Annotated in this window: 50 protein-coding genes (1 of these 50 only partly in view); 25 read left to right on the forward strand and 25 right to left on the reverse strand. The window is 46.3% G+C overall.

The features are described from left to right. Window positions 1–139: 139 nt before the first annotated feature. The 5 genes from DOM22_RS16260 to DOM22_RS16280 all read right to left on the reverse strand — a co-directional run bounded on the left by DOM22_RS16260 (window position 140) and on the right by DOM22_RS16280 (window position 4,813). On the reverse strand, window positions 140–1,747 hold the full coding sequence (locus DOM22_RS16260; protein WP_142701378.1) for a hypothetical protein: 1,608 nt from the start codon (window positions 1,745–1,747) through the stop codon (window positions 140–142). A gap of 196 nt (window positions 1,748–1,943) precedes the next feature. Further along, window positions 1,944–2,372 (reverse strand): BLUF domain-containing protein, encoded by a 429-nt coding sequence (locus tag DOM22_RS16265; protein ID WP_142701380.1) that lies wholly within the window; start codon window positions 2,370–2,372, stop codon window positions 1,944–1,946. After that, window positions 2,372–2,794, reverse strand: a complete 423-nt coding sequence (locus tag DOM22_RS16270) for a MaoC family dehydratase (RefSeq protein ID WP_142701381.1) — start codon at window positions 2,792–2,794, stop codon at window positions 2,372–2,374. The genes DOM22_RS16265 and DOM22_RS16270 overlap by 1 nt, the downstream gene beginning before the upstream one ends. Before the next feature lie 9 nt (window positions 2,795–2,803). Next, a complete protein-coding gene (locus tag DOM22_RS16275) occupies window positions 2,804–4,120 on the reverse strand; it encodes a PhoH family protein (RefSeq protein ID WP_246845703.1) in 1,317 nt (438 codons plus the stop codon). Between the two features lie 183 nt (window positions 4,121–4,303). Beyond that, window positions 4,304–4,813, reverse strand: a complete 510-nt coding sequence (locus tag DOM22_RS16280) for a PilZ domain-containing protein (protein WP_142701383.1) — start codon at window positions 4,811–4,813, stop codon at window positions 4,304–4,306. Window positions 4,814–4,906: 93 nt separating this feature from the next. Here DOM22_RS16280 and DOM22_RS16285 point away from each other — a divergent pair, with 93 nt between their 5' ends. Next, window positions 4,907–5,815 carry an energy transducer TonB gene (locus tag DOM22_RS16285; RefSeq protein WP_246845704.1) on the forward strand — a complete coding sequence of 303 codons (909 nt, stop codon included), beginning with the start codon at window positions 4,907–4,909 and terminating at the stop codon, window positions 5,813–5,815. Here DOM22_RS16285 and msrB read toward each other — a convergent pair. Next, complete coding sequence (gene msrB, locus DOM22_RS16290) at window positions 5,812–6,234, reverse strand: peptide-methionine (R)-S-oxide reductase MsrB (RefSeq protein ID WP_142701384.1); 423 nt, start codon at window positions 6,232–6,234, stop codon at window positions 5,812–5,814. The two genes, DOM22_RS16285 and msrB, sit on opposite strands and share 4 nt — an antisense overlap. Window positions 6,235–6,324: 90 nt before the next feature. On the opposite strand from msrB, the gene DOM22_RS16295 reads away from it, so the two are divergent. The 7 genes from DOM22_RS16295 to DOM22_RS16325 all read left to right on the forward strand — a co-directional run bounded on the left by DOM22_RS16295 (window position 6,325) and on the right by DOM22_RS16325 (window position 11,529). Next, on the forward strand, window positions 6,325–6,903 hold the full coding sequence (locus tag DOM22_RS16295) for an outer membrane beta-barrel protein (protein WP_142701385.1): 579 nt from the start codon (window positions 6,325–6,327) through the stop codon (window positions 6,901–6,903). Beyond that, window positions 6,891–8,018: an aminopeptidase gene (locus DOM22_RS16300; RefSeq protein ID WP_246845705.1), complete on the forward strand. Its 1,128-nt coding sequence runs from the start codon at window positions 6,891–6,893 to the stop codon at window positions 8,016–8,018. The genes DOM22_RS16295 and DOM22_RS16300 overlap by 13 nt, the downstream gene beginning before the upstream one ends. 653 nt (window positions 8,019–8,671) lie before the next feature. Beyond that, complete coding sequence (locus DOM22_RS16305) at window positions 8,672–9,283, forward strand: RNA polymerase sigma factor (protein WP_142701386.1); 612 nt, start codon at window positions 8,672–8,674, stop codon at window positions 9,281–9,283. Window positions 9,284–9,308: 25 nt separating this feature from the next. Next, a complete protein-coding gene (locus DOM22_RS16310) occupies window positions 9,309–9,773 on the forward strand; it encodes a hypothetical protein (protein ID WP_246845706.1) in 465 nt (154 codons plus the stop codon). 143 nt (window positions 9,774–9,916) lie between these two features. Then, window positions 9,917–10,288 carry a hypothetical protein gene (locus DOM22_RS16315; protein ID WP_246845707.1) on the forward strand — a complete coding sequence of 124 codons (372 nt, stop codon included), beginning with the start codon at window positions 9,917–9,919 and terminating at the stop codon, window positions 10,286–10,288. A gap of 7 nt (window positions 10,289–10,295) precedes the next feature. After that, window positions 10,296–10,781, forward strand: a complete 486-nt coding sequence (locus DOM22_RS16320) for a hypothetical protein (RefSeq protein WP_142701388.1) — start codon at window positions 10,296–10,298, stop codon at window positions 10,779–10,781. 109 nt (window positions 10,782–10,890) lie between these two features. Beyond that, the gene (locus tag DOM22_RS16325) at window positions 10,891–11,529 is read left to right on the forward strand and encodes a hypothetical protein (protein ID WP_142701389.1); all 639 of its coding nucleotides are present in this window, start codon (window positions 10,891–10,893) and stop codon (window positions 11,527–11,529) included. Between the two features lie 18 nt (window positions 11,530–11,547). Here DOM22_RS16325 and DOM22_RS16330 read toward each other — a convergent pair whose 3' ends face one another. The 6 genes from DOM22_RS16330 to DOM22_RS16355 all read right to left on the reverse strand — a co-directional run bounded on the left by DOM22_RS16330 (window position 11,548) and on the right by DOM22_RS16355 (window position 22,753). Continuing rightward, window positions 11,548–13,860, reverse strand: coding sequence for an RCC1 domain-containing protein (locus DOM22_RS16330; protein ID WP_142701390.1), 2,313 nt, complete (start codon window positions 13,858–13,860; stop codon window positions 11,548–11,550). After that, entirely contained in the window at window positions 13,853–14,986 is a 1,134-nt protein-coding gene (locus DOM22_RS16335) for a hypothetical protein (protein WP_142701391.1), read from the reverse strand. The genes DOM22_RS16330 and DOM22_RS16335 overlap by 8 nt, the downstream gene beginning before the upstream one ends. Window positions 14,987–15,008: 22 nt before the next feature. Continuing rightward, on the reverse strand, window positions 15,009–20,060 hold the full coding sequence (locus tag DOM22_RS16340; protein ID WP_142701392.1) for a hypothetical protein: 5,052 nt from the start codon (window positions 20,058–20,060) through the stop codon (window positions 15,009–15,011). A gap of 377 nt (window positions 20,061–20,437) precedes the next feature. Then, entirely contained in the window at window positions 20,438–20,872 is a 435-nt protein-coding gene (locus DOM22_RS16345) for a hypothetical protein (protein WP_142701394.1), read from the reverse strand. A 223-nt stretch (window positions 20,873–21,095) separates the two neighbouring features. Continuing rightward, on the reverse strand, window positions 21,096–21,887 hold the full coding sequence (locus DOM22_RS16350) for a DUF4423 domain-containing protein (RefSeq protein WP_168196681.1): 792 nt from the start codon (window positions 21,885–21,887) through the stop codon (window positions 21,096–21,098). Window positions 21,888–21,922: 35 nt separating this feature from the next. Then, a complete protein-coding gene (locus DOM22_RS16355; RefSeq protein ID WP_142701396.1) occupies window positions 21,923–22,753 on the reverse strand; it encodes a TIGR02147 family protein in 831 nt (276 codons plus the stop codon). Between the two features lie 141 nt (window positions 22,754–22,894). On the opposite strand from DOM22_RS16355, the gene DOM22_RS16360 reads away from it, so the two are divergent. Next, window positions 22,895–24,385 (forward strand): serine/threonine-protein kinase, encoded by a 1,491-nt coding sequence (locus DOM22_RS16360; RefSeq protein ID WP_142701397.1) that lies wholly within the window; start codon window positions 22,895–22,897, stop codon window positions 24,383–24,385. A gap of 335 nt (window positions 24,386–24,720) precedes the next feature. Here the strand turns inward: DOM22_RS16360 and DOM22_RS16365 are convergent, their stop codons facing one another. Together DOM22_RS16365 and DOM22_RS16370 are read right to left on the reverse strand one after the other, a co-directional pair. After that, the gene (locus tag DOM22_RS16365) at window positions 24,721–25,650 is read right to left on the reverse strand and encodes a diguanylate cyclase (RefSeq protein WP_142701398.1); all 930 of its coding nucleotides are present in this window, start codon (window positions 25,648–25,650) and stop codon (window positions 24,721–24,723) included. 105 nt (window positions 25,651–25,755) lie between these two features. Further along, window positions 25,756–27,087 (reverse strand): carbohydrate porin, encoded by a 1,332-nt coding sequence (locus DOM22_RS16370; protein WP_246845708.1) that lies wholly within the window; start codon window positions 27,085–27,087, stop codon window positions 25,756–25,758. A 93-nt stretch (window positions 27,088–27,180) separates the two neighbouring features. Here DOM22_RS16370 and DOM22_RS16375 point away from each other — a divergent pair, with 93 nt between their 5' ends. The 7 genes from DOM22_RS16375 (at window position 27,181) to DOM22_RS16405 (ending at window position 37,166) form a co-directional block, all read left to right on the forward strand. Next, window positions 27,181–29,862 carry an alpha-1,6-glucosidase domain-containing protein gene (locus DOM22_RS16375; protein ID WP_246845709.1) on the forward strand — a complete coding sequence of 894 codons (2,682 nt, stop codon included), beginning with the start codon at window positions 27,181–27,183 and terminating at the stop codon, window positions 29,860–29,862. Next, window positions 29,862–32,060: an extracellular solute-binding protein gene (locus tag DOM22_RS16380; protein WP_142701399.1), complete on the forward strand. Its 2,199-nt coding sequence runs from the start codon at window positions 29,862–29,864 to the stop codon at window positions 32,058–32,060. Before DOM22_RS16375 ends, DOM22_RS16380 begins: the two co-directional genes overlap by 1 nt. After that, window positions 32,060–32,878, forward strand: coding sequence for a sugar ABC transporter permease (locus DOM22_RS16385; RefSeq protein WP_142701400.1), 819 nt, complete (start codon window positions 32,060–32,062; stop codon window positions 32,876–32,878). The genes DOM22_RS16380 and DOM22_RS16385 overlap by 1 nt, the downstream gene beginning before the upstream one ends. 3 nt (window positions 32,879–32,881) lie before the next feature. Next, complete coding sequence (locus DOM22_RS16390) at window positions 32,882–33,925, forward strand: ABC transporter ATP-binding protein (RefSeq protein WP_142701401.1); 1,044 nt, start codon at window positions 32,882–32,884, stop codon at window positions 33,923–33,925. An 8-nt stretch (window positions 33,926–33,933) separates the two neighbouring features. Then, window positions 33,934–35,379, forward strand: a complete 1,446-nt coding sequence (locus DOM22_RS16395; RefSeq protein WP_142701402.1) for an alpha-amylase family protein — start codon at window positions 33,934–33,936, stop codon at window positions 35,377–35,379. A gap of 44 nt (window positions 35,380–35,423) precedes the next feature. After that, window positions 35,424–36,404 carry an ROK family protein gene (locus tag DOM22_RS16400; RefSeq protein ID WP_142701403.1) on the forward strand — a complete coding sequence of 327 codons (981 nt, stop codon included), beginning with the start codon at window positions 35,424–35,426 and terminating at the stop codon, window positions 36,402–36,404. Between the two features lie 150 nt (window positions 36,405–36,554). Next, entirely contained in the window at window positions 36,555–37,166 is a 612-nt protein-coding gene (locus DOM22_RS16405; protein WP_142701404.1) for a hemerythrin domain-containing protein, read from the forward strand. 97 nt (window positions 37,167–37,263) lie between these two features. Here DOM22_RS16405 and DOM22_RS16410 read toward each other — a convergent pair whose 3' ends face one another. The 3 genes from DOM22_RS16410 to DOM22_RS16420 are packed head-to-tail and all read right to left on the reverse strand — an operon-like array spanning window position 37,264 to window position 41,064. Next, window positions 37,264–38,478: a glucose-6-phosphate isomerase gene (locus tag DOM22_RS16410; RefSeq protein WP_142701405.1), complete on the reverse strand. Its 1,215-nt coding sequence runs from the start codon at window positions 38,476–38,478 to the stop codon at window positions 37,264–37,266. A gap of 36 nt (window positions 38,479–38,514) precedes the next feature. After that, the gene (locus DOM22_RS16415; RefSeq protein WP_142701406.1) at window positions 38,515–39,660 is read right to left on the reverse strand and encodes a metallophosphoesterase; all 1,146 of its coding nucleotides are present in this window, start codon (window positions 39,658–39,660) and stop codon (window positions 38,515–38,517) included. Between the two features lie 6 nt (window positions 39,661–39,666). Next, entirely contained in the window at window positions 39,667–41,064 is a 1,398-nt protein-coding gene (locus tag DOM22_RS16420; protein WP_142701407.1) for a hypothetical protein, read from the reverse strand. A 345-nt stretch (window positions 41,065–41,409) separates the two neighbouring features. On the opposite strand from DOM22_RS16420, the gene DOM22_RS16425 reads away from it, so the two are divergent. After that, on the forward strand, window positions 41,410–41,862 hold the full coding sequence (locus tag DOM22_RS16425) for a MarR family winged helix-turn-helix transcriptional regulator (RefSeq protein ID WP_142701408.1): 453 nt from the start codon (window positions 41,410–41,412) through the stop codon (window positions 41,860–41,862). After that, entirely contained in the window at window positions 41,855–42,268 is a 414-nt protein-coding gene (locus tag DOM22_RS16430) for an organic hydroperoxide resistance protein (RefSeq protein ID WP_142701409.1), read from the forward strand. The genes DOM22_RS16425 and DOM22_RS16430 overlap by 8 nt, the downstream gene beginning before the upstream one ends. Before the next feature lie 156 nt (window positions 42,269–42,424). Here the strand turns inward: DOM22_RS16430 and DOM22_RS16435 are convergent, their stop codons facing one another. From DOM22_RS16435 to rfaE1, 6 genes are all read right to left on the reverse strand, one after another. Then, window positions 42,425–43,333, reverse strand: coding sequence for a PfkB family carbohydrate kinase (locus DOM22_RS16435; RefSeq protein WP_142701410.1), 909 nt, complete (start codon window positions 43,331–43,333; stop codon window positions 42,425–42,427). 87 nt (window positions 43,334–43,420) lie between these two features. Next, window positions 43,421–44,674, reverse strand: a complete 1,254-nt coding sequence (gene rlmN, locus DOM22_RS16440; protein WP_142701411.1) for a 23S rRNA (adenine(2503)-C(2))-methyltransferase RlmN — start codon at window positions 44,672–44,674, stop codon at window positions 43,421–43,423. Between the two features lie 208 nt (window positions 44,675–44,882). Continuing rightward, window positions 44,883–45,377, reverse strand: a complete 495-nt coding sequence (locus DOM22_RS16445) for a hypothetical protein (RefSeq protein WP_142701412.1) — start codon at window positions 45,375–45,377, stop codon at window positions 44,883–44,885. A 33-nt stretch (window positions 45,378–45,410) separates the two neighbouring features. Then, the gene (locus DOM22_RS16450) at window positions 45,411–46,298 is read right to left on the reverse strand and encodes an aminoglycoside phosphotransferase family protein (protein WP_168196683.1); all 888 of its coding nucleotides are present in this window, start codon (window positions 46,296–46,298) and stop codon (window positions 45,411–45,413) included. Window positions 46,299–46,321: 23 nt separating this feature from the next. Continuing rightward, window positions 46,322–46,702 (reverse strand): DOPA 4,5-dioxygenase family protein, encoded by a 381-nt coding sequence (locus DOM22_RS16455; RefSeq protein WP_142701414.1) that lies wholly within the window; start codon window positions 46,700–46,702, stop codon window positions 46,322–46,324. 140 nt (window positions 46,703–46,842) lie between these two features. Next, on the reverse strand, window positions 46,843–47,871 hold the full coding sequence (rfaE1, locus tag DOM22_RS16460) for a D-glycero-beta-D-manno-heptose-7-phosphate kinase (RefSeq protein WP_142701415.1): 1,029 nt from the start codon (window positions 47,869–47,871) through the stop codon (window positions 46,843–46,845). A 104-nt stretch (window positions 47,872–47,975) separates the two neighbouring features. On the opposite strand from rfaE1, the gene DOM22_RS16465 reads away from it, so the two are divergent. Both DOM22_RS16465 and DOM22_RS16470 read left to right on the forward strand, forming a co-directional pair. After that, entirely contained in the window at window positions 47,976–48,887 is a 912-nt protein-coding gene (locus DOM22_RS16465) for an alpha-ketoglutarate-dependent dioxygenase AlkB (RefSeq protein WP_142701416.1), read from the forward strand. Window positions 48,888–49,006: 119 nt separating this feature from the next. Beyond that, window positions 49,007–49,915, forward strand: coding sequence for a trypsin-like serine protease (locus DOM22_RS16470; protein WP_168196684.1), 909 nt, complete (start codon window positions 49,007–49,009; stop codon window positions 49,913–49,915). On the opposite strand, the gene DOM22_RS16475 is transcribed toward DOM22_RS16470, so the two are convergent. Continuing rightward, window positions 49,908–51,647 carry a GMC family oxidoreductase N-terminal domain-containing protein gene (locus DOM22_RS16475; protein ID WP_142701418.1) on the reverse strand — a complete coding sequence of 580 codons (1,740 nt, stop codon included), beginning with the start codon at window positions 51,645–51,647 and terminating at the stop codon, window positions 49,908–49,910. The genes DOM22_RS16470 and DOM22_RS16475 overlap by 8 nt on opposite strands. A 183-nt stretch (window positions 51,648–51,830) precedes the next feature. Continuing rightward, window positions 51,831–53,372: a hypothetical protein gene (locus DOM22_RS16480; RefSeq protein WP_246845710.1), complete on the reverse strand. Its 1,542-nt coding sequence runs from the start codon at window positions 53,370–53,372 to the stop codon at window positions 51,831–51,833. 286 nt (window positions 53,373–53,658) lie between these two features. On the opposite strand from DOM22_RS16480, the gene DOM22_RS16485 reads away from it, so the two are divergent. The 5 genes from DOM22_RS16485 to DOM22_RS16505 all read left to right on the forward strand — a co-directional run. Continuing rightward, the gene (locus DOM22_RS16485; RefSeq protein WP_142701419.1) at window positions 53,659–54,933 is read left to right on the forward strand and encodes a Glu/Leu/Phe/Val dehydrogenase; all 1,275 of its coding nucleotides are present in this window, start codon (window positions 53,659–53,661) and stop codon (window positions 54,931–54,933) included. Window positions 54,934–55,008: 75 nt separating this feature from the next. Beyond that, window positions 55,009–55,995, forward strand: coding sequence for a quinone-dependent dihydroorotate dehydrogenase (locus DOM22_RS16490; protein ID WP_142701420.1), 987 nt, complete (start codon window positions 55,009–55,011; stop codon window positions 55,993–55,995). Continuing rightward, complete coding sequence (mutT, locus tag DOM22_RS16495) at window positions 55,982–56,440, forward strand: 8-oxo-dGTP diphosphatase MutT (RefSeq protein WP_142701421.1); 459 nt, start codon at window positions 55,982–55,984, stop codon at window positions 56,438–56,440. The genes DOM22_RS16490 and mutT overlap by 14 nt, the downstream gene beginning before the upstream one ends. Next, window positions 56,428–57,543, forward strand: a complete 1,116-nt coding sequence (locus tag DOM22_RS16500) for a glycosyltransferase (RefSeq protein ID WP_142701422.1) — start codon at window positions 56,428–56,430, stop codon at window positions 57,541–57,543. Before mutT ends, DOM22_RS16500 begins: the two co-directional genes overlap by 13 nt. A 113-nt stretch (window positions 57,544–57,656) precedes the next feature. Further along, window positions 57,657–57,671 carry the 5' portion of a glycosyltransferase family 4 protein gene (locus DOM22_RS16505; protein WP_246845711.1) on the forward strand. Its footprint extends 1,152 nt past the window's final position, so 15 of the gene's 1,167 nt are visible here — the first part of the coding sequence; the start codon lies at window positions 57,657–57,659; its stop codon lies off the right edge, out of view.

A 57,671-nucleotide genomic window follows, 5' to 3' on the forward strand; every position in this document is an offset into this window, starting at 1 on the left:
GATGGCGTGTCGCGGAGTTACCATCCCTGCTCGCAGGACACCGGGACTCGAGGGCGAACGAAGCCGCCCAGAACGAAAAAGAAAAGCCCAGCTTAAACTGGGCTTTTCGATTTTTTGAGATTCTAAAACTCTCTAATAATTATTTTACGCAAGAATAGTAAACTTGGTATTGGCCTTGTGGAAGATCTGCGCTGAATACCATGTTCACGCCAGACACTGTGTAAGCACCAGCATATGGTTGACCATCTTTAAGTACAGAGATGGATCTTACAGAGTCTACTACTGGAGCACATGACAGAGTGAAAGTTTTCAATGTTTTGCGAACACCGTCAGCGATACCAGATACTTGAGCTGCGTAATCAGAGGCACACACGTCACCGATCACACCACCAGTTAATTTGGAGATCTGTTCGTAACGGTAACCGTAAGCATAACCATTCGTAGACTTACAAGCTGTATCACCAGGGCGAGTGATGATGGAATGGAAGCTGAATGCTTTTTGACCACCATAAGTTTGACCGATGAAGTTCAACAATGATTGTGGGTCATTTTTTGTACCGTTTTTAGATTCATCTTCGTCAGAGATCGTAAGAACTGCCAACTGTGCATCTGGGCGTACGAAGTTCACGTTACCACCGCTTTGAGACAATGATCTTTCGATCGCACGGTAAGTTGCATAAATTGCTTGTTCGTCACCGCTACCAACTTCAGATCTTTGCAAAGTCGCACCCAACAATGTTTGCGCTTCAGCGTCAGCCATTGCAGAAGTCAGGATGTACTGACCTTTTTTACCAGTTAATTGTACCAAGCGACCGTCACCCAAAGTGATATCACGTGGATCTGTTGTTGTAACCGCGATCTGCCAGTCCAAACCTTTCATAACACTTAGAAGGTTTTTCACACGGCTCGCCATATTTTTTTGTTCGTATTCCATGGAGCCAGAGTTGTCGATCACAATTAGCAAATCCACTTTTTTGTTCGGTGTAACTTGGACGTTCTGAACAAGTGATTTGTATTTTGAAGACACATCAAAAGTAATGGATTTTGCAGATGAATGAGCCAATTTATCTGTTGCTGTAACTGCAAGGGTGTATGTACCAGAAACCATGCTGGGAACCTTGATCGTGTTCGTACCTGCTGCACAAGTTTTAGAAACTCCTGCAAACGAGCAAGTTACTTTATCAACACCAGAACCCGCATCAGATACTGTGAATACGATTTCTACGTCAGAACCTTCTTCAACAGTTGAAGTTGGGTATTTCGCGAAAACGATTTCAGGGCCCGCTTCGTCAATCAGGATGCTGGCATTCAAACACTCAGAAGTACGACCGTCGTAGTCTTTATACATTACGCTCAAAGTAACATTCTGATTAGTCGATGTACTTTGATAGATTTTAGAATCAACGAACGGCTCGTAAGAACCATTCGAACAATCAGCACCAGTGGAAAGCTTTAAGTAAGCTGCACTGAAAACAGAGATGAAGTTCAACTCAAGCTTTGCCGAATCTGTTAGTTTTGCGCCGTTATTGATTTGGAATACGGCTGCCTCACCTGATGGTGGAGCTGGCGTTGCCGAAGGGCTTGGTTCAACTGTAGGAGTTGGAGAAGGTTCAGTCACTACACTGAAATCACTGTTTGTATTGCTGCCGGAGCCAGCACTACCGAATTCGACGCTACCTTGGTTTTCTAAACATGCCGTCAGGTTGAAAGTCATTGCTAGTAGTAAGGCCCATCCTAGATTCTTCATAAAATCCGCTCCTCATGTGCGAGTACACATACATTGTTGCGATATCTTCAGATGATTTTCAAAGCAATCTCACTATGGGAATGTTTCGTAAACTCCTTAGACAAAGGCAGAAAATTCGCCGTCTAAAAGTTCGCCACTCGCGAGAAAACTCAGTCAGAGCGCGGGTTTGCCGGCATACAGAGGTAAGAATGTCTTATTACTGGAAAGGCGGAGCTGAAGCTCTGAACTTGCGAACCAAAGGCATGATCAGCGTCTTGGGATTGATACCGCTATCAAGGCACACATCGAAAAACTCCAGCAAATCTTTGGTGGTATTTGATTCGATATCACCATCAAGAAAGGCCATTGACCAATCTCCGAAAAGACGTTTATCGCTTTGCTCTTCGATCAAGACTTTCAATGTATGATTACGGTTGTCGCGACGAATGACGTTCACCAGGGATTGAACCTTGTCTTTGTCACCCTCAAGAACCTGCAGAAAGTAACCTTCGCGCAAAATAAGAACGCCCGAGATATCATCTCGAGCGTTGTTTTTGCGTGAAGAATTAAGAATGTTACGGATATCAGTATAACTGAGACTCTCGGACGCGTAACTGACGTAAACGAGATGAAATACTGAGCTCATTACTTAGGAATCGCGAAATCTTTCGCCATCATGATAACAGCTTCACCTTTAACCACCATGTCGCCGTTTTCTTTAGTCACATTCGTCTCAACTGTCGCGATGCCTTTTTCTTTGCGCATAGCTGTGATTCTGATTGTGATTTTGATGGTGTCGTCGATGAAAACCGGATTAACGAATTTCATAGATTGACCAAGATAAATACCGCCCTCACCGATACACTCAACAAGAGCTCTGGAAATCAGAGCCCCGCAGATCATACCGTGAGCGATACGACGGCCAAAACGAGTTTTAGCCGCGTAAGCATCGTCCAAATGAATAGGATTATGATCTCCAGACAATTCAGCAAATTGACGAACCATTTTATCCGTCACAGTCACTGTCGCTGAGTTCGTGAAACCTACATCAATATTTGGAACCTGCATCTCTTACTCCTACAAAATATTCGCTGCCAATTCTGCAAGTGGCGAACGTTCACCCTTAGTCAGTGTTACGTGTGCCGCAATTGCATGGCCTTTAAATCTTTCAACCGCGTACGTTAGACCGCTGTTCGCTGAATCCACGTAAGGGTTATCAATCTGATAAACGTCCCCTGTCAGGACTACTTTTGTCCCCTGACCGGCACGCGTAACAATTGTCTTGATCTCGTGCGGAGTCAAGTTTTGAGCTTCATCGACGATCAGGTATTGTTTCGGAATGCTGCGACCGCGAATATAAGTCAGCGGTTCAATGTTTAGCATCCCCTGATTGATTAATTCCTGAGCACGACCCGCTGCTTTTTTGTCCGCACCCATCAGAAACTCTACGTTATCGAAAATTGGCTGCATCCAAGGATTTAGTTTCTGCTCGATGTCACCAGGAAGGTAACCGATATCGCGACCCATTGGGAAGATCGGACGAGAAACCAGAAGTCTTTGGAATTGGCCTTGATCCAGAGTTTTATGAAGACCTGCGGCGATCGCCATCAAAGTTTTACCCGTCCCGGCTTTACCCACCAAAGAAACAAACATGATTTCATCGTTCAGCAAACAGTCCAATGCAAATGCCTGCTCTACGTTACGAGCATGGATGCCCCAGATGGAATCTGCTGCCTGCATCAACGGAACAACAGCTTTTTCAGCCAGGCTGTAACGACCGATTGCGGAGTGATTTGGATTCGATGAATCCTTCATGATCACGTATTGGTTCGCCAAAAGTTTTACGTCTGTTTCAAAACGTTTTTCTTTATAGAAAGCATCAATCTGCGCTGGAGTGATAGCAATCTCCTGATAACCTTCGTACAAGTCATCACGGTTGATATCGTTCGCATCGTAGTCCGTTGCGATCACACCATACACGTCAGCTTTAATACGAAGATTGATGTCCTTTGTGATCAATTCAACTTTATAGCGAGGATGTTGTTTTTGAAGTGCCAGCGCCGTATTCAAGATACGGTTGTCAGCTTTTTGCGCATCCATCTCTGCCGGCATACCTGCAAGCATGTAGTCCGTGTTGATGTAAACCATGGTTTCAGAGTTATCGATCTGAACACCACTGGCCAAAGAGCCTTTTCCACGAAGGACGTCGATAAAGCGGCTGAATTGACGGGCATTTCGACCGTTCTCACCTTGGTCTCTTTTAAATCTGTCTACTTCTTCGATAACGGAGATAGGAATATGAACGTCTGCTTCTCCAAAGCGCATGATGGCCTGGGCGTCGAACAGGATCACATTGGTATCGACAACAACTTTTCTGCGTTTAGCTTTGCTCAAACAACCCTCCGTAGTTAGAGCCCGCGCGGGACTCTTAAAAAGACAAATGGGACTTGCGGCATCCTAGCCGGTGGTGAATCCCACATAAGCGCTCAGCAAGAGCGCTTACAATCCCACAGCTAAATTGCAACAAATCCCACGACTAAAGTCTACGGAAAAGGTTTCCTAACTGAAATTAAAGAACTAAGAAATATTTGAAACTTGAACGTCGCCTGAGTCTGTTTTCAAAGACGCGCTGACGTTTTCGATGAACTTCACAAAATGATGAAGTGCAACATCGTTCAAAGTGCCTTTTACAAAGTTAGCACCATGACGAACGGAACCTTCATCTTCGATCACACGCACATTCGAAACATTGATTGTGAATGGGAAGTAAGTTGAGTGATTAAGATAAACACGCATCGCCACTTCTTCATCCAATTGAAATGAACCTTCTTGAAGATCCATATCGAAGGCCAAACCATTTTCAGAAATATCGTACAAAGCCACTTTCATCAGGCCTTGTTCAGGAAGAACTACGAACGCCCCGACGAACTCTGTCAAAATGGTGCGCTTCACATCACGACGCTCACGACTTAGCATTTCTTGGCGAGCTTCGGTCATATCTAGGACCTCACCCTTGCTGCCCTTGTGGCCAATTTCCAAAGAATTCTGAGTTCTTAGGCGTTCTGTAATGTCTAAAACTTTCCCCATTTATCCCCCTGTATCGATAAAGACTTATCGGCAGAAAACGTTTCAACTTTAGCCACCTTGCACTTTGGTCCAGTTCCGGCTTAAAATGAGACAATGAAGAGGATCCACGCCTTTATATTCGTAACCATGGCGATCAGCTTACTGCTGCATCTGGGACTGATCACGGGAGTGATTGTCTGGGCTCCTCTATTCTCGCCTCCAAAACCAGAGGCGATCGAGATTACTTTGGATACGCCTCCACCAGCGGCTCCTTCGAAACAATCAAAAAACAATCAGCAGATTGTGCGTAAATCTTTGGTGCCCGATCAAATGAAGGCTCCAGATGATGAGACTTTGGCGAGATTTCTTTCCGAACAACGCCAACGCGTAAAAAAAGAAATGCAGGCCTCTGATAACGGCATGACAGAGAACCGCACGAATACATCAACGCTTCCAAAAAAATCAGTCACGCCACCCAAGCAGGCACAAAAAGCTCAAGAGAAAACTCAGGTCGATAAAAACGACACCGACAAAGATGGCTATCGCACGGTGGATATCACCAAAGAACTGGCCGAGATGAATGCCCTAAATCAGGGACAATCCACTGTGGGCGAATCACTGCCGACGGATGTGAAAATTGGTTCTTTCACGGCTTTGAATACCGATCGCTATTTGTTTTATTCTTTTTATGCACGTATCGAAGAGCTGGTTCGCTATCGCTGGGAAACCCGCGTGATGACGACGATCAATGGCATGGATCCCGCTTTGGCAATGAATTTAAGCCGTCGCAACTGGAACACACAGGTGGAGTTCTTGTTAGACAAACGAGGCTTTTTGCAAAAAGCAATGGTCATGAAAGAATCGGGAGTGAAAGGATTCGATGCTGCTGCAGTGAATGCCTTTAAGGAAGCCCGCGTCTTCCCAAATCCTCCTCAAGAAATGATCGAAGAGGATGGTTACATTCACTTGCGCTATACATTCACAGTCAACTATGCGCCACCAACATTGGTGAACAGCCGCTAGCCGTGGTGTTTTCTTGGAACAAATCTTAAAGCTGCAGAATTAATGCAGTATCGAATTCCCAATGGTGGCGGACCGTCATCAAAGACATGTCCCAGATGCCCGTTGGAATCTTTCGCACGCACCTCGGTGCGAATCATACCATGAGAAAAATCGGGTTTTTCCACTATCACATCCGGTGAAATAGGCTTGGTAAAACTGGGCCAGCCACATTCGGAATCAAATTTATCTTCGCTGGAAAAAAGAGGCACGCCAGAAACCGCATCCACGTATACTCCCGGCTCCGTGTGATTCCAAAATTCATTTCCAAATGGTGATTCGGTGCCATTCTCGACCATGATCCGATATTGTTCAGGGGTCAGGAGTTTTTTCAATTCAGCTTCATCTTCGGGCAATCCGCACTTTAATACTTTTTCATTCATAGGACCATAGTAGGACTTCTGCTTCCTTTAGTCCAGAGAACGGCGGATTTCATGTCACTCACCACTAAGCCTTGGTAATATCAAAGGAATATGAATAGATTTTTATTCGCCTCGCTATGTGCTTTGATGTCTGTGACTGCTTTCTCTTTCTCTGCGCACGCTATCGCTATTGAGTTGGGCGCACAGTACGGTCACAAGACCCAAACTTATGACACGAACAACTACAACGAAATGGAATCCATGACGGGCTCCATGTCGTTTTACTTATGGGAACGTATTGCTCTTGAACTGAGTTACACCGATGCACAATCTGTCGTTGTGTCGAAAGCATATGCCTCTGATCCAAAACGTACGACAATTCAAAGATCACAAATTTTGGGTTCTGATTTGATCCTGATTTTGGCAGACAAAAAAGCTTTGTTCCAACCCTACATCAAGGGGGGCTTGGCACAGATCAATCGTAAGCAAACTATCAAAATTGAAAATCAAGACACTTACGAAAACGAACCCGACAGTGCGGTCGCTCCATCATACGGCGTCGGATTAAAAATTTCGTTCACAGAAACTTTCGGTATCAAACTTAGCTACGACGCTTGGGAAACTCCCATCGGCGGCGGCTCTAAAACCAACGACTCTGCAATCCGCGCCGGCGTCACATGGATGCTATAAAATATCTGCTTGTGTTGTTACCACTGCTCGCAGGTTGCCAGATTAATTACCTGGCCAGCTCGGGCTACAATCAGATGAAGCTCCTTAACGCCCGCGTCCCGATTGACGAAGCGTTGAAGGATCCAAAAATCACCGATCAAGAAAAACGCAAACTGGAACTCGCCCAAAAAGCCCGTGCCTTCGCAGAAAATGATCTGCATCTAAAGCCTACGAAAAATTACACCAGTTACGTAAAGCTTGATCGCCCCTACGTCACCTACGTGGTCAGTGCCGCCTATAAATGGGAATTAAAACATTATCAGTGGTCCTATCCCTTCTTAGGTAAAATGCCGTACAAAGGTTACTTCAACGAAGCAGACGCAAAAACCCAAGAACAAGAACTGCAAACCGAAGATCTCGACACTTACATGCGCGGCGTTTCCGCCTACAGCACACTTGGCTGGTTTAACGATCCCCTGCTAAGTTCCATGTTAAGATATAAAGATTATGATCTGGTAAACACCATCATCCACGAAACCGTGCACGCTACTTTGTACATCAAAGGCAACGCCGACTTTAACGAAAGCTTAGCCATGTTCCTGGGCAATAAAGGCGCCGAACAATACTATCTGAAAACCGAAGGCGACAACTCCCCGACGCTCGCGCAAATCAAAAAAGACAACGAAGACGACAAGATCTTTTCCAAGTTCATCAGCGAAGAACTAAAAGACCTGGCAAGTTGGTATAAAGATCTGCCACCAGCAGAACACATCGAAGAAAAAAGAATGGCCCGCATCCAAGCCATCCAGGAAAAATTCAAAAAAGAAATTCTGCCAACCATGCACACCAAGAACTACGAAAAGTTCACCTCAGCCAAACTAAATAACGCCCGTCTATTAGTGTACAAAACCTACATGCAAGACCTAGCCGACTTCGAAACCCTGTACCAACAAAGCGGCAAGAACATGCAAATCTTCATAGAAAAATGCAAAGCCCTCGAAGGCGAAAAAGACCCCGCAAAAAAACTAAAAGACCTGATTGGCACAAAATCTGAATCCGAGCTTAACGCCAATATTCCATCAGCAGAAATCCAACAGGACCAAAAGAAAAAAGAAACCCAAATCCCCACGCACTAGCGTGCGCGAAAATCGATTAATCGAGAATCGAAAATAGAGTTGAACATCAACTCCACCTTCGCGCACCCATTGGGATCTCATGCGAAGCGGCTCCACCGGCGAAGGACAATTCGACACCGAATATTTAGTCTAGCTTTCTAATACCGCACCACGCGCCCCGATGCGGAATCTTATGGCGACATATATATGATGAATTTCGTCTGCAGGAATTTGGATGAGCAGTATAATCGTTTATATCGAGAACGAGGCCTTCCGTGTTGGCTTTGGAGCGCCTCCGTCGAGTTCCGCAGTCCTCTGTAGTCAACGCGAAGCCCCCCAGAAAACCATCGAGCCACAAAACCCACAGAACCAATGCGCATATAATCGAGCGAGGACTGTCCGAGTAAGGAGGCGCTCCAAAGCCAACACGGAAAGCCGGCGCTGTCCCATAACAAACGCTTATACATCCCATAACAAATTCCGAAAAACATAAATTAAATCATATATTTAGAGCCACTTTGACTCTGATTTGTTGGCACTTGGATTGCTATAAAGAAAGGCGTAGGCACGTTGGTTTGGGGGAACGAATTTACGATGTGCCGGGGGGAGTTGCAAAGCTCTTCTGGGAAAAAAATTCAGGAAGTTAACCGAATTTATACAGAAGCGAGTCTTATATGCAGAAAGATCTAATAGGGTTATCGGATCTTGAACTGGTTGAAAAAGTGAAGTCTGGCGACAGAAGATCTTTTTCCGAACTCGTGAAACGACATCAGAGAAGTGTACTGCGACTGAGTTTGAGATTCATGAAGGACACGGATGCCGCTGAGGATGTTACTCAGGAAGCTTTCATCAAAGCTTACGAGAAACTAAATTCCTTTGAAGGTCGTGCTTCTTTCAAGAGCTGGTTATTTCAGATCGCGGTAAATACTGCACGCAACAAATTGCGCGAATTCAAAAGAGACACAGTTGATTTTGAAGACGCTAATTTGGCAGTAGATGCGGAGGCTGAAAACACTCTCGTTCACACGGCGGTTGCTGACATCCTTCAGAAAGAAGTAGAAAAGCTGCCGATGAAACAGAAAACAGCTTTGGTTCTGCGCGTGTATGAGGATCTTAGCTTTAACGAAATTGCTGATATTATGGAATGTCCATATGACACAGCTAAGGCGAACTACCGCCATGCCTTACTAAAACTACGTCAGACTTTTGAGGAACAAAATGACCTTAAAAGCTGGAGTGAAGAAGTTGGTGGCTTCTTCCAAACATACGCAGAAGCGGAAGGATAAAAAGCGAATGGATCAAAGAGAGACCATGAATCGTTTAGATAAAGTCCGCAAAGGTCTTAAGGCGAATGACGACATTGAGATGACTATGAGTGATGATTTTTTTGACCGGCTCCATGATAAAATTATGATGGAAGTCGAACAAAAGGTGATCGAGCCAACTCCAATGCTGATGCGACCGCGAAATATGTTGCGCGCACATTGGCGTGGTTGGCTTTATCCTACGGGGGGACTTATGTCTGTCGTTCTAGCGGCGACACTCTTGGTTCCTCATATGGCAAAAGTAAATCAGGGTATGCAGCGTGCCGGCTTACTAAGCGATGGCCGCGAAAGAATTGTCACGGAAGCGATTTTATCACCTGAAGACTTGTCCCAGACTTTAATCTCCAGTCAGACGGAATCTGACTTTTTTGTGGACGTAGCCAGCGAATCATCTCAAACTTTAACGATAGCTAAACTCAATAAAATTGTGGGTGGTCGAGCAACACGCTGATCCCCCCAAGGGTGAAGATCGTGCGCTGGATTTATTCTGCTTTCATTCTAACAACATTCTTGATGCAGCCTCTGGCTGTTTTCGCTCAAAGCGCACCGTCAGGGGCCAAGCGAAACCAGCTTGAGGAGCTCATGATTTGGAAAATGAGTGACGAACTGAAACTTTCAGCGAACGAAGAAAAAAAGTTCTCTGAGATCATCAAAGATCTCAACAAACGAAAATCAGAACTAAATAAATCTCTTCAATCATCTTTAGCATCACTGGGGAACATCAAAGATGCCAAGAAACTTGAAGCAGAGTTCTCTTCTTACAAAAAAAGCTTACAGGCATTTAATAAAATCAGTGAAGAAGAGCTGGATAAACTAAAACCACTCCTGGGGACTGAACGCACAGTTCAGTATCTACAAATTAAGCAAGACCTCGCGACCAGAATCAAAGCGACCTTGACCAACCCAGATGCTCCATTGAAAGATGAGAAGAAGCCACTGCCGGCTCCCAAATTAATCATCGAGTAGAATCCCTATGTCCCTGCAATTGTCATTTTCTATCGCCGACAAAACGACGACGATTTCGCTCAAAGGCGCTCTGAACGAATATTCCTCCGCGTTAAATGGTGTGGAAGTGAATCCGCAGTTCGATTTGACTTTAGATTTAAAAGATCTCACTTCGATCAATTCATTAGGAATCAGAAATTTTCACTCGTGGATTTACAGCATTGAATGTCAGCGTTTGCGCCTTCTGCACTGTCCCCGTGTTTTCGTTCATCAGCTGAATCTTGTGAATGGCTTCTTACCCCCGAAAGCAGAAATCGAAAGTTTTTTTGTTCCCTATTTCTCTGAAGCTTCTGGAGAAGAGACTTCGGTGCTATTTACCAAGTTTTTGGAATACAAGGCGGTGAATGGAAAAACAAAAATCAGTTTTCCGAAGGTAACAGATTCGCAAGGAAACCCCATGGAATTAGACGTTCTTAAGGAAGTTTACTTTCGTTTCCTGGATTTCTACAGCTAGCTAAACAACTCCTGGAGCACTAGAGCCATGCGGAATTCACGGCTCAGCGCAATATTTAATGCAAAATTCGGATTTGTGTGGCGACATGTTCCCTATTCAAGGCGGTAACATGTCCATGACATTTAAAATCCTTATTTCGACTCTTCTTTTGAGCTTTTCATTTTCTGCATTCGCAGGTGATGAGCTGCAAAATGGTGGCGATATTATCGCTTGCCCAGGTCTTGAAATTCCAACTTACAGATCTTTGGATCTTTACGAAGGCAAGATGGTTTACAACTTGGAACCGGCCTTGATCGATCAAAGTGACTATCGTGTGATCGTAAGTAAGCTGATTGATCGTATTGAAAAATTTGATATGAACCGCTCCAAGCTTTACCGCGTGTTCTTAAAAAACTTTGCATCCGAAGTGCAAATGATTCCTGGTAGTGAATTCGGCAACATCAAGGACGAAGGATTTATCACTCTTCCTCAAGGTTGCGAGCTTCAACAAGCCGCCGCACAATTTCGCAGACATACTCCAGATGGCATCAAGTATATTTTCAACAGCGCCATCTGGTCTAACATGAACCCGATGACTCGTGCCGCTTTAGTTTTGCATGAGATTGTTTACCGTGAGGCGCTGATGCCGAAAACAGGTCCGGCAACTTCTGCAAAGGTTCGCTATTTCACGGCGTATATCCATTCAACTAAAATGTTAAATGGAACTCGCGCAGACTATGCTAAAGCGAAAGCTTTTGCGGGTTTCTAAAACTTCTGAATGAAATCGCTAAGAGAGTTTCTTAGCGATCACAAAAGACCCTGTGCTGCCGCGAGAGTCGCCCGGCAAAAGAGTCCAGCTGCCAGGAATTTGTACGGGACTTGAGCGTAACGTCGTATCCCCAAGACCCAACTCGCCCTGAGCGTTCGTTCCCCATACCCACAAAGTCGAATCAGTTTTTACTGCGGCAGAGAATCCATTACCTGCATATATCTGTGACCACGAGCCTGGAACTTGAACAGGAGAAAACGTGTTTACGCCGATCCCTAAATTTCCGTTGCGGTTTCCGCCCCATGCCCAATAAGTACCATCAGATTTTTTAGCCAGGAACATATCGTAACCACCGACAACCTGTGACCACGAACCTGCAATTTGCACAGGACTTGAAATTCCGGTTGGAGGTTGCAAGTGGCTAACAGCGCCGAAGGTATTATCCCCCCACGCCCACAATGTGCCATCGATTTTAATACCTGCGCACGCGTTTTGGGCCGCGGTGACTTGAGTCCAGGAGTCCGATCCAATTTTGGTAAAAACCTTTTTATCCACTGAGGTACCATCACCCAATGCACCCGCATCATTTGCTCCAGCCGTCCACAATGACCCGTCAGTTTTGATCGCTATCGAGTGGCTCCAACCAGCGGCCGCTTGTTTCCAAGGACCAGCAACAGTAACTTGTACAGGTGCACTGTTATTCGTGGTGGTGTTAATTCCCAACTGCCCATTGGCATTGAATCCCATGCCATACATGGCACCTGCCGAATCAATCAAAATATTATGCCATCCACCTGCCGTAACTTGTGCCCACGATGTGGTGCCGATCTTAGTCGGAGTTATTAGGGTAGTATTGTTTGTCCCAGCTCCACCAGAGGTGCTATATCCCCAGGCCCACAAGGAACCGTCGGATTGAATGCCGATACTGTGCCACAGACCCGCAGAAACTTGAGACCATGAACTCGTACCCACTGCAGATACCTGTACCGGACTGTTGTAGCTTGTATAGCCGCCGGTACCTAGGCAGCCGTTGCTACCATCTCCGAACGCCCAAAGTTTTGCGGAGGTATCAATTGCCAAAGAAAAGTTACGGCCCAATGCAAACTGAGACCACGTTGTTCCGATCGCTACGTTCGCAGGGCTGTAGAACCATTGATTTGTAATACCGTTTCCAAATTCACCATAAGTGTTTGATCCCGTTGCTTTGACATTCGTAGCAGTCAGCAGCAACCAATGAAGGCCGTTCATTACCGTCGGCATCATGGTGAAAGTTCCAGTGATCTGATTTGGAGAAGCTAAAACTTTTGTTAAAGTGCCATACTGACCGAAGGCTGCATTACCCCAAACATACAAACGCGCGTCTGTTCGTAGAGCCAACGCATGCGTCGGACCGGCACTGACTTGAGTAAAGGAACCCGTGATATTTCTGATCTGCGTAGGACTTTCTCCGAACTCACCCCCATAATAACCATAGTTATAATAGGTGCCGTCCCATCCCAGATTGTAATCTCCCACACCCCATCCATAAAGAGCCCCGACAGAGGAGATTGCTAGAGAGTACTGGTAGCTCGCGGCCACCTGACTGAAACTGGTCCCAGCCAATATTTGCACAGGAGATTTGATAGAAGTTCCACTGGCATTGTTGTTTCCGACTTGTCCATAGTCATTCGCGCCCCAACCAAACATCGCCCCAGTCGATGTAATCCCGGCAGAGTGGAACACTCCCGCGGCGATCTTTGTCCAAACCGTCGATGCAGAAACTTGTACTGGAGAACTTTTATCGGTTGTAGAACCAATCCCTAATTGGCCACTACTGTTTTCTCCAAACGCCCACAAATATCCACTCGTATCCAAGCCCAGTGTATGCGAATCACCAGCAGCGATTTGTGACCAGGATGCGGGACCCGTCGTAATTTGCGTCAAGGAAGACTTTGATGTGGCTGTGCTAATATTTAAGCCCAACTGACCACTGGAATTTCTTCCCGTGGAAAAAAGTTTACCATCGGACATCAACGCGACGGCATGTTGACTACCGAAACCAATTTTCACTGGCGAAGTGCTAATGCTGATATTGGTAGGACTGGACATATTCGTAAGATTGCCCAATCCCAAATTTCCGCTGGTATTTTGCCCCCAGGCATAATACGGCGATGAGGATTTCTTTTTCCAGAAACTGTGAGTGAAAATCTGCGCATCGGCTTCCTCAGGAGCCACCACGGTTAATGCCCCAATAACAGAACTCCACAGACCTGCTTGCACGGTGGCTCCGCTTGCTAATAGCTGAGCAATGAACTCCCTGCGAGATGTTTTTCGATTTTCAGAATCACCCATGCGCAAATCCTTTCAAAGATTCACGAACTTTCTGACCAACATCATCCCAACTTCCAAACTTTTTCTGGCGAAACAATTGAACTGAATTATACCAAGGAGAGGTGTCGCCTTCCAAGGCCCAAACAAAGTAAGGCAGCGCAGGGACCAGCACCCAGGTCTTGATACCACTTGCTGCACTTGCATGCGCAACGCTGGTGCAAGAGCTGATCACCAAATCCATTTCGTTTAGAGCAGCCAAAGTGTCATCCCATGTGGCGAGATGGGGCCCTAAATCCATGATGTCATCGTTTAAAGAAACTAAATTGTCATCACGTTGAAAGCTGTAAAGCTGAACTCCGGAAACATCATGCAGTCCTGTAAGAATTTCTGGAGGAAAACTGCGAAATTGTTGATGTTCGAATCCTGGATTGCCCGCCCAACGAATTCCTACCTTCAATTTTCCTTTACCCACATTATTAATTAGGCTTTTCCATTTTGCTGATTGCTGGGGCCTTGGTGATAAATACTTGTCACCGTTAAGATCCTTGTGCTCATACCCTAAGGCCAAAGCAGCCGACATTCCAGGCAGCCAGGAATCATGATAAACTCCCGTCGCTACTTCCCGTTGCATGACTGCAGAAACATAGGGAGAGGTTGCAAACATGGTTGCCAGTTTTGGATGACAAACCACAGTCACCTTGCAGTCATATTTTTCGACTAAGTCCTTACAGAATCGAAAATGAATGATTTCATCTCCGAAACCACCTTCCAGTACTAAATGCACACGATGGCCTCGCCCTGTTTCTGGAGTCCATAAAGGTTGGGACGAAGGCAAACGTGGATGGCCATAGGTATTTAACGTGCGACCGAACTCCAAAAGAGCCATACCTTTTTGCATTTGATTTCTTTTAAGCCAATGCCAACCATGATTAAACAAAACACGGGCGTCGTCTGGAGCCAATTTTATTAATTCATTAGATACAGCAAAAGATTCTTCCTCACGGCCGACGGCGTTTAGGAAAACTTGCAAGTCTAAACGTGCAGCTACGGGATTTTGTTCAGTGGCGGACTTGAGATGATTTATGACTGTGTCCGTGTCACCAAACTTCTCCAATAGTTCTTGAATAAAGCTGACTTTCTTTTCCATGACTAAAACTCTATCCTTGATTTTAGTAACCTGTCACCCACGCGGCATAAATGTCTGTTCCCATAACGACGAAGGTATACATGGTATGGGTACTTGCGGTTGTAGCTCCATGGTCTGGAGGTAAGTGTACTGTAAATCCAGCATGAGTGAAAGCACAAGTTCCCGACGTCGCACCTTTTACGGCAAGCATGTATGTACCGCCATCTTTCATTCCTGACAGAGTGAAAGCTCCGCAACTGGCAGATGTGTATTGCAAATTACCAGCGGCAAAACTGATGCTGGTGCCGGCATTGCTTGTGGTTTTGCTGGTGATAGTTTTTTGAATCTCAATATTTTGCGAAGAATCCACCACCATGGCCGAGCCATTGTTCGCCATCAACGTTAAGGTGTTGTCAGTAGATCCGACTGTGACGGCTCCTGCATTTCCACCATTGATCAAAAATCCAGTGGATGCATAGTTCGTACAGCCAATATTTCCAGAAGCATCAAACGTAATCATTTGAGCGATACCGCAATTATAGGCCGTAAAGTCACCGGAGCCATTGGAAGCGATCATTCGATTCGCAGTAATCGACGTTAAGCCCGTACCACCTTTTGATACTGGCACGGCTGACGGGAAATTCGCTGGATCTGCAGCGATTACCCCCGAACTTACAGAGATACCAGAACCGACTTGGACTACACCCAGAGCACCAGTTGTCGCTGCTGAAACATTCACAACAGGAGCTGCTGCAGTACCAGTAATTGAAATCGGAGCATTGCCTGTTACTCCCGTAACTGTACCTGTAGGAGCATTAATCCACTGTAAACCACCCGCAGTCGAAGAAAGGATCTGACCTGCAGTTCCGCGAGCAATCCGCACATTGTTGGTGCCATCTGAAGTCACCAAATCGCCTGCCGTTGTTAGAGGAGAAAGAGCATCAAACGCCGCCGTCTTAGTAGTTTGACCGGTACCACCTTTAGCAATCGCCAAAGTTCCTGAAATCGAAGAGGCCACGACACCCGTTAATTGCGAGCCATCAACAGCCGGCAATTTTGCAGAACCATCCAATTGAACAATTTTATTTGCAGTCGTTCCGGCATCAACAACCAAAGTATTCGCACTCAGTGTCAAGCCGGTGCCATAAGAAAGACCCAGGTTCGCACCCGTCACATTCAGCGGAGCCGCGGTACCTAAAGCCGCGTAAGTGCCTGCGCCCGTTCTTTGTACGATACCAGTGCCAGTGATGGTAGTTAAGTCTGTCGCCGTTGGAGCAGCCCACTTGATTCCATTCGCTGCTGCTGCGTCGACCATCAAAACATGACCATCAGTTCCACCCACTGCCAACGAAACACTGTTAGTTCCATTGTGGGTTACGATTGAACCTTTCGCTGCCAGCGGAGAAAGTGCATCAAAGCCTGCGGTTTTAGAAGTCGCACCCGTACCACCTTTAGCGATAGGTACTGCTGACGGAAAATTCGCCGGATCCGCACTGATTGTACCCGAGCTGACTGCGATACCTGACCCCACGGTCACTACTCCGGCAGTAGATGTCGTTGCTGCATTCACAGATACCACCGGTGTCGTCGTACCCGTCACCACGATTGGCAGAGTTCCTGACATACTCGTTACGCCGGTCGATGGAGCATTGATCCATTTCACGCCGTCCGTCGTATCAGCCGACAAAAGCTGACCTGAAGTTCCTGGTGCCAAGCGTACGTTATTTGTGCCATCGAAATAGATGATGTCACCTTTGGTTGTCAGCGGAGACAAAGCATCAAAACCCGCAGTTTTAGATGATTGGCCTGTACCACCTTTAGAGATCGGAACCACGGCAGAGAAATTCGCAGGATTCACCGCCAAGTTCGCAGCATCGACACTGACCAAGCCTGCTGTCACTGACAATCCAGTACCAACTTGCATGATACCTTTGGCAGATGTGGATGCGTCACCAGGCGCTGAACCCGTCGCATCGTCAGCCATTGTCCATTTAGTACCATCGTATTTAAGAATTTTTCCTGATGCGATACCAGTTGTATCAACTGTCGCGCCTTTGATTTTATCAACTGACGTCGCACCTTGCGTACCACTTACGTCACCCACCAACGAACCAGAGAAGTTCGTTACTGTCGTCGGAGAATTAATCCAGGCTAAACCGCCTGCAGTCGAAGAAAGAATTTGTCCCGCAGTACCACGAGCAATGCGCACGTTATTGGTACCATCGGAAGTCACCAAATCACCCGCTGTCGTCAACGGTGATAGAGCATCGAAACCCGCAGTTTTAGAAGACTGTCCCGTACCACCTTTAGAGATGGGAACCACGGCAGAGAAGTTGGCTGGGTTCACAGCCAAGTTCGCTGCATCGACACTGACCAAGCCAGCAGTCACAGATAGGCCTGAACCAACCTGCATAATACCTTTTGCAGATGTAGATGCATCACCAGGGGTAGAACCCGTCGCATCGTCAGCCATGGTCCATTTAGTACCATCGTATTTAAGAATTTTTCCTGATGCGATACCAGTTGTATCAACGGTTGCGCCTTTGATTTTATCAACTGACGTTGCACCTTGCGTACCACTTACATCACCGACTAAAGAACCACTGAAATTCGTAGCTGTCGCAGCACTTGCTGCAACCACATTCGTCAACTGAGATCCGTCAACGGCAGGCAATTTTGCGGAGCCATCCATTTGCACGATTTGATTTGCAGCTGTACCGACATTTACTTTCGCAACACCAGATGCAATCGTAATACCTGAAACTGCAGCACTCGTGTCGAATTGTACGATACCTTTTGCAGAGTATGAAGAATCCACTGGCGAGCCGCCCGTCGCGTCGTCTGCCATCACCCAATTACCCGATTGATACTTCAAAATTTTACCGTCAGCAATACCTGTCGTTACAACTGGAGAGCCCTTGATTTTATCAACGGAAGTCGCACCCTGCGTGCCGCTGACGTCACCCACCAAGGAACCGGTAAAATTCGTAGCCGAACCTGCAGTGGTTGCAGAAGAAGCAACCACACCCGTCAATTGCGAACCATCCACTGCTGGAAGTTTATTGCCAGTGTCCATCGCCACGATTTTACCCGTTGTGACACCAGTATCGACAACCAAAGAACCAGCACTTGTTGTTAAGCCCGTACCATATGCCAGACCAATACTTGAACCCGTCACATTAATCGGAGCCGTCGTACCTAAAGTTGCGTAAGTACCCGCACCCGTCCTTTGCACGATACCTGTACCAGTGACAGTTGTAAGATCCGTTGCAGTTGGAGCTGCCCATTTAATGCCATTTGCAGCTGCTGAATCCACCATCAACACATGACCATCAGTAGAGCCCACTGCCAACGCCACGTTGTTAGTGCCGTCATGAGTGATGATACTGCCTTTCGCCGCCAACGGTGAAAGAGCATCAAAGCCCGCTTGTTTCGTCGACTGACCGGTACCACCTTTATTAATCGGCAAAATACCGGATAAAGAAGCTGCCACGATATTTGTTAGGGCAGAACCATCCACCGCTGGCAATTTCGCAGTGCCGTCCAACTGCACGATTTGATTAGCTGCGGTACCCGCATTCACTTTCGCAACACCAGCCGCAACCGTCATACCCGAAACAGCCGCGCTTGTATCAAACTGCACAATGCCTTTTGCTGAATATGATGAATCAGATGGAGTACCACCTGTCGCATCGTCAGCCATTGTCCACTTAGTACCATCGTACTTAAGAATTTTTCCAGACGCGATGCCTGTTGTATCAACGGTAGCACCTTTGATTTTATCAACTGACGTCGCACCCTGCGTACCGCTAACGTCACCAACCAACGAGCCAGAGAAGTTTGTCGCCGAACCCGCTGTTGTAGCAGACGAAGCGACAACTCCTGTCAATTGCGAACCATCCACTGCTGGAAGTTTCGCCGAACCATCTAATTTAACGATTTGATTCGCAGCTGTACCTGTATTTACTGTCGCGACACCCGCCACGACTGTCATTCCCGAAGTCGCCGCATTCGTATTAAATTGCACAATACCTTTTGCGGAATATGAAGAGTCCACAACTGTAGATCCCGTGTCATCGTCAGCAAACACCAAAGTACCGGAAGAGTATTTCAAAACTTTTCCGTTCGCGGCACCGGTAGTAACAACAGACATGCCTTTAACTTTATCTACGGAAGTTGCAGATTGAGTTCCGGAAACATCACCAGTTAAAGAACCCGTGAAGTTTGTAGCCGAGCCCGCCGTGGTAGCAGATGTTGCTGTTGTCGCCGAAGAAGCAACGATACCCGTCAATTGCGAACCATCAATCGCTGGAAGTTTTCCGGTGCCATCCAACTTGACGATTTGATTCGCACCCGTACCGGTATTTACTTGCGCCACACCGTTGGTCACGACGATACCTGATGTTGCTGCATTCGTCAGGAACTGAACCAAGCCTTTAATAGTATATGAAGCATCCAACGAAGAGCCACCACCTGCTGGCGTATCACAAGCAAAGGCCGCACCATTGTAAGTCAGGAACTGACCTGTCGAGCATGTGGATAGATCTGTTTTTCGAACGTAATCCGTGGCGACTAAGCCCCCCAGCTTCTCCGCTGAGACGGCGTTAGTTGCATAAGGTACAGAACGAATTTCAGAAGCTGGAACGATGTGATTCCAACCTGCAGTGCCGTTTGGATTGAATTGCACATCCAGGAATCTTTTATCAGAAGCAGACAACAAAAATGTTCCGCCCTCGGCACAAGAAACTGTGCCGGAGTTATTCATAAACTCATAAACCTTGGACGATGAATTTGGAAAGTTAGCAGTTCCATTTCCGATAGCGACGTCAAATAATCCATCCGATGAAATAGGAATCAAATCCGCTTGCTCACGCCACAGCGTACAGTTCGGATTATTGCCGTGAGATTTATCAACCATGATCGAGAAACTAAACGATGCCATCGTGAAGCCAGGACCGCCGCCCGTAGCATTTGTAATACGGCCTTGATACGAAAAAGTCGTGGGAGCAGATTGAGCGACTCCAAACGTAAACAGAGACGTGAACAGAATCACGATTCGTATTTTACAGAATCTTGAGTTTGTGTAATCTCCCATAAACGTCCTCCACGAACATACCAGAATCGACGATGACTCCGAACTCTTCGGTGAGATTGGTAATTTACTAGAGATTACTCGCAGATAAGTGTTCACAAGTGGAGATGGGAACACCTTAGGAACCACTCAATATGACCTAGGTCTTGTAGCAGAATGAAACACAGGGACGGTTTCATTGTTAAATTTTAACTAATGCAAAGCGAACAAAGTACCTTATTCAACCAAAAAAAGTAGACGAATTCTGAATAAAAACATGAGGATTCACGTTTTGATAACTGTTCCCCATGGAGTCATCTCTAAATAATTTTTAGTGGATATTTACTCAATAATCTTAATTATTTAAACCCGAGGTGGATTTATTTTTGAGACGATTTATTTCAAGAATTGCGGGCGCGGTATAGATCGGAACAAAGATTTGCTGTCTGCTGTTTCCACTGGCCGGTTCTGCTATCAGGATGGCAAAAAAGATTCATGCACGACTCTAAAAGATATTCTCCATTGGGATCTATTTTTAATGCCGCAGGCTCGCAGGCCTTCATTGCATCCGCCAAAAGAGTTTTGGAATTTCCCATCGGATCAACAGAAGGCAACTTAGGTTTTTGTGCAGCTGTATCTTGTGGTGCCGGAGTGGAAGCTTCTTCAGCAGCATCTGCAGATGATTGAGTGGAAGCGATCTCTGTAGAACCACTGGAAACAAAGCCTGAACTTCCTCCAATTAAATTGTCAGTCCCAAGCTTTGCACAATTTTGATATCCCAGAAGTAAAACAGGTGTCCCAATCAATAACGCCAACTTGCTGATAGAAAGCTTCATTCCCCCTCCAAGCAATTTGGGTAAATGCAATTTTAAGGCTCAGGCGTTTTTTACCGCCGTTCAGGTATAGATTGATTTGCAGCTGTTGATATTTTTAAATTCGCCCAGATCCTAGACATGCCGATCCCCTTGTTTCCTTGCGGTATGCAGAGTTAACGGGGCTTCTGCGCCCCGTTAGCGCCTTTTAAAACGCAAATGAACGCATGCAGGCGAACACGTTTGATTAAGTTGTGGACGAATCAATTTGAGATGCAATGACCGAAGGCGACTCAAAGTCGCGATCGTTCACATCAGTCAGCGGATAAAGATACATTGATAAATTATAAACTTCCGTTTTAGGGCCGTCTTCTAAAAGCAAACACATCTTGCGACGAAATTGCGTCAACATTTGTTTTGCTTCCTCGATCTTAGCGACATTGATCGGCATGGTGATGGTTCCGAAATGACGTTTCTCCATCGGCACCGTACGCAAAGCTTCTTCAGACTTTCGTAAATTGGCTATGTGACCTTCCACGATGGCAGAACTTGGAATTTCCGAAGTCGTCGTTAACTGTGAAGGAATACGCAGCCAGCGGCCGTTCTTCATTTTGATCACGCCTTGCGCTTCCAACAGATTCAGACACTCTTCCGTTTTTTCCACCGACAGCGCCAGACGTTTTGCAATCCACTCTGTGGAACTTTCAAAATCGTCAGTCTTCATCAAATTCAAAATCGCGTAAGGCTCCCAGCTGGTGATCAAACGCAATTCCTGATTTTCCAAAACTTTTTGGAAGTTCATACGTTTTGCACGAACCGTGACGAAACTTGAAAGAGTGACTTGCTCTTCCTGAGTTAAACTAAGACCGTAGGAAATTCTGTTGGAGTAGTGATCACTGAGTGGACGGCGTTCATGAAAGATTTCATTCAAACGGCCGGGAGAGATTCCCGCTTTTTGCGCCAGCGCACGCATCGAGAAACGCGGATTTTTTTTCTGCATCTCTTCCAGTTTAGCGCTCAAAAAACGGTTCAAAGTCATGGGTGTCTCCTGGGGAGACACCATAACTTAGTGTTTTAAACTTTATCAAGCTCAACGCGTGGCGACTCCGCCAGATTCGCTCCAGCAGCGGTCTTAGAGAGATGCTCTGGCACTGACAGAGGGAACATTTGGATGTTGAGAGAGTAGACTTCACTTTGTGTACCCTGCTGCAACAAGCGAAGGATACGCCCACGGAAGCGCTCTATCATGCGCTCTGCCACGGGGATCTGCTGCGGATTTACGGTCAACGTGACACCTGTGTAACTCGAGTTCATCTCGAGCTCCATCGCCTGGCTAGCCTTTTCCAGATGCTTTTTATAATAGTTACGGCTTTCCTGATTTGCACATTCGTAAGAAGTGATCAAACGGCGGTGGACAATTTCAATGCCGCGCTCTTCATTACGAATCAATTCCATGCGCTCAAGATTTTCCAAGCCTTTTTCAACTTGCTCAGGCGTCAAAGCCAAACGTTCTGCAATCCAGTTTACGTCGTCATTGCCATTGGCAATTCTTAGCAAGTTCAAAATCGCATACTCTTCCCAGCCACCCATCAGGTTACCGCTCTTCACACCCAACACGCGGTCGGAATTAAAGCGACGTGATGTTACAGAGATATAAGATCTCAATTGCTGACGTTCATCTTGATTAAGCCCCAAGCCAGTGGAGATCTTTTCAAAATAAAATTCGCTAAGGGGGCGTTTGCCACGAATCAGTTCGCTCAAACGACCTGGCGTGATGCCGATTTTGTAAGCAACCATACGCAGTGAAATACGACGATTGGATTTACGAAGCTCTTCGAATTTGTTCATCATGAATTCTGTAATAGTCTGGTTTTGCATGAACACAGTATTTAACCAAGAAGTCATTTTAAGCTATAAATCTCGCGGGGTTACGGTCAGTAACTGTTCCCTCAATGAGGACACGGGAACGGCTATTCCAATTATGGAACACTTTCTAAAACCACCGAAGTTATGAGAATGACATAAAAAACCGAAAAGTTCTCAGACATGAAGACACCCAAAAGAATCGGACAATTTCAGATAATCAAGCGCATCGCCGAAGGTGGGATGGCGGAAGTTTATTTGGGAAAATCCGATTCAAGATTCGGTGTCAGCAAGCTTGTCGCGATCAAAACAACTCTGCCGGATGAGCAAAATTCTGAAATTTTCAAAGACATGTTTTTTAAAGAAATTCGCGTCAGTGCAAATTTGAATCATCAAAACATCGTGAAGATATATGATTTCGGAGAGCACAACCATCGCGCCTTCATGGTGATGGAATACATTCACGGCGTGACCTTGCGAGACCTGATGTCATATCACCGCGACAAAGAGGATCCTCTCCCGACGCCATTCATTCTGTATATTGTACATCAGGTGGCATTGGCCTTGGCCTATGCTTATCAGTCAGTGGATCCCCAAACAGGTCAGTCACTTAAACTGATTCACCGGGATATCAGCCCTCACAATATTCTGATCTCCTTCGAGGGTGAAGTAAAAATCATCGATTTCGGGATTGCCAAAGCCACCATGGATGTCGAGCAGACTCAACATGGGCAGGTCAAAGGCAAAGTCGCCTATATGAGTCCCGAGCAAATCAATCGCGAAACTTTGGACCATCGCACAGACATTTTTTCATTGGGAATTGTGTTCTGGGAGCTACTCGCCAATACCCGTTTCTTTGCCGGAAACACAGTCGGTGAAGTCAAAGAATCCATTCGCCTTTATGATGTTGCAAATCTTCCAACCGCGGTGATCAAAGACCGCTCCGAAGAACTCTTAAATGTTTTGCCACGCATGCTTCACCACATTGCTCAGTTCCGCGCCGAAGATGCGAATGAACTTGCAAGACATATTGGAACATTGCTTTCGACCAAGCATCCGGATTTTTCGGCACTCTCGTTGGCGGACTATCTAAAAGAAGTTTTCGCCATGACCTATAAAGATACCATGGAACAGATCCGTCAGTTCGTTGTCGAAGACGATAAAACCATGACGATCAGTACAACGGCGACCGCTGAAGAAGTGATGTCGATGCTAACCAATAAATCAATCACCGCACCGATCCTGAAAAACATCAAAGTCCCAGCACCACCCGTTTACGTTCCACCCGAAATGATCCCGCCACGCCCTAAGTGGACGAATCCCTCACCAAACATTTTAAATATTCCCAACAGGCCCCTCGGCCAAAACGGAAAATTCAGCAACCTACTAAAAGGCGCCGTAGCCATAGCGTTGCTATTAACAGTGGGCTTACTACTTGGAAAAGAAAACTTAGAAACAAAAAAGCCAGCTCCACAGGTTTACTCGTCAGTCCCAACACTGACCCCTATCCAACCCAGAAGAGCAGCCCCACAACCCGTGCTTCCAGCACCTCCGAGCCCCTTCAAAAAGCCACCAACATACACTCACAAAAAAGTGCTGAAAAAAAACCGCCTCCCCGCTTCCCCAAAACCCGCGAAGCGCGTAAGCCCCTACCAAAAAAACGTAAAAAACTAATCTCGTTTTCTCTCTCTTATAAAAAGAACGACCACTAAAAAATTCAATCTCTTCAAAGCTAAAAGCCGAAAAGAAATCCAAATTCTGAACAGTCCTTTTTTAATTGAATCCCGTTAGCACGACGGGAGCGCCTGCCTTAGGCACAGCGGCCTACGCCTGTCGTGCAGCGACCTCCGTCGGCGCTGGATGCGCGAACCGCCGAAGGCGGCGACGGTGAGCCAGGATGGCGTGTCGCGAAACGACGGGCGAAGGACGATGGGTCTAAGGCAGGCGATCCCGGCGCGCGCAACCATGAGCCCAAATAAAAAACCCGGCTGTTAACCGGGTTTGTGTTTTTAAGGAGCGACAGTGACTTTGTTTCGTCCGCCCTGTTTTGATTGGTAGAGCGCTTTGTCCGCCCGTTCGTAAAGCTGTGTCCATTCCGTCTCTGCCGCATATTTCGTAGCGACTCCGACAGAAATTGTGACCGGAATTTTTTTACCTTCGAAAACGAATTCGCTGGTTTCAATAGTATGACGAATACGTTCACCAACTTCCGCCGCCACTTTTGGATTTGATCCAGAAAGAAGCAAAACGAATTCCTCACCACCATAACGGGCAAAAAAGTCATTCGCACGGATCAATTTCATGATCACGATACGGCAAAGTTCTTTTAGGACATAGTCGCCACCCGGGTGACCATAACCGTCGTTGATTTTTTTAAAGTGGTCGATGTCGAACGTCACCAAACTTAAAGGCTCATTCAGTACTTCTGAACGCTTCATCGCCTCGGGACCTTTTTCGATCAAAGCACCTTTAGAGTGGGCACCCGTCAAAGCATCTTTTTGTGCGCGCTCATACAACGCAGAAGTACTCATGGCTTCAAGACTGCCTTTTTCCAGGAACTTGAAAATAACGTTTCCGGTTTTGATTTGGTCATTGTTCTTAAGCAAGCAAGAAGCCAATGGCGGAATCGTCTGACCATTCACCACAGTCTTATTTGTCGAACCCAAGTCGATCACGGAAACTTCACTGCCATTCACTGCAAATTTCGCATGCGAACGACTTAAACTTTTATCATCGATATAGACTTGGCTTTCCACAGAGCGGCCGATCGTAATGTCATTCGCAGTGATGGGATATTGCTTACCCACGTATCCTGGAGGCCCAATCAAAACCAAAACTGCAGGAGGAACATCATCTGCCTCGCGCAATTTACCTTTAAAAGTATCACTCGCAACTATACTGGTTTTTTCTAAATTATCAGAATCGTCATTGTTAGCCATAACGACAATTATAAGGAAGGGAGTGAAAGGTGACAATCAACCATCACTCCCCTAGTCTCTTGGACAGTTCCGTGAGAACCCCGACCTATTGCCGGGGTTTTTACATTAGAACCAAACTTCGTACTGGTAACCTACGTTGAAACCACTAGATTTGTCCGCAAATGTCGGAGCGTTGCCACCAATATAATCAGCACCTTGGTTCGCTGAGTTCCAGAATGAATATGAAGCATAGGCACGCATAACTGGACGTCCCCAGATGCTTTTCTTAAACGAAAGCTGTGGAGCAATGGCCACACGACCCAAATCACGTGGACCGATATAGGCATTAGTCACTTTGTCTTTTTCGTTTTGATCTTCGTAACGAGTGTAACCAACTTCAGTTGCCAATTGGAATCTGTCAGTGAAGTAGTATACCGGACGAACACCGATACCTTGCCACTGAACCACATTGTCTTGATCCAAACCGTTGCTTCCATAGCTTGCGGCAAAGCCAGCCATAAATGCCCAGCGATCCGCAACATCCATGGACCAGTCTTCAACCAAGCGCACATTCCAAGCTTTGTTTTGCGCGCGTTCAGATGCTTGAGAAGCATCAACAGCACTCTTGCCGTATACGTTGAACTGGTTCATAGCGCCTTGACCGAATTCAAGGACAGCTTTGTTGTAACCACCCAGGCCTTTGCCCTCAAGTTTTGTCGCTAACACATAACCATTTGTTGCCTCGAAAGTAGTTGTGCCTTGAGTGCTTTCTTTCGCCCACGCATAAACACCCCAGAAGCTAATGTTTTGTTCTGCGAAAACAGGAATCGTAGAGTATCTGAAATCCCAGATATTCAAAACCGGACGACCGATAGATGTAGTCGCGAAGTCTTCATTGGCTTGAATCAAGTTCGCGATCGCCAACTTACCTGGGCCCACTGGAATGGCTTCAACACCAGCACCAACACCGGCCATCTCGCCATAGTAGTACCAGTCAAAGATGAACAAATCGACGTCACGATAGAATCTTTTACCGACCCAATATTCAATCGGATTGCCTTCAAAGCCACCGGCTTTGACGTAAGCTTCGATTTCGGATTTAGGAACTGTGACAGTTGTTGCTGTTGAAGGATTTGCTGGAATCGTTGTTTTCGTAGATTCCCATTGACGTAAACCGTCAGAACTATACGCGTAGCGTAGTTGCGTTCTGAAAAAAGAGGGATCGGCCTCATCCGCTTTTTTGTGATGGAATACGAATCCTAATTCAGTATAGAAGTCGCATTCATTTCCTAAACGTAGGAAATTACCCGGCAAATTCTTATTGCGGAAGCATTCCATTTTGCCGCCTTCTTGGCTGATCCCTGTTCCACCCCGAAGATACGAAGTGAAGTCAGCTTCGAGAGCATGCGCGTTATTAACTGCGAACAATATCGTAAGAACCCAAAAGATTATTTTCATACCCTATTCCTTGAAAAACACGAGGCTTACCCATAAAGTCCCGCCCTGACCAGAACTGATGCATGGAATTAGCAAAAAAAGTAAGGGGATGCTTTGCTAGATCGACGCTTGAAACAACTGCTGACATTCATTTTCACAGCGCTTTCATTTCTATTAGCAGACCCTGCGTCCGCTGCTTCACCTGCGCGCGCGCAATGGTTAAGTTCACAAAAAATGTTGGTCAAACTTCCTCAAGGTCTTCGTGTTGCCGACAACATGATCTTTCAGCTGGCCAACAGTGATATCAATTTCAGAGATGTTCCGCGCACTTATCCTCTTCCCGTGCTGCAACGTCAGGACAACTATGCGGTGGTCAGCACGGCTGGTTTGAACCGCCAGATGATCGAGGATTTGATTCATCGTCCGCTGAAAGTTTTCGTAACCAATGATCAAAACCAGCTTCTTGATTCGACCGCGATTCAGTATGCCGGTCTGTTGGATGAGCTTTATGCTTATCGTGGCAACGATCTGGGTGTAACGAATCAGGGTTCGCAATTTCAATTAAAGCTGTGGGCTCCAACGGCTTTTTCTGTGCGAGTAGCTTTGTTTGCTTCGCCGACAGCGATGCAATCAGATGCTGTACTAGTTCCAACTTATCAAAATGGCGTTTGGACAACATCAGTCCCCCGTCAGTACCAAAATTTTTACTACCTGTATGAAGTGACGGTTTATCAGCCGCTCACGGACCGTATGGAAACCTCTTTGGTTACCGATCCCTACAGCATCAGTCTTGCGATGAATGGTGCAAAATCTCAACTGGTAGATTTGGATAGCGGCGAGTCTAAACCATATGGATGGGATAACCTGACAAAACCCTATCTGAACTCTTTCAAAGACATAACAATCTATGAACTTCACATCCGCGACTTTAGCGCCAACGACGAAAGCATTCCTTTCGTGTATCGCGGAACTTACGATGCTTTCGCGCAAGGTGCTGGGCGTGGAGTGCAGTATCTGAAATCCTTGGCTGATGCGGGTTTAACCCACGTTCATCTTTTGCCATTCAATGATTTCGGATCTGTGAATGAGGATCGCACAACTTGGGAAACCATCAATGCTAACTCCTCGAACCTTCAGGATGCTCAAGGGGCGCTGTCGCAAATTCGCGCCCGTGATGCTTTCAACTGGGGTTACGATCCGGTTCACTTCTTTGTTTCTGATGGTTCCTACGCAATGGATCCGCAAGGTCTTTCCCGTGTTCGCGAAACGCGCACCATGGTTCAATCTTTAAACACGTTGGGCTTGCGCGTGGTTCAAGACGTTGTGTTTAACCACACTTATGAAAATGGTCTAAGCGCATTTTCAGTTTTTGATAAAATCGTTCCTCTTTACTATTACCGCCTGAACGATGAGGGTTACACTTACAACTCTTCTTGTTGTGCGGATACGGCCAGCGAACACTTCATGATGGAAAAACTCATCGTGGATTCTGTGGTTCACTGGGCAAAGAACTATAAAATTGACGGTTTCCGTTTTGATTTGATGTCTTTCCACTCGCGCTCGACCTTAATGAAAGTAAAAGAAGCTTTGCGCTCTTTGACTTTGCAACGTGATGGCGTGGATGGCTCTCGCATCTATATATATGGAGAAGCTTGGCCGTTTGGTTCTTTCTATAACCAAAATCCGCAGGAATCCATGAGCCAGTTGAATGCTTATGGTACTGGTATCGGTTTCTTTAACGATCGTCTGCGTGATGCGGTTCGCGGTGGCACGACAAGTTCTTCTGAAAAATCAGATCAGGGCTTCGCGACAGGATTGTATTTTGATTTCAATCAGGAACCGGCAAACCAAAACACACCGACAGATATCAATCAGCAAATGGATAAAATTCGCCATTTGGGAGATGTGATCAAAGTGGGACTTGCAGGGAATCTTCGTGATTTCTCTTTCCGTGAACATTATGGAAATGTGATCCTGGGGGGAAACCTTCTGTACCGCAACAGCCCTGTGGCAACTTCGGCAGAACCGATTGAAACCATCAATTATGTTTCTGCTCACGATGGTTATACTTTGTGGGATGCCGTTCAAGCAAAAGCGCCTTTCTATACTCGTGGACGTATTCCAGAAACGGCGACGGCCATAGAACGTCAGCGTATGCACCAGTTGGCAATGGCGATTCCTATGCTTAGCCAAGGTATTCCATTTATGGAAGCTGGTGTGGAACTTCTGCGTTCTAAAAACGGTGACCAGGATTCTTATGATTCGGGAGATTATTTCAACCGCATCAACTGGATAGGCAACGACAATTATTGGGGTCAGGGTCTGCCACCCGCTTGGAAGAACTATAATGACTGGGCCTTCTGGCAACCCCGCCTGCAAAATCAAGATTTGAAAGTGACACCGCAGTTGATTGCGCAAACTGCGAATTACTACAAAGGACTTCTGCGTCTGCGTAAAGGCAGTTCGCTATTTAAAATGAATTCTTTGGAAGAGATCATGAACGGATTGGTCTTCCTGGATAATGAGAACACGATTGACCCAGGTCTCATCGCCATGGTTCTGCACAATCCCAAAGAAGCGCTTTTGATTATGTTCAACAGCTCGAGAAACCCTCGAGTCTTTTCTCACAAAGTATTGAGCTACAACTGGGGTTACGACCCTGCGTTTGGACCGAATGTGGATCCATTGCTTGCGCAAGTGATCCTTAATCGTGCTCAGTCTCAGATTCAAATTCCAGGTATGACAACAGTGGTGTTGCGACTGGCAAAGGGATCTTATTTTACGGGTGTTAAGTAATGCGCTATTATTTGTTTCTATTGATCACACTCTGTTCGATGGCTGCTCATGCGGAGAAACTTCGTATTCACGTATGGCACCAAATGATCTATGGCCACCGTCAGGTTCTGGCTGAAGTTCTTAAAGAATTTGAAAAACAAAATCCCGATATCACGGTTCAGGCAACTTATCGTGAAACTGAAGAACTACGCAGCGGTTATCAATCCGCAGCTATGGGTGGTTCGGGTCCAGAGCTGGTTTACGGTCCTTCGGATCAAATCGGTCCTTTTGCCACAATGGGCATCATCCGTCCTTTGGATGAAGTTCTGGGCGTAGACTATTTCAAACAATTCGATCCTCTGGCGGCTCCGACTTTCAATGGTAAGCACTTTGCTATCGGCGATGCTGTCGGCAACCACTTGATGTTGATCTATAATAAAAAGCTTTTGCCTGTTCCTCCGAAAAACTCGGATGAATTGATCGAGATGGGTAAAAAAGCGACCATCGATAAAAATGGCGACGGCCGTGTTGATCAATGGGGCTTGGTATTCAACTATACAGAGCCGTTCTTCTTTGCGCCGTTCATTCCGGCTTTTGGCGACGACTTCATTAAAGACGACGTAAAACCCAACCTGAACACGCCAGCTCTAGCGAACACATTCCAATTCATTTTGGATATGCGTGATAAGTACAAAATCATCCCGAAAGAGTGCGACTACGAAACGGCCAATGCTCTTTTCAAAGACAACAAAGCTGCGATGTTGATCAACGGTGACTGGTCTTGGGGTGATTATAAGGAAGCGAAAGTCGATTTCGGTATTGCCCGTATTCCAATGATTTCAGGCACTGGCAAATGGCCGGCTTCTTTGGTGGGAACCAAGGGTTATTCACTGAACGTGAATATGAAATCACCCCAGCATCAAGAAGCAGCTGTTAAGCTTTTGATGTATTTGACGTCCACTCCGGTGCAACTGCAATTCGCAGAAAAAGTGGGCATCTTGCCATCCAATCTGGATGCGCGTGATTCTGATATCGTTAAGAACAATCCATTGCTGAAAATCTCGGCTGACATCATGGAAGTCGGTCATCCCATGCCGATCGTGCCTGAAGTACGCGCGATCTGGGACAGCTTGCGTATTCAATACCAAAAAGTATTGGCTGGCAGTCTGACTCCACAAGCTGGTGCACAAGGTGCTCAGGTTCTGGCTGAAAAACAAATCGCCGAGATGAATGAGGTTCTTAAACCCGACGCCGGTGCTTATGTTCTAAAAGCGATTTTTGCCTTGGTAATCTTGGGTGGCATTTGGATGTCGCGCAAATCATTGGTGGCTTTCGTCAAAGGCTTCCAGGGTCCTAATCGCTTTGCCTACTATATGATGCTTCCGGCATTTATCGGTATCTTTGCGGTAATCGTGTATCCGTTCTTCTATAATATCGCGATTTCTTTTTCGAACTTTAGCTTGCGCACGTTCCAGGATTGGTCGCTGGTGGGCTTTACTCATTACGTGAATGCGTTTTCGGATCCAAAATTCTATTCATTGTTCTTGAAAACAGTGATTTGGACCGTCGTGAACGTTTTCTTCCACGTGACGTTGGGTGTGTTCTTGGCTGTTATCATTAATCAAGTGATGCCATTCCAAGGTTTCTGGAGAGCTCTTTTGATCATCCCGTGGGCCGTTCCTCAATACATCACGGCTCTAACCTGGAGAGCGATGTTCAATCAGGAATACGGACCGATTAATATCGTTCTGCAAAAGTTTTTACACTTGTCTCCGATTCAATGGCTCAGCCAACCGACGACGGCCTTTGCGGCCTGTATCATCACCAACGTGTGGTTGGGATTCCCATTCATGATGATCGTGGCCTTGGGCGGTTTACAGTCTATTTCCCATTCACTGTATGAGGCGGCTCGCCTGGATGGCGCGACTTCATGGCAGCGTTTCCGTCACATCACGTGGCCGTTGTTGATGCCAGTGATGGTTCCCGCAGCGCTTTTGGGTTCTATCTGGACATTTAATAACTTGAATGTGATTTGGTTGGTTTCAAATTCCGGCGAGCCGGGAGATCAAACGCACATCCTGGTATCTTATGTTTATAAAGCGGCCTTTAACTTGTATCGCTATGGTTATGCAGCGGCTGTTTCTGTGATTATCTTCCTGATCCTGGTTATCTGGGGCTTGGGAATGCTTAAGTCACAATATCAAAAGGAGACCAAGTAATGGTAAAACGTCTTCTCGCTTGGGTTTCGATCCTTTTGTTTGCTGTGTTCTCTCTGTACCCGATCGTTTATGTGATTTCGGTTTCTCTTCGTGGCGACAATGCTTTCCAAACGCAGTCTTTGGAAATCGTCGGTCCGAATTCCACACTTAAAAACTTTGTTTCATTGTTCACAGAAACAGACTTTTTGTTGTGGTTGAAAAACTCATTGATCATCAGCGGTGTTACGACATTTGCGGGTGTGGCGCTGGCTTCCTGCAGTGCTTACGCTTTGTCTCGTTACCGTTTCCGTGGCCGTAACATGATGTTGTTCTCTTTGCTGACGACACAGATGTTTCCAGCCACGATGTTGATGCTTCCATTCTTTATTATCTTGTCGCAGCTACATCTGATCGACAGCTTCTGGGGATTGTTCATTATCTATTCCTCGACAGCATTGCCGTTCTGTATCTGGCAGATGAAGGCGTACTATGACACCATTCCGCGCGAGCTCGAAGAAGCGGCGCTATTGGATGGCTGCTCACGCTGGATGATCTTTACCAAAATTATTCTGCCGGTGTCTTCACCAGCACTTGTGATCACGGCTTTGTTCAGCTTTATGTCAAGCTGGTCTGAATACGTGATTGCCGCCGTGGTTCTGCAAGATCCACAGCTTTATACTCTGCCTCTGGGACTTCGTTCCTTCCAGGCAAGTCTTGCGACTCAATGGGGCCTGTATGCAGCAGGTGCTTTGATCGTAAGTATTCCAGTTTTGATTTTGTTCATCAGTATTTCCCGTTATTTGGTTTCTGGTCTGACAATGGGAAGCGTGAAGGGTTAATTTATGGCGAATATTGAATTTTCTAATCTGGCTAAAAGTTTCGGCTCCGCCAAAATTCTTAAAGACATCAATTTGGAAATCGCTTCGGGCGAGTTTCTGGTATTGGTAGGTCCTTCTGGTTGCGGTAAATCCACTTTGCTTCGCACGCTTGCCGGTCTTGAAACTTTGGATTCCGGTACGATCAAAGTCGGCGGTAAGGTAATCAACAATGTTGAACCTCAGGATCGCGACCTGGCGATGGTATTCCAAAGCTATGCTCTTTACCCGCATATGACGGTGGAAGAAAACATGGGCTTTGGCTTGAAGCTGCAAAAAATTTCTGCATCCGAAATCGCCAAACGCGTGAAAGAGATCGCAGAGCTTTTGCAGATTTCTCACCTGCTTGAGCGCCGTCCAAAAGAACTTTCCGGTGGTCAACGTCAGCGTGTGGCTTTGGGTCGTGCCCTGGCTCGTAAAACTCCGGTGATTTTGTTCGACGAACCCCTCTCGAATTTGGATGCACATCTTCGTACGCAAATGCGCGTAGAGATCAAACGTCTTCATGAAAATTCCAAATCCACGATGATCTATGTGACTCATGATCAAATGGAAGCAACAACGATGGGTGATCGTATCGCCGTTCTGAAAGATGGCGTGATCGAACAAGTTGGCACTCCAACGGATATTTATCACCGCCCCAAAAACATGTTCATCGCAAGTTTCATCGGTTCCCCAGAGATGAACTTCATCGAAGGCAACACCGTTCGCCGCCTGCCATGGCCGGAAGCTCAAAAAGCCGACCAAGTTTTGGGTGTTCGCCCAGAAAGCTTTAAATTCAATACAGGCGATCTGAGCCCCCAAGAACTTGCTCTCGGCGATTATACGGTGGAACTGTCAGAAAACCTTGGAGGCCAACAAATGCTCCACGGATTGTTAGATGGCCAAAGTGTGAGAATTATTACGGATTCCATGGATAAATTTTCCAAGGGGCAAAAGGTTCCAGTGAAAATAGATCTGACAAAGGCTCACCTGTTTGATAAGAAAACAGGACAGAATCAGCGTCTATAGGAGACCACATGTTCTCAAAACTGCAACGTTCAATTTTACTCCTGACTCTTTTGTTGGGTACTAGTTCGGCCCTTGCAGCTCCAAGAACAGTTTTCGTTCAATTGTTTGAGTGGCCCTGGAGAGAAGTTGCACGTGAGTGCGAGTTGTACCTGGGCCCATCTGGTTTTTCTGCTGTTCAAGTTTCTCCTCCCCATGAACACGTTGCTTACAACGGTGCCTGGTGGGAGCGCTATCAAGTCGTCTCTTACAAATTAGAATCCCGTGGTGGCAGTGAAGCCGAATTCGCCAATATGGTTCAACGCTGTAACGCTGCTGGAGTCGACGTTTATGCCGACGCCGTATTGAACCACATGGCAGGCTTCCCGCAAGGTGTGGGCTTTGCCGGCTCAACATTCACTCAAAGAAACTATCCTGGTATTTACAGCCCGAATGACTTCCACAGCTGTGGTCGCAACGGCAACGACAACATCGTTAATTACCGTGACCTGTACGAGCTTCAGTATTGCCAGTTGGTGGGCTTGGCCGACCTGGCGACAGAATCTCCTTACGTTCAACAAAAGATGGCTGATTATATGAATCACATGTTGGATTTGGGTGTCGCTGGTTTCCGCTTGGATGCTGCGAAACACATGCCTTCCAAAGATTTGATTCAGATCACTCGCCGCTTGAAGCGCTCTGCTTATATTTTCCAGGAAATCATTCACGATAACTATGGACCGGTTACCTATAATGAATACTTCCCAGCCGGCGATGTCACTGCTTACGAATATCCGTTTATACTGGGTTCCAGCATCAAGAACGGCCAGCTTGGCAACTTGATTAACATTGCTCGTGGCATGCCTGACAGCAACCACTCTATCGTGTTCGTGACAAATCATGACCTGGAAAGAACGGGGGACTCCAATATCCTTCGCTACACAGGGGATGATCACTATGTTTATCGTCTGGCGCAAATCTTCATGCTCGCGTTCCCGTACGGCTATCCACAGGTTTACTCTGGATACAATTTTAACTCGTACGATCAAGGTCCTCCCTTGGGCACTGATCTGCGCACATTGGGAATCCTGACGCAAAATAATGCCTGCGTTTCTCCTTGGACTTGTGAACACCGCTTGCCTGAAGTGGCGGCGATGGTGAATTTCAGAAACCAAACGGACAAAGCTTTCTATGTATCCAACTGGAACACAGACAATTCTACGTTTGTTTCTTTCAGCCGCGGTGGTTTGGGATTCGTAGCCCTTAATTTCTCTAGCAATCCGATCACACGTGAGTTGCAAACAGGCTTGCCTGCGGGCAGCTACTGCAACCTTACTGGCCCGTCTTACAGACGCCAAACTCGCAAATGTACAGATATGAAATACGACGTCAATTCGAACGGCGCCATCACTGTTACCTTGCCTCCTTACTCATCTCTGGTACTTTTGAATCGCGATCAAACAAAACGTACAAAGTAAGGGCCTACTCCAGCAGATCTGGAGTTCATCGGGTGTAGTGGGATATGAAAAAGAAAACTTATACAATCGGTTTTGATTTAGGTGGTACTAAACTTGCGGCAGCTCTTCTGGATAACTCTGGAAACATGCTGGATTTCGTAAAAGTACCGGTCGATATGAAGCGCGAGGGCTCGGCCCAAAAAACTCAACAGCGCGTGATTCATCTTATTTCTGATATCGCTCAAGATTTCAAAAAACGGTTTCCCAAAGAAACATCTCCCTCTGTATTTAAAGGTATTGGGCTGGCAAGTGCCGGTCCCTTGAATGCTGAAGAAGGAAAACTTTTGCACCCAGTGAACTACCCAGGCTGGAAAGTCGTTCCGATTCGTGATTTGGTAGAAAAAGAAATCAATAAAAGCGGTTTTAAAACGAAAGTGTATTTCCAGCATGACGCTACAGCCGCAGCCCTTGCAGAGGGTTGGGTAGGTGGAGCTCAAGGCATGAAGTCCTTTGCTGTTGTGACGACAGGAACTGGGGTTGGTACGGGTATCATCTTTAACGGTATGCCTTGCCAAAGCGGAGGCATGGGCTCGGAGTGCGGGCACTTTGTTATCGACGTGCCCGGCTTGAAAGCGAATCCTGATAAAGTTCATCACTACACAGTCGAAGGTCTTTCTTCAGGCACGGGACTTTTACGTCGCGCCAAAGAAATGGGTTTCAGTGGTAACTCCGTCGAACAACTGGTTGAAACCAAAGATCCAAAATATGATATCTTGTTTGCTGACATGGCTTTTGCGCTGGCAAGTCTTTGCCACAATCTTTCCATCGCCTTTAACTTGGAAAAAATCTTTATCAGCGGCGGTTTGATTAAAATCAAAGATCTGTTCTTCAAAGATTTGAAAGCGAACTATTCAAGAACCATTCGTCAGATCAACACTGATCTTGAGTGCAAAATTGAAATCGCAAAAACAAAAAATAATGCGGGCGTTTTGGGTGCGGGCTATCTTCCCCACCTTTACGGCAAACCGGCTCGCAAAACGAAATAGACATTTTCGAATAACAATCCCAAAAATCCACACCCAGGGGCAATCTTCCTCTGGGTTTTTTATTTTGCAGCCTCAACTGTCATTAATTTAATTCTGACCGAATTTCCGTCCAGGTCTGCTCTTTGCAATTCACATTTGCAAGGAGGCTATATGGTAAATCTCAAGGAAAACCCATCTCATTCAGAAGACATTGTCCAGCTGATCAAGAAAGACCATAAGCCCTTGAAGGTGCTGCTGGGAATTCTTAAGAACGAAGATGTCACCATCACTGAAAAGCGCGCCGCTTTTACAGAGTTCGCTCCCCTGCTGGAAGCCCATGCCAAACCTGAAGAAGACACCTGGTATACGTCTTTAAAGCGCGAGCACCAGATGGAAGTTCAGGGCATGGAAGGCGACCTGGAACACCGACTTTCAGATCAAATTTGTAAGGACATGAAAAAAACCGTCGACGATAACTCCTTTATGGCAAAAGCAAAAGTATTGGCTGAACTCGTCGAGCACCACATCAAGGAAGAGGAAATGGAAATGCTGCCGGAGTACGAAAAGTATGCAACCTTGGATGAGCGAATTGAACTAGGTCACCGATATCTTGAATTACAACAAGAAATTGAAAACCGACAATACAAGGAAAGCCACAAGTTTCCATCGTCAGTATTGGATAACATTCAGGGTAAAGTCGGCATGCCGATCTTGCTCTATATCCTCGGAGTTCCAGGATTTGTTGTTATCCTGCTCTGGTTTTTCTTCTTCCGCGGGGAATAAAAAAAGGGAGCCCCAGTGCGTGGGGCTCCCTTTTTTTGATACTCCGACGGAGTCGGAGTGCAAATCAGCTTTTCGATTTTCGCGTATCTGGCGCTGACTATTTTTTAAGTTTCGCCTTAGCCAAGATTTTGCCCGCTTCAACACCTGGCTGATTGAAAGCATCAATCTTCAAATATTCACCCAAGCCAGCAACAACCAATTGCCAGAACATGAACAAGTAACCCAAAGTCTCTTCGTCCAATGCCTTTGCTTTTAAGGTCATTGTAGAAACTCCGTTTGCCACCAGGGCTTCCTGAGTTGCCAAAGCTTCAGCTCTTAATAGTTCACCCATCGTGCGACCTTGCAGGTCCATAGTTTCTTTGAACTGCGCATTTTTAATACGCATAGATCCGCCTTCAGCTTCGTCGACACGTTGGAAAATCACAAATTTGTCTTTCGTGCCTTCCATCACTTGTTGCAAGATCGAGTGCTGATCAGAAGCACCGATAGCAGCAATCGGAGTACTAACGCGAGGAGCAGGAGTTCCCGCGCGAGTTACCGGTTTACCCAAAGACTCTGCCCACAACTGCGCATACCAGCCACCGAAATCTTTCATGCGAGAGTTATATGACCATAACAATGTGATCCACTCTTCACGGCCATAGGATTGAATCACTTGAGCCATAGTTTGAGTCACAGTTGCTGTATCTAATAGAGCGCGCTTCGCACCAACACGGAACTTTTCCAAATCCAAGCCCAAGAAGGCAGCCGGGAACATTCCCACTGGAGAAAGAACAGAGAAACGGCCACCTACATCCACCGGGATTTCACACTCAGGTACTTTGTGCTTACGTGCCCAGTCAGTCAGGGAACTTGATTTCGTTTCAGAGATCACTATCGAGTTGGAAGCAAGGTGAAGACCTTCTTCTTTGTAAACTTGATCCAAAAGTTCCAAAGCGCACAAAGATTCAATAGTTGTACCGCTCTTGGAAATAAACGCCCAGGCAACGTCTTTCAGATCCCCCAGTTCATCAATCAAGGTTTCGAAAACCAGGGCATCCACATTATCAACAAAGAACATGTTGTTGGCGTTAAAGACTTCGGCGATTACGCGAGTTCCTAAAGAACTTCCACCCAAACCCACGATAACCAATTTTTTAAATTTAGAAGACATCTCCGAGCCGGCTTTGTGGGATTGTTGCCACAAGTTGATGCGCTCTACGAGTTGTGGGAAACCAATTTCTTTTCTTTGCAAAAACAATTTCAAAGAAGATTGGCATTCCTGAATAAGATTTTCGGGATTTGTATGATTCGCCTGCGTGATTTCCAACATCGTGATTTCTCTTTCCAACAGAGTTTGTCGGAAAAATTACGAAATCGCGACGTCTTCCTCAATACGGTGATATCCGTTCCACTCTTTCAGACGACCACGAGGGCGTCCTCCGTCTTCAGGATACTCAATCAAGCAATAGGTCAGTTTCGTGATTTTTCCAAGAGACACGATATCTAAAGAAGTGATCTCAGTCCACGTTCCTGTATTAAAATATTCTTTGTGTTCCGACCATTGCCTGTATTGGTACACATGGGTGTGCCCAAAGACCACAGTATGCACTCTGTCATCGTGAAGAATTTTACGCGCTGATTCACTCAAATCCGGGAAGATAGCGCTTTCCAGGATAACCTGGATGATCCGCTTCAAAGGCCAATGACGGCGGCTGTCCTTTACAAACACGCTTCTTAGGAAGTAGCGATTTGCCATAAAAAAACCACGCACCAAGCTCATGGTTTCATTTACCAGCGCCCAGCGCAGCATTTTACCAAATGGACGAATCTTATCCACGTGGGGATACGTCTGTTTGATTTTCAATACGACTTCCAAAAAGAAGTGAGAACCAAAGGGCAGATTCAAGATCGGCTCCACCAAGTTCTTTTTCAGAAAGAATTTTTTGGGGTCCATACGATTAGCGGCTTCATGCATATGACCGTGCTCGATATGAACACCATCAAAGAAATAAACGATGTTTTTAAAGCGCACCGGTGCACCGATCACCTGATTCACAAAGGCGCGGCAAGCCGGCCACAGCATCCCCTGATCGTGATTGCCGACGATATAGGTGATGGATTTTCCTGGCTTGGCAGCAAATTCGGCCATGGCTTTAAAGACGTTCTCGTGACCTTTCACGATGTCTTTCAGAATATCCAGTGTCACGGCTTCGGTGATGACTGATAGGAAATGTCCTTTGTAATCACATTGAAGGAAATTAAAGAAATCACCGTTGATGATCAGTTCAACTTCGTAATCGCGGTAAACGCCGGTTGAGTAGTAGTGAATGAATTCCACCAGCTTGTCGCCGTAATAGAATTCCTCGAGCGAATTGATCCCACCCTCAGCCAATAAACGGCCTTTGCCCAGATGCAAATCGCTGATAACCACCTTGATTTTTTTTACTGGTGCGGGTTTTGCGACAACTGCTGAGCCGTCGCTGACTTCCGCTGGTGATGTGGTGGACTCCATGAATTCCTACTCAGCCTTCTTGAGTGGAACAGGTCCGCCTTCCTCTTTGACTTCCAAATTAGAAAGGGCCAAACGGAGAGCACGCTCTGTACGTTTGAATTGGTCCTGATTCCCCTCGATAGTCTTGTTTAACTCAAGACATTTATTTCTATAATTATCGAGTTCCTGGGAAAGCTGATCAATCTTTCTTTTCTGGTCAAGGATATACTCATCTTTGGACCGAACTAACGCGGCCTTCTCTGCACGCAAAAGCTCTAGACGATTTTCCAGTTCGCGTTCACGAACACGGATCTTTTTGAAATCTGATTTTAGTCTGGTTTCCAGCTCTTCGACTTTAACGCGAGCTTTGGCCACTTCGTTTTCCTTGTACTGAAGGTTGCCCTTCAGGATCAAGATCTCGCTTTGGAAGGATTCGCGGTCTTCCGCTTTCTCTTTTTCCACCGCCACGATGCGCACACCCAGTTCGTCTGTACGAGCCCGAATGATCTCCCCGGCTGAAGCCAGCTCTTCATTTTCACTGCGCAGACTTTCAACTTCTTTTTCCAGTTCCAAGATGCGCTGTTGTGCCAGCTTCAGATTTTCTGCCTGAGCCAAGCTTGCATCCACAGAAGTCATCACGTTTGCAGAACCTGCACGGTTGCTGCCACGGAAGTTACCCACGCTGACTTTCACGTCCACGTCGTTGTTTTTACGGCCACCCACACGGGCATTCGCAAAACCAGATACGGCCAGAGTGCGATCCGCATCTGTGCCAGCACCGGAAGTCATTTTCGAACTTGTTAAATTCAAATCTTGAATAGAAACCGTTTTGTCTTCTTTTTGGCTGTCACCCAGGGATGCTGCCAAGTTATCTACCGGACTTGTAAAGTCATCCTGGTAGTTTGAAGAAGAAACCGGAACATAGGGCTCCTCTGATGGAGTTGGCATTTCTACCACGACATCATCGGACTCATCATCAAGGCTATCGGCAGATTGATAACCGCCGTCTGCAGAAGGACCTTGATAAGGTTCTTCGACAGGCATTTCATATGTTGGGTATTTTGGACGAGGTGGCAAATCAAAGCCCACTGGTTTTTCGCCATCTAACAGCTCATCGCCGGAAGCAAATTCTTCCACACCTTGAGCGGCATAGTCATCGTCAGCTTGATGACTGGTGTATTCTTCTGCTCCACCTGGGAATTCAGACGCGTCGATTTCTGCACCGACATCTTTTTCCAGGCCAGCCCACATATCTTCACTCCCGTCTGCATCTGCAGATGGGGTCTGATGGAAATTCGTTGGCTCTTCGCCAGAAACTTTCCCATCTTTATGAAACGACGCATCCTCTTGAATACCGCGGACATCGTCCATCAGTGATTCAATCAGGTTTTCCGCCGCTGAAGATTTCTTTTTTCGTTTCGACATACTAGTGGAATTATCGGAAATTCCTCAACTTCTCTTAAGGAACTCCCATGGGATTCCATCTAACTGGAACAAGGTCCAGCCCCTACGGGTACGGACTTACCTCAGAACAAATACAGCATCCCACACGCAGGGCATCGCCTCAAAAAATCTCGCATAACCGTCTCATTTAGGTACGGCCTTACCTCGCAAAGTAAGTCCGTACCTTTTGAAGTACATTTTCGCTGCGGTTCCGCAGCGCCTCGTGGTGGAGCCCATCTAAGGCGTGGCGCAGGACCCCAATTGTATTAATTATAGATTGTACACAATTTAATTGCACACAACATAAATGGGCGTAGAATTTGACGTATGAACAAGCAACTTCTTTTGCAAAATCAGCTTTGTTTTCCGATCTACGCGGCTTCTCGCCTGATCACGCAGCTTTATGGTGAACACTTTAAAGCTTTTGATCTGACGTATCCGCAGTACTTGGTCTTTTTGGTTTTGTGGGAGAAATCTCCTCGTAAGGTGACCGAAATCGCTGACTTACTGATGCTGGATACGGGAACAGTAACGCCTTTGATTAAGCGCATGGAGAAACGTGGTTGGATCGTGCGCAAACGTTCTGCCAAAGACGAGCGCTCGGTTGATGTGCAGCTCACCAGTGAAGGACGCAAGCTTGAAAAACATTTCGCCACCCTTCCGGAAAAACTACTTTGCGATGTGGATTGCAAAAAGGGCGAGCTGCAAACATTGCACAAAACTTTGAATAAACTTAATGAGCAAATGAAAATAACCTTAGAAGGAGGTCATCATGAGTAAGCTCTATACAGCAGTTGCGACCGCAACTGGCGGACGCAACGGAAAAGTAGAAAGCTCTGACGGAGTCCTAAATCTTGAAGTACGTATTCCCAAAGAAATGGGCGGATCTGGTGGCGCGTTCACCAATCCAGAGCAGCTTTTCGCTGCTGGATATGCTGCTTGCTTTGACAGCGCGCTGAACTTCGTAGCCATGCAACAGAAGACCAAAATAACGTCTTCCGTAACTGCTGACGTGGGCATTGGTCCTAACGATAGCGGTGGCTTCGCCCTGGCAGTTAAGCTGCGTGCGAAAATCGAAGGTGTCGAGCGTGCAATCGCTCAGCAACTTCTGGAAACGGCTCACAAAGTATGCCCATATTCCAATGCCACTCGTGGCAACGTTCCCGTCGAGATCGAACTAGTCTAACCCCTCCCGTAAAAGGCTAAGACTACCTATTCAGAAAATAAAAAAAGGCAGGGACTCCCCTGCCTTTTGTTTTACAAAAAGGTGCCTGCCACTTTCTGCAGAAGCACCGCGAAACTGCTGCGGTTCCGCACTGCATTCCGGAAAGGGAACTGTTACCTAAACTGTGATAACTTTTTTGTATTCTGCTAGGCGTTTTTCCAAGTCTGGCAAAGTTACTTTTGAAAGTGCTTTGACTGAGAAATCTTGGATCGTGTGAGATGCCATCATGGAACCCATGATGCACGCTTGTTTCAAAGTGTTCACTGTTGGAACTTCTTTTTGTGCTGCGATGTAACCGAAGAAACCACCGGCGAACGTATCACCCGCACCCGTTGGGTCGATCACTGTCGGGATCGGCATTGCCGGCAAGATGAAGTAACCAGATTCTTTTGTGTACATAGCGAAACCGTACTCGCCACGTTTGATAACAACAGCGGAAGGCCCCATGGCTGTGATCATTGGAGCTGCCGAGATCGCATTCGAAGCGCCCGTCAGCATTTTTGCTTCGCCCTCATTGATCAATACCAAGTTCACTTTTTTCACAACTTCAAGCAAAGCGTCTTTCTTGATGTTGATCCAAAGGTTCATTGTATCAAGACCCACAAACTTAGGTTGTTTTACTTGCGACAAAACTTGCAATTGAAGTTCAGGAGCAATATTTGCAAGGAAAACGAAAGACGAATCTTTGTAATGCTCTGGCAATTGTGGATTGAAGTGTTCAAAAACGTTCAACTCTGTATTCAAAGTTTTCGCTTCGTTCATGTCGCCTTCGTAGGAACCCGCCCAGTGGAATGTCTTACCTGGAACTTTTGAAAGACCTGCCAAATCAACCCCACGGTTGTTCAAAAGATCGTAATCTTTTTGGTCGTAGTCTTCACCCACAACACCGACAACACGCACTTTTGAAAACAAAGACGCTGCCAAAGAGAAATAATTCGCAGAACCACCCAAAGCACGGTCTGCTTTGCCTGATGGAGTTTGAATTGAATCGTATGCAAGGCTTCCTACTACTAAAATTTCAGACATTTTAAATTCTCCAGGATAATTCTACTCCGGCGGAGCCGGAGTGTAACTCAGTACTTAGCGCTCCGGCTTTTCGAAGCGCAATGAAGACTATTGAAGTTCCGTTTCGTTTTCAAAGCTCATCGCAGCAAATGCCGCATTTTTCGCTGCATGCTCCGCTTTATGCTCTGCCATCAACTCACGTTTCGCTTTCGGCATACCCGCCAATTTGGAATTGGAGATATCCATCGTTGCGTTTTCTTCCTTGTGCGTGCTGTTCAATTGACCGCAAGCTGCAAAGATATCGCGTCCCATAGAACGGCGAAGAAGAACGTGGCAACCCAAACGGTTCAATTCCGTGTGGAAAGCTTCGATAGTCGCATCCGAAGGACGCTCGTAGGGAGCACCTGGATGTTCATTGAATGGAATAATATTGATTTTGCATGGCACACCACGAGTCAGCTTCGCGACCTGACGAGCGTTCTCGATGGAGTCCGTAACGCCTTTTAGCATCACATACTCGAAAGTGACCTTGTCGCCTGTCTTGTCAGTGTACTGCTTACAAGCATCCAACAACATTGTCGTGTTCCATTTTTTATTGATCGGCATCACTTGGGTGCGGATTTCATCTGTCGGCGCATTCAAGCTTACCGCCAAACGAACTTTCGCATCAGCGATACGCCACATTTCTGGAACGATACCCGAAGTGGATACTGTGATTTTTTTACGGGACAAGTTAATACCCCATGGAGAATGGATCACGTCGATCGTTTTGAAAACTGCTTCTGGGTTATCAAGTGGCTCGCCCATACCCATGAACACGATATTGGTGATGCGTTGACCTTCAGATAAAGAGTCATGAACTTGCATGAACTGACCAACGATGTCTTCAGTACGAAGTCTGCGTTTCAATTTTTGCTTGCCCGTGAAACAGAATTTGCAACCGATGTTGCAACCCACTTCAGAAGAAATACAAAGAGTCAGACGACCTTCAGAAGGAATCACCACGGACTCCACACTTTGGTTGTCGCCCATATCAAATAGAAACTTCTGCGTTCCATCGACGGATTTCAAGTGAGTCAAAATTTTAGGAAGTTCGAAAGAAAGAAGCTTTGGAAGTTCCGCGCGGAAGTCCTTGGACAAATTCGTCATTTGTTCTGGATCTGTCACGCGTTGTTCGTAAACCCATTTAAAGATTTGTTGAGCGCGGAATTGCTCTTTGCCTTTACCTTTTAGGTAAGCTTTCAAATCTTCCAAGGTCATGGAATAGAAATTTGCGGCTTTATTTTCTAGGGGTTTTGCGACGTCGTCGTCAGCGTAGTTGATAGGTGCAAGAGCAGGGCTCAGGCCTTCGTTCAATTCCATCTCAGGGCTCCTCGGCTTATTACAGCCATGCTTGTTACAGCTGGGACTTTTGTGGTCCCGTTAAGTTAAGGATATGTGTGCGAGGTATGTAGCATAGGAGCCCCTGAACGCCTAGCAATTCCTATAATTTCAGCGGTTTAGCCAATAAAAAAGGCCCTTAAAAAGAGCCTTTCTTGCAAAAAATGCTTATTTGACTAGAGCTTGGCGGTTATTCCGCGACCTTAACCAGATCGGCCTCATAGTAGCAGGCCTTTCTGAGCACCCCTGAACGAAGTGTTTCATCATCTAAGGCCACCACCACACCGCGATCGGTACGATATAAACGAATGCGCACACCCTGCTTGTTTCCAACAGACCACGTGCCACGAACGTTTGCGGCCCAGCCTTCTCCACCCGAAGTGACGGCAAATGACCCCGCCGTGTCGCGGTCATTGCGTGTCTCGTAATTCATCACAGAATGTCGGTTTGATTTATAGGCATTAACAAAATCAACTCGGTGAGATTCAAACTTAGCGTCACCAACTTTCACACTGACACTTTTAAGACTTCCAAAGCCGTACTGAATACAATAATTGTTATTGAACTCTTTTACGCGAGGTTCCCCCTCGATCACATAATTTCCAATAAATTGGTCGAAAGGGTCCGAAGTTTCAGCGAAGGCTTGAATAGAGAAAAGTAAAATCAACGATGCGATGAACTTCATGTTGTGATCTCCTGATTGATTTCTAAAATCTCATCAGGATCGCAACTCTTGAGCAATCAAAAAGGGAATGCCTAATAGCTTTTTCGTATCGCCATAATCCCAAGCTGTTGAAATCATTGCCGCAGCAAAGGTCCACGCCTTCATTCTTTGCAAATCGAAGTTGATCTGCTCATTGAGAATCGCCATACGACGCTCCAGTGTTTTTCTTAAAGGTCGATGGACGGGATAAGCATCCAGAGGATTGTACATCATCACGGCCATTTCAAATGTCGGATCACCGACATAGCCGTGGGGATCAATGACTTTCCAGGAATACTTATGTTGCAAAATATTGTCGTGATGAAGATCCCCATGAAGCAGGCGATCCTGACTGCGATCCAAGGTCAGCTCTGCAATAATACGGCGAGCTTTATCTATCATGCGATCATCGACGGCCCCCTTTAACACATCCAGGTCTTTTGCAAGATCCGCGATATGTTTGAAGGCCCCACTGGTGACCGTGCGGGAGTTTAGCTCTCTGATGAGATTGGCGATGATGACGGTCTGTTCGTCGTCACTCAAGTGTTTAGAATGCTTTAACGTCGTACCAGGCACCAGACGCTCCAGCAACGTGGCACCCAAGGCCTTATCAGACTCTATAACTTGAGCTGCGACTCCGTTGAAATGGCGCAGCCATTGGCGCTCGCGATCTAGGGATTCAATATCACAACCGGTTTTTACCACGACTTCCAAACCATCAGATTTACGTTTTGAAGCGCCCACGAAGTGGAATGACAAATTGTCGATGGGTTTAATTGGTTCCAGATTCCAAAGCTGTTGAATTTTAAGGATGTGAGAATCAAATTGCGAAAGCCAGGCTTCGCCCGGGGCCTTCCAGGTGGTCACAATATTTTTATAGAGATTTGAATCACGAGAGATCAAAAAGCCTCCCATCCATCAAAGGCTTAGTCTTTAAAAACGTCGTAGTTTAAATCCAATTGCGGACCCAACCACATAGCCGCTTGAGTATGATCGTAATGATCATCACCCGTCAGTTCATGCACCAGCACCGATAAATCACCGCGCTCGTGCATTAACCATAGTACCACGTCTGTGAATTTCTCTTTGGGAAAATTAATTTCAAACATTGGAGTCGGATGAGGACCAATTGGTTCAGGAATCAGCTGCCCGGTGAAAACCACTTGATCCTTGAATGAGACAATCGCTTTATTACGAAGTTCTTCCGCAAACGCGAGTTGGTCTTTCTCAAAGTAAATATGCGCATCAAACTGTCTCGGAAATCCCTCCGGCAGCAGCTTCGAATTTACCTTGTAAGACTTTTCCATCTTATTTTCCTTTGCGGAAAAGCGGTCAAAAAGGTTCAGATGCAAGGCCGAGGTCTATCCCCGCAGCGCCGGCGTGCTACCTGCACGTCGGAGCGAGGAGATAGGCCGACAACGCAGCAGATGGACCTTTTTCACCGCTTTTAGTGTACTTCGTTGATGTATTCGATCAATTCCGGGATTTCACATGGGACGCAGCCTACCTTGCCTACCACTACGCCTGCGGCGTTGTTGGCCAGCATGCAGCTGTGAACCAAGGAAAGACCGGATACCAAGCCAAGCGCTAATGCTGCGATAACTGTGTCACCGGCACCAGTCACGTCGAATACTTTTTGTGCGTATGTTGGAACTTCAGTGATTTGATCGCCAGAAAATATCGTCATACCGTCTTTTCCGCGAGTCATTACGACTTCTTTAGCACCCGTCACGCGTTGCAAAGCGCGACCTACTTCTACGACTTTATTTGGATTATCTTTCAAATCATCAAAGCTATAACCTGTCAAAGCCACGGCTTCGTTATAATTCGGTTTGATCAAATCAATACCTTGATAATGAGTTCCCGGATGATTTGGATTCGGGTCCACCATCAGACGTTTTCCAGCTTTTTTACAAATTGCCGCGACTTTTTCCACGACGTTACGAGAAACCACACCTTTCGCATAGTCTTCGATGATCACACCATCAGCTTCGCCGACATGTTTTTCAACCATCGCCAAAAGCTTTTGCTCTGTCTCTTCAGAAAGATATTTCTTCATTTCATAGTCGACACGAACAAGGTGATGGTGCCCCGTCATGATACGAGTCTTACGTGTTGTTGGACGATGTTTATCTACGATCATGTAATGCCAGCTTACGCCGTTCTTTTCGCTTAATTCTTTCAGCAAACTTGCGCCCATATCGTGACCAACAACAGAAACCATCATCGGAATGCCACCAAGGCTTGCGACGTTTTGTGCAACGTTGGCAGCAAGGCCCAAGCGTTTGTCTTCGCCGTCAACTTCAAGAACTGGGACTGGAGCTTCGGGGCTGATACGACGAACTTGTCCCATGACGTACTCATCCAAACCCACGTCCCCGATAATGAGGATTTTTTTACCCTTCAAAGCAGGGATCTGCTTAATCAGAAGGTCTTTTTCTTGTGGGCCTAATGTAGCTTGAACAGGTGCTGTCATTTTTTCACTCCAAAAGCCATTTTTAACGGATTGCTCCCCCGCTGTCATCCCTTTCTACCTCGGCTATTGGCAGCAAAACAGCCTTTGTGTTAAAAAGGCGCTCTATGTTCAAACCCAAAGGCAAATCTCAGGGCGCTCGCGGCCCGGCTTTCAAAAACAATTCCCGTGGTGGCAAGCCCGGCTCTCGCAATGGCGACGAGCGCAAAGCCGCGTCGAATCTGATTTACGAGCAAAATTACATCAGCCCACGGGAAAAAGAAGAGATCCTGAAATACTTGAGCACGCTTTATCCGATCTGGGAGATGCGTTACTCGAAAAACAATCCTCCCCCTGAAAACCAAAAGCAAAGACCCCTTTTGCGCCCGGTTTATTGGTTGGGGAACTGGCAATTTGCCTGCTTGAATTACTATCATCCACCTAAAGGAATCTATAACCGTTGTGTCTCGGCAGAGCGCTATCCTCCGGTTTTGGAATACCTGGTGAGCAAAATTGAAAGCTTAGTGAAAGAGAAATTCGATCCTCGCGATATTCCGCGTGGTTGGACTTTGAACACGTGTTTGATCAATTATTATGGAAATCAAGTTCAAGAAGACGGCAAAAAAATCGACTGCGCCCGCGTGGGAGAACACAAGGATTTCGAACCAGGCCCGGTGGCTTCCATTTCATTTGGCGAGCGCGCACTGTTTCAATTTGTTTCCAGCAAAGGCACTGAATCCAAATCAGACGTCGTCTTGCAACAATGGCTCGATGACCGTTCTTTGCAAATCTTTGGTGGCGAGAAATTTAAGAAGCAACTTTTCCACCGCGTCCAACGCGTGGAAGATAAAGCCGATCAAATTTTTCCACTGAACGACATCACGAATTTTGAAACTCGCAGAATCAATTTCACATTCCGCTATGTTCCTGACGAGCACATCGTGCCTTTCAGAAAACTCTCTGAAGAGGCCCAAGACGATGTTCGCCAGTATATGGAAAAACTCGCGGAAAAATCGCCTTTCTTTAAGTCCCAACTCTAAAAGGTACGGACACACTTTCTCCCGACCGGTCACTTCAGGTGTACTTCATGGGACAAAGTGTGTCCGTACCTTTTCGGCACAATACTTGATTAGTTAGATTCTTGTGGATGGAGAGTGCCATGAGATTCAACCTATTGAAGCAACTGACTAGTATTTTGACAGTGAACCCGCCAAGGGCGTCACTCTCCGTTTTAATCGCTCTTCTGAGCTTTTCAAGCCTTCAGGCTTCGGCAATTACTGGCGGCAGTTCTGTTAAGCCCAATACCTCTGTGGCTTTACGCACGGTGGGTATTTTCAATGTGAAAACAGCCAACGCCTGCTCGGGAACTTTGATTGCAAAAGACGTGGTTTTGACTGCGGGCCACTGCGTGATCTCTAAAAAAGAAAATCTGATTGTTATTTTCGATACTCATTTCCCGAATAAAGTCGGTGAAACAGATAAAATCGACCCTCGAAATATTCGCACGATCAGAGCTATGGCTTTTCACGATGATTTCAAAAATCTTGATGAAGCTGGCAGTGACTATGGAGATATCGGCATTATCAAACTGACGTCCCCCGCTCCTGAAAATTACCTTATCACTCCCCTTCTGAAAGACGTATCGAATATCCGTCCTTCCGACACCGTGACTTTGGCGGGATTTGGTTATTCTTCAGAAAAAACCATTGTTACAGATCGCAATTATCCGGGTGTCGACGCAGCTGTCAGCGAGGGCCGAGGTTATTGCAATAACTATAAAACAAAGTGCTATGTCACCGAAGTTAACGGTGATGGCGAGCTTCGCGAAGTACAAGTCACAATCGAAACTTTGCGCGACAAAGATATGGTCCTTAACGAAAGCAACCAAAAAGCCACATGCAGTGGTGACTCTGGCGGTCCGGCATTTGTCGAGATTAATGGCAAAACTCTGCTTGCAGGGGTAACAAGCCGTACGCTGACTGACAATGACTGTGGTTCTGCTCAAGGTGTGAAGACTTTGGTTCCCCACTATTTCACTTGGATCAAACAAATGATCCAAGCTATGTAATCTGCATTCTTTCAATCGCTCGCTCGGACAAGGCTGATATCGTTAACAACGGATTCACCCCGAGCGCCGTCGGCACAATCGATCCGTCTAAAACATAAAGTCCCGCATGCAAACTGCCGTCTGCTTGATAAACTTGCCCCAAATGATTAACGACACCGTTATTCACCGAGTCCGCCATAACACATCCACCTAAAGGATGAACCGTCACCAGGTTTTTCCCGTTGATAATTAAAGTTCTGGGATTCATCACGAAATTTCCGCCAAGGGCTCGGGACTGCGCTTTCATCGCGCGATCAATCGTCGGATAAATGGGATCATATTTTACTTCGGGCCAGCGAACGCGGATACGTCCTTTGCGATCCAGTTGTAGTTTTCCATCGGCTCGATCATGTCCCATACCCAAGTAAACCATCGAGTAATTCAAAGCCCCTTTTTCAATGTCTTTGGAAAGTGTTATGTCGCGACCGACTCGCAAATAGCGAGCTGCAGAGATACGAAACTTTGCAACGCCCATGGCAAGCCTCAAAGGAATTGTGAATGCACCAGGAAAAGTTCCCTCTTCGATAATAAAGCGATCGAACAGATTTTTTTTGTTACGATAGTCTGCTATCGAATAAATAACCGCACCCGGCTTCATATCCACGCGAATCCGACTGGCCGAGGAGAATCCAATCGCATTCGTGCGAAAGGCGGTATTAAAGGAAAGACCCAACACATCACCATTCCCGGAAAATCTTCGCCCCAACTTTTCTGACAGACTTAATCCGCGCGCTTGAGAGTTTAGTAGTAGCTTGGTGCTACCCATAGTTCCCGCAGACACGATCACTTGATTCGCTAAAACAGATTTGCGACTCTTTTCACCGCTCTCTGAAACATACAGACAATGAATTCGATATCCGGCAGTTAGCTTCTCAATCCACAAAACTTCGATTTGTGTGAAGACTTCAGCACCCTGATTTTTCGCAAGCGGCAGATAGTTCATATTCAAAGTGTTTTTTGCTCCGGTATTACAACCGGAACAACAGTTTCCACACTCAATGCATTTTGGCTGAGTCACTCCAGATTGTTGTGCCTGTTGGCCATACAGATTCACTGCAACCGGCGGGAACTTCAAATCCACACCGAGTTCATGAGACGCATATTCATGGGCTCGCACTTTTGCGCTATTCATCCGCCGAGGATCATAAGCCTGGCCTTGCAGCATACTTTTCACTCGAGAATAGTACTTTTCAAACTGCCCTGAATGAACTTCTTCTACCAAAGCTTGCGGCCATTCGGGCGAGCGAACTGTTTCGCGATCGGGACGAACCAAAGCCCCGGCATTGATCAAAGAAGTTCCGCCCAAACCATTCCCATTTAAAACATCCATCTCGTGATTCGCGTGAACTTCAAACAACCCAAATGGATTTTTCTTACAGCGAATATCGTTACGAACGTCTTCAAAATTTTCAGAAAAACTTCCGGGCGGCCTCTCAGGTCCTCGCTCTAAAATCGCCACACGACAACGCCCCGCCAATCGCGCAGCAGACACAGATCCACCATATCCAGAACCAATGACGACAACATCATACCGCTCCCGCAAATCCGAAATAGGATTCGCCAGAGGCGTGTATTTAATTTTCAGAGGAACAACTTTAACCTGCGGCTCCGCCAAGGCTGTGCGCGTACCAATCACCCCTAACAGCCCACCGATAAAACCAGTTTTTAGAAAAGATCGACGAGAAATCCCCATCCACAAAGGAAACAGCAAAAATTAACGAAAAGAAATCTCCCCCAAAAGACAATGCAGAAAGACATCCGAGCAAAACTAGCAGAGGCGCAGGATTTTCCCTTTTAACAAGGCGCAAGAAGGAAGGCGTACTCCTCGTACGCCGACGCCGCAGCAACGCAGGTAAAAGGGAAAAGACAAGCCCCTCTATTGCGCGACAGCCCAAGACACTTGAAGGTTCGGTTTTCCAGCGATGTCTACGACGGCGACGCTTAGGTTTTGATTGATCCAACGGACGATCATTTCTTTTTCAGAGTTCGTTAGTTCTGGATTGTGAAAGCGGAAATCAAACTCTGAAAGAGGCAAGCTAAAGCTCATGGATTTTTCTTTGCCTTTGGAATTCTTCAATTCGATTTCCAGGTTCACAAAGTTTTTCTTTTTGCCGGGTTCTTCGACTTTGTAGGTTGTGGTCGTTGTACCGACGAAAAATTCTTTCCACTCCTCATCGCCCAATTCCATATTCAACTTATTCTGGCGCATTTTAAAGTGCGGCGAATGAGACAACACATAGGATTGAAACATCGAGCTTGAAAGTTTCCAGTCGTATGCCACAGGCAACGTGCAATGGTACCCTTCAGGGAATTCCACAACACGGATATTGCGACTGTCGATTTTCATCACTTTATTTGAAATCTTTTGTGCATTGATCGCATACGGAACCATGAAGTCGTGATCCGTAGCCCAAATCATCACCGGTTCAGAAACGTCTTTGTAGTAGGGCCAAAAGTTATTTAATCCCCAGAAATCTTCACTGTCTTTCATTCCTGGCGGAAGCTTCACTGAGTTAATGTATGAAAGACCGCCGTGGTAAGTTCTAACCACTTCAGAAACTGCTTTGTGAATGAATTTAAAACTGTCGTATTGAACCACGCCCGGAAGTTTTTCTTCGATACCGCGCAGACGACGACGTCCCCACAAATCGATAAATGCCGAACGAGTTCCACTGTTCGTTAAACTCTCCATCGTCTCTTTCAAATTAATCACCGGGCATAAAGCCAGGAAACTTTGAATCAAGGGCGTTCCCGCAGGAGAGTTGTATTTATTCAGCAACGAAGAAAATAAAACTCCAGGACCGCCCAAGCTCATGCCCATGATGTGAATGCTGTCGACCACGCGAGACAAAGGTTCTGTGGGATTGCGAAGCATCTGAGCGATCAAGATATTTTGAATTCCTTCATCGTAACCGCCGAACGAAAACTGATTGTTATTCGCAATGAAATCCGCGCTGGTTAAATTTTCAAGCAACAAAACATTGAATGGGGATTGTTCAAACAACATCATCATCCAGGCGCGCTCTGGTCTAAAATCCTCAATGCTTGAGAAAATTCCTGAACGGAAAATCACCAATGGACGACGTTTAGAATCACCCTTTAACGCCAACAGCCCTTTTAGCTTTACGTTCCCAGGAAGATTAATCACCACACGGCGAAGAAACGGATGTTCATAGGCATTGTAACGCATCGTTAGATATCGACGCACATTCACCATTTCACCCAAGTCTTCTGTCTGCAATTGCGAGCCGCACTCTTGTAGGTACTTCTGCACCAGTCCACCTTGAATTTGCGCGGAAACTGCAACGCGAGGATCTTGCAAGCGGGAAGCCCACACCGAAGTGTTGCACTTGTCCGTGACAGATTGCCCCTCCCCTGTAGGCGTCCAGCCTAGGATACCTTCGAATAGAAAGTTCAAAACTGCTGGATAACGCCCCGGGGCGTCGGCAAGAATAGGGTTATCTATTGCTGGAAACCAGATTCGAGGGCTTTGAAACTGCTCGATAAACGCCTGCTGAGGTGATGCAGGTTTCTGTGCAAAAGTGAAAAACGGAAATGCGCTGATGATGAGAACTATGAGAGAACGAGACATAGGTCTAATTGTGGGGAAAAAGAACCACCGAGTCATCAGCTTTTTTCCCGAGTGACACTGAGTATTTACTTCATTAAACTGCCAGCGTGTATTTTTAAGGAGACACATTAACATGGACCACAAGATTGAGCCCCTGTACGACGGGCCGTTGTTCAGAAACGCTATCCAAACTCTAGATGAATCCGCAAAAATTATTAACTGTGACCCAAACGTTCTTGAGCGCCTAAAACGCCCTCGTCGTTGTATCACTGTTTCCGTTCCAGTTCGTATGGACGATTACTCTGTGAAAGTATTCACAGGCTACCGTGTTCAGTACTCTCCAACGTTGGGACCCTACAAGGGCGGTATCCGTTATCACCAAAACGTAGATCTTCAAGAAGTTGTGGGTCTTGCTGCTTTGATGACTTTCAAAAACTCTGTTCTTGGTCTTCCATTGGGTGGCGCAAAGGGTGGTATCACTGTTGATCCAACTAAATTGTCACGCACTGAAAAACAAAATCTGACTCGTCGTTATGCTTCTGAAATTGGACCATTCGTTGGACCAACTAAAGACATCCCAGCTCCAGACGTGGGCACTGATCCACAAACTATGGCTTGGTTCATGGACACTTACTCTCAAGAGCAAGGTGGCTTTGCGCAACCGGGTGTTGTAACTGGTAAACCAGTTGAAATCGGCGGTTCTTTGGGTCGTAACCACGCTACAGGTTTAGGCGTTGTTTACGTTGCAGAGAAAGCTTTCGAAGTTTGCAAAATGAACATGAAGGGCTCCACTATCGCGATCCAAGGTTTTGGTAACGTGGGTTCTTTCGCTGCTAAATTTGCTTACGATCGTGGCGCACGCATCGTTGCAGTTTCTGACGTTTCCGGTGGTATCTTCAACGGTGATGGTCTTGATATCCCTGAAGTACTTGAGTACATCAAAGCTCACAAGTTTTTGAAGGGCTATCCAAAAGCAACACCAATCAGCAACGAAGACTTGCTTGAAGTTAAATGTGATGCTTTGTTCCCATGCGCTCTTGAAAACCAAATCGACACTCACAACGCTGAAAAAATCCAAGCGAAAATCATCGTTGAAGGTGCGAACGGTCCTATCACGAATGCAGCTACAAAAATTCTTTCTAAACGTGGCGTGTTCATCGCTCCAGACGTTATCGCCAACGGTGGCGGCGTAATCGTTTCTTACTTTGAATGGGTTCAAGACACGATGGCGTTGTTCTGGGATGAAGACGAAGTAAATGCTAAATTGAAAACTCTTATCACTAAAGCTTTCGACAAAGGTTACGCAATGTCGAAAGAAAAGAACGTGGATATGAGATCTGCTGCGATGGCGGTTTCTGTTCAGCGCCTTGAAAAAGCGATGCTTTTGAGAGGTCTTTACCCTCGCTAGTTTCAACAAAGGTGGGTTTCAAAACCCACCTTTTTTTTTGCCTTTTTCTGTATTTATTTTTGGAGTGTTTTTCTCATGCGTCCTTGGCTTTTGCTTCCTCCCAAACTCGCTCACGATATTAACGGTTACGCACTTCCATTACTTTCTTATCTTCACGGCAAAAAAACTCCCCATTGGAATTCCTTCACTTGGAGAAACATGACCTTTCCAAATCCCTTGGGAATTGCAGGTGGCGTGGATAAAGATGCGGAACATTTAAGTGACTGGTGGAGATTGGGATGTGGCTTCGTCGAAGTCGGAACCGTCACTCCTCAGCCGCAAGCTCCGAATTCAGGGAAAATCATGGATCGCGATATGAAGCTGACCGCCATGTGGAATAAAATGGGCTTTCCCAGCCAGGGAGCAGACGAAGTATTCTATAATCTCGCCTCTTACGCTCCGAATTTTAGAACCCCAGTGTTCGTAAACATCGGAAAAAATCGTCAGACTCCCAATCACCAGGCCGTAAATGATTATTTGGAGCTGGTCGATAAGTTTCGTCCTTGGGCCGATGCTTTTGTGGTCAATATATCCAGCCCCAACACTGCAGGCCTTCGCGAACTGCAGAAAAAAGAAAACTTGGGCGCTTTGCTAAAGCCGATCTTGGACCGAGTATCACACTTTGAACCAACACCAGTGTTGGTTAAGCTAAGCCCTGATATGGGTGAAGAGGGCCTTGCTGAAGCTGTCGCAAACTGCCAGGAAATTGGAGTGGATGGCTTCGTGTTAACAAACACGACCCTGATGAGACCAAATGGATGTCGTTTTCCTAATGAAGGCGGCCTTTCGGGGGCGCCATTAAAGAACCTGTCTCAACGCGCACTTCAAATTGCTGTTGAAACTTTAGGCAAAAAGCGTCAAGGAATGCTATTAGTAAGCGCCGGAGGGGTCTTAACTCCGGAAGATGTCTTTGAAAGATTGCAAATGGGCGCAGATCTTGTTCAAATTTACTCTGCACTTGTTTTTCATGGACCAAGCTTTTTCCATGATGTGGCAGCTAGAAGGAAAAATGTCGGAAGATAGTGTTGAGTTAAAATCAAGAAAACCAAAAATCCGTAAGGGTCATTGGATTCCCGTGGTTGCAGGCTTTCTGCGCAAAGACGGAAAGATCTTGGTCGGTCAACGCCCCGAAAACAACTCCTTAGCTGGGCAATGGGAATTTCCCGGTGGAAAAATCGAAAGTGGCGAGACACCTGAACAAGCTTTGGCTCGTGAACTTGACGAGGAGCTTGGTATTGAAGCTGAAGTCGGCGACCTAAAACTAGCGTGCACTCATTCTTATGGAGATGTAGGGATTCTCATATTATTTTATGAAATCCTATATTGGAAAGGCGAACCTCGCGCCAAACATCACATGATGCTTGAGTGGATACATCCGGAAGAACTTAAACACCGTAATATCCCTGAAGCCAATCGTAAGATTCTGAACAGAATCTACAAAGCCCTGGGACTTGAATGGCCAAAATAATTCTTGTTAGTACCAAAGTTCAAAGCACGACATGGCAGCTGGCTCAAGCATTGCGCTCCCAACAACATGAAGTGACAGTACTAACCAGTTATGGCGATGCCCCTCCAGAAACAGCCAACGGCATTGAATTCATGGCCTATTTTAAAAAGTGGTCCATCCTGGAAGGTTTAAAAATCATTCCGGGTCTTTTCGGAATGCAGCCTCATATTCTACATTTGATTTTAGATGACGATCGTATGAATGCCGCCCAGGTGATTTTGTCGACTTTCGCAAAATCCCACCCCAGCTGTGTACTGACGACATCCCTATTGCACATTAGACGTGGTCTTAAAAAATCCAATCCCGTTCGTTATCTGGTAGAGGAAAGTGACATCATCACTTTTCCGACGGTCGAATCATTGGCGCAATTGCGTGGCCTTAACGTCCGCTCGACAAAACAAGGTCGCGGTATTCTGCCACCGGCTTTAGATTTTAAAAACCAACAGCAACAATTGGGTGCTTTGGATGAAGACGAAGTTTCCTTGCTGACAAATATCCAAGACAAAGAATTTTTCGTCCTTCCGTTCCGTGAAGGCCGATTTAATCCTGAGTCCGATCGCTTTGCCCGTTTAAAAATGCTGGCTCGTCGCCACAAGCTTGTCTTGTGGGGCAGTTATTCGCATTGGTCCCTGCGCGAAAGAAAGCATTTCGCCAACTGGATGGAAAAAAATGGCTGCGGCGACCGCTGGGTCGTGACCGGTGAAATCTCTCCTCACCTATCTAGAATTCTGTTGGAAAAATCTGTCGCTTTCGTGATGGCGGGCCAGTCTTTTACGCCAGTGGAAATGACGGAGTACTATATGCGCGCGATCCAGGCCAAATCGACTTTGATCTTGGATTCCAAACAGACCAGCGTGCATGCAGATCTTTGGAAAAACACTGTAAATTGCTGGGTACTGAATGCCGACAGTTTACACAAAGACCTGGTTAAACTTTTAGAGCGTACAAATTTATCGTTACCCGAAGCCCTCTCTGAAGACTGGGCACAAAGCAGTCATATTGTTGATTCATCCATGAATGAATTAAACCGACTGTATAATCGGGCCTTGGCTTCTGCCAGATAGTCTTTTAATCTTTATTCATGTTCGCGAAAAAATCCGCACTGCCGGAATCTCTTAACATTTGCCTGACCTCGCATCGTTTTCCGATTCTAAGTCGGGCAACTGATCATGGGTTTTTGTGGCCTATTGCT

Source organism: Bdellovibrio sp. ZAP7 (genome assembly GCF_006874645.1).
Taxonomy (GTDB): Bacteria; Bdellovibrionota; Bdellovibrionia; order Bdellovibrionales; family Bdellovibrionaceae; genus Bdellovibrio.

Excerpts from the sequence above, each read along its gene's own strand:
- DOM22_RS16260 (WP_142701378.1), bottom strand. The coding sequence starts at position 1,747 with ATGAAGAATCTAGGATGGGCCTTACTACTAGCAATGACTTTCAACCTG.
- DOM22_RS16265 (WP_142701380.1), bottom strand. The coding sequence starts at position 2,372 with ATGAGCTCAGTATTTCATCTCGTTTACGTCAGTTACGCGTCCGAGAGT.
- DOM22_RS16270 (WP_142701381.1), bottom strand. The coding sequence starts at position 2,794 with ATGCAGGTTCCAAATATTGATGTAGGTTTCACGAACTCAGCGACAGTG.
- DOM22_RS16280 (WP_142701383.1), bottom strand. The coding sequence starts at position 4,813 with ATGGGGAAAGTTTTAGACATTACAGAACGCCTAAGAACTCAGAATTCT.
- DOM22_RS16285 (WP_246845704.1), top strand. The coding sequence starts at position 4,907 with ATGAAGAGGATCCACGCCTTTATATTCGTAACCATGGCGATCAGCTTA.
- msrB (WP_142701384.1), bottom strand. The coding sequence starts at position 6,234 with ATGAATGAAAAAGTATTAAAGTGCGGATTGCCCGAAGATGAAGCTGAA.
- DOM22_RS16295 (WP_142701385.1), top strand. The coding sequence starts at position 6,325 with ATGAATAGATTTTTATTCGCCTCGCTATGTGCTTTGATGTCTGTGACT.
- DOM22_RS16300 (WP_246845705.1), top strand. The coding sequence starts at position 6,891 with ATGGATGCTATAAAATATCTGCTTGTGTTGTTACCACTGCTCGCAGGT.
- DOM22_RS16305 (WP_142701386.1), top strand. The coding sequence starts at position 8,672 with ATGCAGAAAGATCTAATAGGGTTATCGGATCTTGAACTGGTTGAAAAA.
- DOM22_RS16310 (WP_246845706.1), top strand. The coding sequence starts at position 9,309 with ATGAATCGTTTAGATAAAGTCCGCAAAGGTCTTAAGGCGAATGACGAC.
- DOM22_RS16315 (WP_246845707.1), top strand. The coding sequence starts at position 9,917 with ATGAGTGACGAACTGAAACTTTCAGCGAACGAAGAAAAAAAGTTCTCT.
- DOM22_RS16320 (WP_142701388.1), top strand. The coding sequence starts at position 10,296 with ATGTCCCTGCAATTGTCATTTTCTATCGCCGACAAAACGACGACGATT.
- DOM22_RS16325 (WP_142701389.1), top strand. The coding sequence starts at position 10,891 with ATGTCCATGACATTTAAAATCCTTATTTCGACTCTTCTTTTGAGCTTT.
- DOM22_RS16330 (WP_142701390.1), bottom strand. The coding sequence starts at position 13,860 with ATGGGTGATTCTGAAAATCGAAAAACATCTCGCAGGGAGTTCATTGCT.
- DOM22_RS16335 (WP_142701391.1), bottom strand. The coding sequence starts at position 14,986 with ATGGAAAAGAAAGTCAGCTTTATTCAAGAACTATTGGAGAAGTTTGGT.
- DOM22_RS16340 (WP_142701392.1), bottom strand. The coding sequence starts at position 20,060 with ATGGGAGATTACACAAACTCAAGATTCTGTAAAATACGAATCGTGATT.
- DOM22_RS16345 (WP_142701394.1), bottom strand. The coding sequence starts at position 20,872 with ATGAAGCTTTCTATCAGCAAGTTGGCGTTATTGATTGGGACACCTGTT.
- DOM22_RS16350 (WP_168196681.1), bottom strand. The coding sequence starts at position 21,887 with ATGACTTTGAACCGTTTTTTGAGCGCTAAACTGGAAGAGATGCAGAAA.
- DOM22_RS16355 (WP_142701396.1), bottom strand. The coding sequence starts at position 22,753 with ATGACTTCTTGGTTAAATACTGTGTTCATGCAAAACCAGACTATTACA.
- DOM22_RS16360 (WP_142701397.1), top strand. The coding sequence starts at position 22,895 with ATGAAGACACCCAAAAGAATCGGACAATTTCAGATAATCAAGCGCATC.
- DOM22_RS16365 (WP_142701398.1), bottom strand. The coding sequence starts at position 25,650 with ATGGCTAACAATGACGATTCTGATAATTTAGAAAAAACCAGTATAGTT.
- DOM22_RS16370 (WP_246845708.1), bottom strand. The coding sequence starts at position 27,087 with ATGAAAATAATCTTTTGGGTTCTTACGATATTGTTCGCAGTTAATAAC.
- DOM22_RS16380 (WP_142701399.1), top strand. The coding sequence starts at position 29,862 with ATGCGCTATTATTTGTTTCTATTGATCACACTCTGTTCGATGGCTGCT.
- DOM22_RS16385 (WP_142701400.1), top strand. The coding sequence starts at position 32,060 with ATGGTAAAACGTCTTCTCGCTTGGGTTTCGATCCTTTTGTTTGCTGTG.
- DOM22_RS16390 (WP_142701401.1), top strand. The coding sequence starts at position 32,882 with ATGGCGAATATTGAATTTTCTAATCTGGCTAAAAGTTTCGGCTCCGCC.
- DOM22_RS16395 (WP_142701402.1), top strand. The coding sequence starts at position 33,934 with ATGTTCTCAAAACTGCAACGTTCAATTTTACTCCTGACTCTTTTGTTG.
- DOM22_RS16400 (WP_142701403.1), top strand. The coding sequence starts at position 35,424 with ATGAAAAAGAAAACTTATACAATCGGTTTTGATTTAGGTGGTACTAAA.
- DOM22_RS16405 (WP_142701404.1), top strand. The coding sequence starts at position 36,555 with ATGGTAAATCTCAAGGAAAACCCATCTCATTCAGAAGACATTGTCCAG.
- DOM22_RS16410 (WP_142701405.1), bottom strand. The coding sequence starts at position 38,478 with ATGTTGGAAATCACGCAGGCGAATCATACAAATCCCGAAAATCTTATT.
- DOM22_RS16415 (WP_142701406.1), bottom strand. The coding sequence starts at position 39,660 with ATGGAGTCCACCACATCACCAGCGGAAGTCAGCGACGGCTCAGCAGTT.
- DOM22_RS16420 (WP_142701407.1), bottom strand. The coding sequence starts at position 41,064 with ATGTCGAAACGAAAAAAGAAATCTTCAGCGGCGGAAAACCTGATTGAA.
- DOM22_RS16425 (WP_142701408.1), top strand. The coding sequence starts at position 41,410 with ATGAACAAGCAACTTCTTTTGCAAAATCAGCTTTGTTTTCCGATCTAC.
- DOM22_RS16430 (WP_142701409.1), top strand. The coding sequence starts at position 41,855 with ATGAGTAAGCTCTATACAGCAGTTGCGACCGCAACTGGCGGACGCAAC.
- DOM22_RS16435 (WP_142701410.1), bottom strand. The coding sequence starts at position 43,333 with ATGTCTGAAATTTTAGTAGTAGGAAGCCTTGCATACGATTCAATTCAA.
- rlmN (WP_142701411.1), bottom strand. The coding sequence starts at position 44,674 with ATGGAATTGAACGAAGGCCTGAGCCCTGCTCTTGCACCTATCAACTAC.
- DOM22_RS16445 (WP_142701412.1), bottom strand. The coding sequence starts at position 45,377 with ATGAAGTTCATCGCATCGTTGATTTTACTTTTCTCTATTCAAGCCTTC.
- DOM22_RS16455 (WP_142701414.1), bottom strand. The coding sequence starts at position 46,702 with ATGGAAAAGTCTTACAAGGTAAATTCGAAGCTGCTGCCGGAGGGATTT.
- rfaE1 (WP_142701415.1), bottom strand. The coding sequence starts at position 47,871 with ATGACAGCACCTGTTCAAGCTACATTAGGCCCACAAGAAAAAGACCTT.
- DOM22_RS16465 (WP_142701416.1), top strand. The coding sequence starts at position 47,976 with ATGTTCAAACCCAAAGGCAAATCTCAGGGCGCTCGCGGCCCGGCTTTC.
- DOM22_RS16470 (WP_168196684.1), top strand. The coding sequence starts at position 49,007 with ATGAGATTCAACCTATTGAAGCAACTGACTAGTATTTTGACAGTGAAC.
- DOM22_RS16475 (WP_142701418.1), bottom strand. The coding sequence starts at position 51,647 with ATGGGGATTTCTCGTCGATCTTTTCTAAAAACTGGTTTTATCGGTGGG.
- DOM22_RS16485 (WP_142701419.1), top strand. The coding sequence starts at position 53,659 with ATGGACCACAAGATTGAGCCCCTGTACGACGGGCCGTTGTTCAGAAAC.
- DOM22_RS16490 (WP_142701420.1), top strand. The coding sequence starts at position 55,009 with ATGCGTCCTTGGCTTTTGCTTCCTCCCAAACTCGCTCACGATATTAAC.
- mutT (WP_142701421.1), top strand. The coding sequence starts at position 55,982 with ATGTCGGAAGATAGTGTTGAGTTAAAATCAAGAAAACCAAAAATCCGT.
- DOM22_RS16500 (WP_142701422.1), top strand. The coding sequence starts at position 56,428 with ATGGCCAAAATAATTCTTGTTAGTACCAAAGTTCAAAGCACGACATGG.